The following is a 57,671-nucleotide window of genomic DNA, read 5'->3' as shown; positions in this document are numbered from 1 at the left end:
TGCCTATCAGCAGACAGCACGTTCAACTCCTCTCTCATACAACGCTTACGAGGTTAGCTGTCGGATTCGGGCTATGAGAGCAGCCCTACGTGCGGAATAAACATGTTCCTGCACGATTCACCCCATGGACATCCAAATATATGTCCTTATTGGTTCCCCCGTTTTCCTGTTTGGAAATTCAGCAAGGTGATATGTTCAATGGTTGAATCTTACACCTTACAGGACAACATTGCAAAGCAAGAAATCGGATAAAACCTTTGCTAGATATGAATTGCTTTGTAAATGAGACGCTTTTATAGATCGCTTTCTTTGTTTTACTTCAAATCTCATGGATTTTCTTTATATTTCAGGATTTTTGCGTTTGCGGGCTGTTGCGGATGCTTGAAAACCAATGGATTGGAGTTGTTTTCCCATTCCTTTTTGTTCCCAGCTGAATTTGAATAAGCCATGGAATAAAGCACATAATAGGGTGCGTATACCAAGTATACCCATGAAAGGGGAATCCTCATGAGAAAAATACTGCAGTGTTCCTTTGTGTTTTCGTTTCTTGTCTTTGTTGATCTTTATGGTGTTGCAGCAGCACAAACCGCACCATTTTCATCGCCGGGAATGCAGGTGGATCAAAGCCATACCGCTTTGGTGATCACAGATCCGCAAAATGACTTTTTAAGCCCGAAAGGTGCAGCATGGAATTTAGTGAAAGACAGCGTTGCTGAAAATCACACGATTGAGAACATTGAAGTATTATTAAAAACAGCAAAAAAGAATAAGTTTAAAGTATTTGTGTCCCCTCATTACTATTATCCCTATGACCAAAAATGGTTATTTGGGGGTGCTATGGAACATGTGATGCACGATATCAAAATGTATCAGCGAAAAGGTCCATTATCGCTTGAAGGCTATCAAGGTTCGGGTGCCGACTTTCTGGATAAATATAAGCCTTATCTAGAAGATGGACAAACCATTATCACCAGTCCGCATAAAATTTTCGGACCCGAAGCCAACGACTTGGTTTTGCAGCTGCGAAAACAGGGAATAACCCGCGTCATTCTTGCAGGTATGTCCGGAAACCTGTGCATTGAATCTCATATGCGCGAACTCATTGAACAAGGATTTGAAGTGGCCGTGGTTCACGATGCCACAGCTTCCGCAAAAATAAACGGCTTGGATGGGGAGAAGGCTGCAAAAACCAATTTTCGCATGATTGCCAACGCTTCATGGTCAACCAGGGAGACTATAGAGAAAATGAAATCCATTCAAAGATAAGCCTCCAGTTTGGAGGCTGCCATATCCCGCAGCTAATTTAACTCCGAATTAATATTCCTCTGACAATGGATTGATAAATATGAGGTATTTTAAAACTATATCCAATTGTTGAGGAGGGGTATGATGCGAATTGCTTTATTCTCCGACACCTTTTGGCCCCAAATGAACGGGGTTGCATTGACGTTAAAAAGACTGGTCGAACATCTGGAAAAATGAAATATTTCACTCCGGATTTTTGTGCCCAAATGCACGGAGGAGGATTTTTTCACAAGCAATATCCTGTCTTTTAGCAGCCTCCCCTTCATCCTCTATCCGGAATGCCGGATTGCGCTTCCCAATTATTTCACGATCCACAGCCAGCTCCAGCAATTTCAACCCGACCTGATCCATATCGCCACGCCCTTTAATATAGGGCTTTGCGGTCTTTATTATGGGAGAAAATATGCTATTCCTCACGTTGCCTCTTACCACACGCACTTTGACCGCTATCTGAATTATTATCACCTGCAATTCGCCTCTTCCCTGTTATGGCGCTATATCCGCTGGTTCCACCAATCGTGTCTGGCCACCTTTGTTCCGTCCGTTGAAACGGCCGGAAAATTGGAAGAACATGGAATTCGAGACGTGGCCTTATGGAAGCGCGGAGTGGACTGCCGTCTTTTCAACCCCGATAAAAAAACCGGATTGATCCGCGAAAAATATAAGATCGACGAACGTTATATTTTCCTATATGTTGGCCGTTTGGCACCTGAGAAGGATTTGGACATTTTGCTTGAAACGATGAAGAAATTACCCGATTATGTTAGCGGCAATGTCCGCTGGCTGTTGGTCGGCGACGGCCCGCTGTTGAAAGATTTGAAAGCGGAAGCTCCATCGAATGTTACTTTTACCGGTTATATGAAAGGAGAGAATCTAGCCGAACTGTATGCGTCGGCCGACTTGTTCGTATTCCCTTCCGGCACCGAAACCTTTGGCAATGTGGTACTGGAATCTATGGCATCAGGCACTCCCGTCATCGGAGCCAAAGCTGGCGGGGTACAGGAAATCATTCAATACGGCAAAACCGGCCTGTTATGTCCTCCCCGTAATTCCGATGCTTTCGCAAATGCGATTACATCTATGCTGGAATATCCGGACCGGTTATGGGATTTTGGCCAGGAAAGCAGGCTTTACGCCCTTTCCCAATCGTGGGAAGCTATTTTTCCTCCTCCGATACATTGAAATCCTGAACGCTGACCCCACAAAACGAAAAACCTTTTCCGCTTGATTATAGGGGAGATAAGAAAACGATATGCGGAAACCTCACGGACCTCCCGCGGTCTGTATATTCGACTAAAAAAGGAGCGCTGACCCGAGGTCGGCACTCCTTTATCACCGTTTAGAGGCGGTACCCTTGTTTTATTTACGATTAAGCGGATAAAAAATGACGTCGATCGGGAATGCCGATCCCGAGGCCGGAGAAAATTCCAGATCCAGCGACGGTTCGGTCCCATTCGTCCTGGCAATGATCGTATATCCCTGATAATCCATCATGACGCCCGACGGCGGGGCTTGAACGATTTTGCCATTCACCAGGAACGGACCTCTAAACACGCCGCCGCGCGGAAGAATCAGCACGGACATTTTCGGCGGAGCATCGATATGGATTTTGTAAACCACCCCGTAGTTGCCCAGATTGAGAGCAGGCTTCTGGCTGAAGAAGTCCGTTCCGGTCACAAATTGATCCGACGTGCCGTCGCCGATCGCGAAGCTCGAAGGCCTCCGGATCGAGGAAGCATCGATGTTCCATTGCACTTCCGAACCGCTGAACGTCCCTCGGACATTCCCTTTATAAGCCAATCTCGGGAATACGCCGATCGTATCGAGCCCATCCTCCTGCTCCATCGCTGCGAAAGAAAAATACACCTCACCGTCCGTCTCTACATCATAGAGCACATTCATCCCTTGTCCAGGGTAGAAATCAGGCATGACTTTATAATAAGCCGTTTCGTACGGCCTGAGCACCATCGTTTCCACAGCCCTTTTCCCTTGCAGAAACTCAATCGTCGGTTCATTGCCCATCAGGTTAGCGTAGATCGAAGGGTACACCTCCCCTTGATTGGTCGTCTTGATCGTAACACTGCGGACAGGATCGCTATTTCGTACAATGATGGCAAATTTCATTTTTCGATCCGTACCGTTGACATGGGTTGCATACAACCGGGCTTTCCCGTTGACTTTCTCCTGGTACAAAAAGCCTTTCTCCGTAAACGTCTCCGGACTGTCGCTCACAATCAGAGGACGGTCCGCAGGCTTCTGCTCCTGCTTGGGAATCTGCGGGATGCCGCGCAAATATTTGCGAAGCACCGCTTCTTCCTCCCGGACGTAGGTCCCAATAGGCGCGTAATATACCTTGTGCTCAAACGCATCCAAGTAAGGCTCGTTCTTGACGAGTATATTGCGGGAATACGTATCGCTGACATTACCAAGGCTGTCTTTTACCGTGAGAGAAACCTTGTACAGTCCCGGAGTGAAAATCGCCTGCGCATTACCGATCCATTGAATGTCTCTTAGTTCCGTTCCCTTCGGATCATAGCTGAGATTGCTGTAATGAATCGGTTCGCCGATCCGGTACGCTTCCTTGTCCACGGTGAATTTGGCAACAGGCTTGACATTCGGCGCCGCATCGTTGGTAAACCGCGTCCGGTTCGCCTCCGGCTTGACATAGCGCAGCTCGACCCGTTTCAGCTCATGATCGACCTTGCCATGAAAAGCAATATATTGCTGCAGCGCGGCCATTTCAATGTACAGCCGATTTCCCTGAAGCTCGGCATCGGTGCCCCACTTGCGGCCTGTACCGTTCTCAAGAACCGTCCGGTCGGCAAGCGAGTACTCCAGATAAGCCTTCGGCGTCGTGATTTGCACCGCCTGCCTGTCTCCGTCCCACTTCACCGGAATGCCAAACCAGTTGTTCAGCTCTGCGGCAGGCAAGTAAATCCTTCCGTCGAGTTCAAGCGTTGCCGCTTGAGCCTGCGTTTTCGATCCGTTGATATAAACTGCCGTACTGCCGGGATAAAGGATCAAGTGACTGTCCTCCGGGGCAGCCGAGGCTTGTCCGCTCACGACCCCTATCGCGATAGCGGCAGCAAATGTCAGCCACAGTTGACGTAATGGTTGCATCAGCGCATGAATTCCTTTCTATGTTTACTTATTATCTTTCAAAGGATAAAAAATCCATTCGACCGGAGACGTGCTGCCGGGAGCGGCCAACCATTCGATATGTACTTCGGACTCCCTGCCCTCCGGCCGGTAAACCACAAAAATGCCGTCCTGATCCGTGAGGCCGCCTTGAGGCAAAGCCAGCACCCGGCCATTTACTTTTAAGATGCCGTCGACATAGCCATCCTTCGCCCGAAAGGCAATGACGGCTTGATGCGGTTGGTACAAGTACAAGGAATACACCGTACCTCTGTCGGAGGTCTGAGGGGTGTCCGGCGTCCATTTGGACAACACCGGCAAGCTCTTCCCGTCGATATCCGCGTCAAGACGTATATCAGCTGCATCATTAACGGTCCCGACGGCACCTGCTCCGAAATAGGAGTCATAAGGTTGCATGGTTTCGGTTTTGTCCGCCTTCATGACGACAAAGCTGATTTCCGCCAGACCGTCCGCCTCGATGTCCTGAATCGCAGCAAAGCCCTGCCCCGGCTCAAGAGCGACCTGTTTTAATACCGCCGTTTCCCCCGGTTTCACCTCGATGCTTTCCTTCAAGGCCGGCTGGGTCATATAATTGACCGCCGCTTCTTTGGTATTAGCCCGATGCAAGAGGGTCGGCTGAAGCAGTCCTTCACGCGTGATATGTACCGTTCGAGTCTGGCTTGGGTCCGGATTATGTATGACCGCTGCGAACTGCACCTTTTCCTCCATTCCGTTGCTGTGGTGCATAAATAGGCGGGCTTTACCGTTTACGGATTGCTTCCCAATGAGTCCCGGATTTCGAATGATTTGACTTTCCCCGCTGATAATTCGCTTTCTCTCCGTGGACTTCGTCACCATAGCCGGTAGCTGAGGGGCACCGGATAGCGCACGATTCCATTGTTCGGCTTCATCCTTGATGACGCTGCCTGCCGGCCGGGTATACCAGGGAAATTCCGATGCGCTTAAATAGGGCTCATCGATCACCTTCACGCTCTGGACTGCAGGCTCGCTCCAATTCCCGTTCCCGTCGCGCACCTGCAAGGTAACGGAGTAGATCCCCGGTTCAAAGAAGGCCGGCTGGTTGCCGGTCCATCGATATTCCGGAAGCCCTTCGGCATCGGGGTCATAGCTCAAATCAATATAAGAAACCGGCTCGCCGAGCCGATAAGACGGCTTATCGGTAGTAAATACAGCGATGGGACGTGAATTCGGCAAGGTGTCCTCGGAGTAGCCCGATTCCCGATAGGCGGTATCCGTCGGCTGTACGTAGACGATGTCCACACGGCCGGGATCCGGTTGAAATGCATATTGCACTTGCAAGTAGGGCGCGATCCAGCTCAGCTTGACCAGCAGTGCTCCATCACTTATAAAGGCTGTCTCCTTCAAAGGCATCGAAGCTCCGTTGACACGGACCGTCTGGCGCGCCAAGTCCCACTCCAAATAGGCGCTTGGCGTGGTAAGTCCCGCCGTCCTGCGCTCCTCGTTCCACTTCAACTCCAGTCCAAGCTGCTGCGCAGCCCAACGAACCGGGATGTAGAAGCTTCCGTCCACGATCCGAGCCGCCGTCTCTAAAGATACGGCCGAACCGTTGACCGCCGCGGATAATTGCTCATCCTGCAGCTGCAAATGCAGCTTGGTGCCGGATACTTGAGCTGACGCCGGATGCTCCCGGGCCGCCAAAAGCGCTAAGATCAGAGTCAATGATAGCAGGTGTTTCTTGTTCAAGAACCTATTTCTCCTTTCGTGTTTTGCTTCAAAACCCATTTCATGGATTGCTCCACGATTTGCGCAACCCATGATTCCTTGCCTTCTTGATATTTATGTACATTATCCGGAAACGCTTCAGCCAATGTTCTTTTTAGCTCACCGTATTTTTTCGCGACTTCCGGGTGTGCAAGTAAGTATTCTTTAAAATTCAGATGTCTATCAATATGTATATTTCCATTCCCGTATATATGTACATGATGGGTTCTGGCATCCCCTCCCTTTGTAAAATAGCGTCTTCCGGCAATTCCTTGCTCGCCCCTGCAGGCGTATCCGATCGCAGCCATTTCATGATTGTACAAGTCGACCTTATGAATATCTCTGACGATTACCAATATATCAATAATCGGTTTAGCATATCCTATTTGCGGAACGGATGTACTCCCGATATGATAGATGTCTATCATTTCGTCTATGAATATGCGTTTGATTTTTTCCGATTCCGAACGGTACATTTCGTTCCAACGTTCAGTCCACGCAACGATATCTGTTTTCCGCATATACGCCTCCATCCCATGTTCTCTGTATTAGTCCCACTAGATTGTACCATGAATTTGGTTTATTGCGGCGGCAGTCGTTACATTTTTTTAACAAGGGGCAAGAAATTGTGACATTATTTTACATAAAATGAGTTTTTTTGTATAAATGCAATTTTGTTGGGTACAGTAAAGATGAGGCCGGGCTTCTTCTTCATCCCAATCAAGGAGGTTCACAATGTATTATTTATACAGCGGGCTTTTACTCTTAACTGGATTATTCAGCGTCAATTTTATCTATGGTTATCAAAGCAAACATATCGATCCGCATTTTTGGGCTACTTTAAAGTATCAATTGCTTGTGCTCCCTCTGTTCCTGTTCATTAATCTGTGTATCGGGTATGGCATTAAATTTGGCTACAAGGCCATTGGAAACCTTTCTTACGTGCTTGTCGCATCCAAAGGCCTCGAAATCCTCATCTCCCTATTGATCGGGTTTATCTTATTGAAAGAAATACCGACTTGGAAAACATGGATAGGCCTTTCTCTTGTCCTTGCCGGTTTTGCTATTGCCAAAATCAAATAAAAGCAATGCAATGGCCGCCGCAAAACACGAACCCCCGCATCTTTCGATACGGGGGTTCGTGTTATATCTCAGAGTTTGCTTGCTGCAGCCGGTGTTTTTGGCGAAGGATTCTTGGCACCACCCCGTGGGTAGGCGAAAACAGGATCGCAAGCAGCAGGAACGCGCCCGCTACCGTAATCATGCTGGCCGCGATGGAAGCGTCCAGCCATTTGGCCAAGTAGTACCCCGCAACCGCACTGGCCGAGCCAATCAGAACGCTGTATACGATCATCCGGCTCAGCACTTCCGTTATCAAATAAGCGGCCAATGGCGGTACGACGAGCATGCCGACCACAAGGATGGCCCCGACGCTCTCGAAGGAGGCGACCGTCGTCACCGAGACGAGCCCCATCAGCAAGTAATGGAACAACGCTACCGGAATGCCGACTGCCGCAGCGAGTCCCGGATCGAACGAGCACACCTTGAACTGCTTGTAAAACAATCCGATGACAGCCACATTGAGCACCAGAGCCAAACCGACCAGCCAGACGGCTTTGGGTCCGATGTCGACGCCCAACAGCTCGATCGTATTCCAGGGGACATAGGCGATTTCTCCGTAGAGAACACAGTCGAGATCCAGATCGATATTGCGTGTGTACAAGCTCACCAACATGATACCTACCGCAAATAATGCCGTAAATACCACTCCGATGGAGGCGTCCGATTGCACGCCGCTCTGTTGGAACATCTGGATCAGGAATACGGTCAGCAGCCCGAGTGCGGCAGCTCCGAGCATCATCGCCACGGAATCCCGGCTTCCGCTGATGAGAAAAGCGATGACGATGCCGGGCAAAACCGAATGGCTGATGGCATCGCCGATCATCGCCATTTTGCGCAGCACAAGAAAGCAGCCGACGACACCGCAAGCGCTCGCCACCAATACGCCGGTCAGAATGACATACAACGTATTCACGCCGATTCCCCCTCCCGGACTGTGATCGGACTTTCGATCATCATCCTCCGTTTCACCGCAAGACGGGTCAGCAGTTTCGAAAGCATCCCTCTTCGGGGAGCAAAAACAACCGATACGATAAACAATCCGGTCGCGCAAAGGACGCTGAGCGGTCCCGTCGGCAAATTGGCGCCTGCCGTGCTGATCCATGTGCCGACCAAACCGGAAACCGCCCCGAACACGCCGGCCAAGCACATCATTACGCCGAGCTTTTCTGTCCAATAACGGGCCGACACCGCCGGAGTAATGAGCAGCGCAGCCATCAGAACGACGCCGACCGCTTGAATTCCGGCAACAACGGCTACGACGATCATAACCATAATGGCCTGATCGAGCAGCCCGACGGGCAAGCCGAGTCCTCTGGCGAATCCCGGATCGAAGCTGATCAACTTAAACTCCTTAAACAGAAGCGTGCACATACCGATGAGCAGTACAGAGATGATCGTCATCGTATATACGTCGGATAATACCATCGTGGCCGCCTGCCCAAACAAGAATTTGTCCAGTCCGCTCTGATTGCCGTGCCGCTGTGCTGAATTTCAGTCAACAGCATGATGCCGAAACCGAAAAATACGGACAAAACCGCCGCGATGGCCGAGTCCTGTTTGATGCGTGTGTAGCGGGTCATGAAGCCGATCGCGAGCGTGGCAACCACGCCGGCGACCGCCGCCCCGATCAGGAAGCCGAAAATCGATTTCGAACCGGTCAGCATAAAGGCGATGCATACGCCCGGCAAAGCCGCATGCGCCAGCGCGTCGCCCATGAGCGATTGCTTGCGCAAATAGGCGAAACTGCCGATGATGCCGCTGCCCAGGCCCAAAAGCATGCACCCCAGCAGAATCCATGTGGTGTTCGGATCGGCAAACATGTTCAACCAACTGTTCATTCCTGTCACCTCGATTGGATCAGTATCGGTTCGTCATCGCGGTCCAAAATGGTTAACTTGCCGCCATACGTCCGCTGCAGATTAGGCTTGGTGAAGACCGTTTCCGTCGGACCGAACTCGATTACTGAACGTTAAGCAGCATGACCCAGTCGAAATATTCTTTGACTGTAGCCAGGTCGTGGTGGACGACAAGAACCGTCTTCCCCTGCCGCTTCAACTCGCCAAGCAGCGTAATAATCGCTTTCTCGGTAGCGGCATCCACTCCGACGAACGGTTCATCCATAAAGTACAGCTGCGCATCCTGCGCGAGCGCCCTCGCCAGGAAGATCCGCTGCTGCTGTCCGCCGGAGAGCTGGCTGATTTGCCGGTCGGCGTAATCGGTCATCCCAACCTTGGCCAAACATTCGAGCGCAATCCGTTTTTCCTCCGCACCGGGACGTTTAAACCACCCCAGATGCCCGTATCTTCCCATCATCACGACATCCAGCGCATTTGTCGGAAAATCCCAATCTACCGATTCCCGCTGCGGTACATAGCCGACCAGCATCCTTTGATCTTTATAGGGTTTGCCGTAAATCGTCACGTCTCCGGCAAGCCGGGGAATCAGACCGAGCGCCGCTTTGATCAGCGTCGATTTCCCCGCCCCGTTCGGACCGACGATGCCGATCAGCTTTCCTTCCGGCGCTTCGAACGTTACATTGCGAAGAACCGGCTTTTTCTGATAAGCGACGGACATGTTGCTTACCACCAAAGGCGAATGTCTCATATTGCTGCTTCTCCTCCTATTTGTTTATTTCAAAGCTTTCACGATCGTATCGACGTTATGCCGAACCATGCCGATATAGGTTCCCTCCGGCGTTCCCTCCTCACCCATGGCGTCGGAGAACAGTTCCCCGCCGATCACAATCGTGTGGCCTTTTTCCTTCGCGCCCTGAATGACGGCGTCGATCGCTTTGCGCGGTACGCTCGATTCGATGAAGACCGCTTTGATTTTGTTATTGACCAGATAGTCCCGCAATTCGGTCACATCTTTGGTTCCGGCTTCCGAAGCGGTGCTGATCCCCTGCAGGCCCATCACTTTGATCGAATAGGCATCGCCGAAATAACCGAACGCATCGTGAGCCGTCACGAGCACACGCTGCCCCTCGGGAATGGACGCGATTTGTTCCTTGGCATAGGCATCCAGCTCCTTAAGCTTCGCCAAATATTCTTCCGTGTTTTTCTTGTAAGCGTCAGCATGGGCCGGATCGAACTTGACCAGTTCGTCACGAACCGTCTCTGCAGCGGTCATCCAATGCCGGACATTGAACCAGATGTGCGGATCGTGCTCGGTTCCTTGCTCCGGGTCGCCCGCTCTGAGCTTTGAAACCGGGATGTTTTTCGACACCGCAACCGTCGGCTTATCCTTGGCCATCTTTTCGAAAATCTCAACCATTTTCCCTTCCAGATGAAGGCCGTTATAGAAAATGATTTGTGCTTGATCCAGCTTGCCGATGTCTCCTTCGGATGCCTTGTACAGATGGGGATCCACACCCGCCTTCATGATTCCCGTAACTTCCACATGTTCTCCTCCGACATTTTTAACGATGTCCGTAATCATGCCGATCGTAGTCGTCGCCTTCACTTTTCCCCCGGAAGAGGCTTCGTCTGTCGTGGTCTCTTTGGCTCCGCAAGCATTCAGAACGACCACTGCCGCAAGCACGGTCACTACAAAAGCCAGCTTCGCCAATGATTTGCGAAATCTTCGTACCGAATTCATGTTTCATCCACTCCCTCAAATGTTTATGTAGGACAAACTTTTTTATTCAGGCAATTAAATTGCCCTAAGTCGACAATATAGAGTATACACAATATTTTTGCCTTTGTGCAATATATTTGTTAAAATTTACATGGTCATATGAACGATGGAGAAATTTTCGCTTTAAAAATCGAACACACCCAATGATTTTGAGCCACTATCGCATATGATGGTGGTAAAGCCAATTCATTGGATTAAACACATCCCAAAAGAAATCAAAGACCTGCTTCCCTTTGGAGGCAAACGGGGAGGAATAACATTGCCAAAATGGTTAATTGCTTGTGTCGGAGAAAATAATCGCCTATTTCACTTTAGAATGCTCACGTTATTTAAAACGATTAAAACCTTTGGAGGTGAATTAGCAAAAGCAAAATTAGCAGCCTGTTTCGTTGATGAGGCGGATCAGTCCATTTCTCATGAGCTGGACAAGATGGGCGTTCATATCCATATCGTGAAACCCTACCACAGCAATTTACAACGGCACTGCAACAAAATTAGAATGCTTGAAATCGAGGACGACTATGATGTTATGGTGGCGCTGGACTGTGATACTGCCGTAACCCGGGATTTTTCTGCAGAAATTTCTGCAGATACGATCCGTCGCTGCGATTCGTTACTCGATCCGCTCGATATCAATGAATGGAAATATATGTATGGTCATTTTGGTCTGGCCATGCCAAATGATGAAATGGCCGTTCATGCCAACAGCGCGGTCCTTTTCATCCCAAGAAAGGATGTACGCAATCTAAGAAATGCATGGCTGCATTATGCCAACTTGATTACCGACACGTTTCATTCTAACGAGCAATGGACCAGGTTTGCCCAACACAAATACTACACGGATCAATTCGCACTCTCCATGGCTTTGGCAGATCTAAAAGCAGACGTACAATTGCTGCCTGCTGAATTTAACATTCATATTAATGGAGCTTATCAAGGCTGGGCTGATCAGCTTCATCCATATATTCTCAGTTACCACCACAATGTAACCGAGGATGGGAAGCTGAAAACGACGGGGATGACCGTGCCGGATCAATATATAAGCAAGGTGAATGCGATCTTGGGAAATCATTCGCAATCAGGCTGAAGCGGCCTTAGTCTTCAGATAAACCAGGGATCGTTTTTACGATAAAAATCCCAATATGACAGACTGTATAAGGGCTCCCCTCGGCGGCCTGTCATATCGGGATTCAAGTTGAACCGGCGTTTATATAATGACTCTGGATTTATAGCGTTTGGTGCGTGCGGCAACGGAACACCAGCCTAAAAGGGTATCGTCATCTTCTTTCCATGTATGGCTATCTTTATTGCTTCTTCTCAGATAAACCAGATTATACTTATCTGCCGAAAAGATTTTAAACCCTTTTTCCATGCTGTCTTGACAAAAATATACATCCTCGTTAATGGAAACATCCCGATTCCGAACGTGATCATACACTTTTCTTTTTACGATTTTTTTCCCGCCATCTAAGAATGAATCGGCATCCAAATATTTATATTCTTGAAATTTGTTCCGGATGGCAAGGATTTGTTTGGTTTCCAGATATAAATAATAGGTGAGCTTCCCGACAATGTCTGCATCCGTGTATTGAAAGGCATGCATCAGATCGGTCAAATAATGCGGAGCATAAAAATCATCGTCATCAAAGGTGGCAATATAATCATAACGGGCCTTTTCTACGGCAAAATTGTAACAATATCCCAAAGAGGCTTCTTGAGGCAATTGGTAAACGGATACATGATCATATCTCTTGGCCCTTCTCTTCCACCTATGGACGTCCATATCATCCCGGTTTAAGATGATAATGAGCTCTTTGATGCTCCAACATTGATTTTGATAATTCTGAAATATATTACCTATAAAATCCGGTTTATTCGTACAAGTGATCATCGTAACACCTTCCATAGGGCCTTTTGAAAATCTGTCTCTTAACCCCATCAAGAAACATTTGCCGTAATCCGGAATATCCAAAAGCTCTGATATACTCTTTTTTTCATCCTCAGCAGATTTAATGGCAACTATACTTTTGAATAACCGTTCGATGGATTGTGTTGTTGGACCCATGCCATCCTCACCTTTTCTTTGATGTGTAATATGATATGAAATAAATGAGTGAAAGGAGACGTAACAACCCGCCAATCGATGCCTAATTCCATTAACCATGCCTGGTATGCCGGCCTTAAACAAGGAATAAACGACATGCATTGCGAGGTGTGCTCATTGAGAAACCTGTTGGTGATGAATCATTTCCCCACCATTTTCCCTCCGGATACCGGCGGCGTGCTTCGATATTTTCACATTTACCATCAATTAAGCCAATGCTACGATATTACATTATTATCCCAGAAATTTACACCCAAGGTGGAGGTTATCCATTACTCCGATACGTTTAGAGAGTTCAGAATGCCCGTGGAAGATGCTCATTATCGGATTACCGAACAATTGAAGTCTGAAGGTACAGGACCGGAATTCTCTACTCATGCCGCTCTGTGTTGTGCCCTCATCGACGAACCTGCACGTACATTCCTCCACTACTATCATCGCCTTTATCCAACCGCGGATATCATCATTCATGACTCCCCTTTCTTACTGAAACATGACGTTCATTTCGGTTCGGATCACAAACCGAGGATATACAACAGCCATAACCTCGAATCCGAATTTGCAAAGCATGTTTGGTATGGAGCGCGTTCTCATGACTATATTAAACTCGTAACCCGGCTGGAAGAAACACTGGTTCGGCAGGCCACGCTGGTTTTCGCAACGTCGGAACAGGAAAGAGACGGCTTTATCAAGGCCTTTTCATCCGATCCTTCCAAAATCAAAATTGCGCCAAATGGAATTCATCCCGGAGCATGGAAGCCAAGAAAAAAGAAGCGGACCGGCAATGCAAGGGTAACAGCCTTTTTTATCGGGAGTATGCATCAACCGAATATTGAGATTGTACATTTTATTATTTCTCAATTGGCAGACCTGTGCGGACATATGGATTTTATCATCGCCGGTCCATGTGGTGATGATTTTTCCCATGTGGATAAGAAAAATATAAACCTATTGGGTCAAATTGATGAAAAAGAAAAATTGCAGCTATTTTCCGAAGTGAATATCGCTATTAATCCCGCATCTTTTGGTACTGGGACAAATATAAAAACATTGGAATTTTTGTCTGCCGGAATTCCATTGGTTTCTACCCAAGTGGGTGTAAGAGGTTTACATCTCGTCCAGGGAACACATTATCTCCATGCTGAAAAGGAGAATTTTGCAATGACTTTAAACCGAATATCAGGAAATAAAGCTTTACTGGAAAAAATCGCCCTCCATGGGCAGAGCTATGTAAACCAAACATACAGCTGGGAAGGAATTGCGAAAAAGCTGAAGGAGCAAATCGATTCTTTATAACCGATCCTTTGGCTGCCGGTTTGCAATAAGGAGGCTCAATGAAATATGAAATCCATCAAAAGCATCAAAGAGCTTTTATCCATCGTAGACAGTATCGAGGGGTGGCTGACAGCATATGAGCAGCTTGCATTATTACACTTGCCTCCGTCCGTTGACCATCTGTCCGGAGATATCGTCGAGATCGGATCATTTAAAGGAAAGAGTACCATTGCATTAGCTCTCGGAAGTTCGTTCATCAGTTCTAAGAAACGCCCGATCTATGCGATTGACCCGTTTGTTGTCCCCCCTTTTCAGTATTTTTGGGATAATGTTAAGCAGCATGGGCTTGAACATGTCATTATGCCCATAAAGAAGCATAGTGAACATGCTTTAGATGATTGCCCCAAATCCATAGCGGCGATATTTATTGATGGGGACCACGAATATGCTGCAGTGAAAAAAGACATTATTCATTATACCCCCAGAGTTGTACAGGGCGGATTGGTCGTTTTCCATGATTATTGCGATTATTGGCCAGGCGTCCTCCATGCAGTGAATGAACTTTGTAAGCCTGAGCATTTTGAGTATGTAATGATATATGACAGCTTATTAGTTCTGCGAAAGCTTTAAAAAATAGGAAATGACCCGGGGTTGAACCGGGTCATTTTTGATGCTGATGGCATATTGCGATACGATGTGCTGTCATTCGGGCAAACCAGTGTTGGCTAATGTTTTCATGACGGCGGTATCCGGTATCGAGTAATCGCGGGGCAAATACAGCAAGAGCTCTTTCCAAATCCGGGTATAAAAAAGGATATCGACCTCAAACCTGAATATGCTTTCCACATCATCCCGGTGAATACCCGGTTGGCGGATCAGACCATATTCCCCTTCTGGAATCGTGTCCGTCGTTGGCTGTATGGTTTGGATTTGCTCTAACGCGCGATGATAGATGTCGATCGTTTTCGTTAGTATATTGCGGTTGTTCCATTGCGTCATCCCCCATGTTTGCGCATGACCTCCCAATTGTTGGCGCAGCGATGGATTGTTCATCAATTCAAGCAATTGCTCCGCCAGCTCTACGCTGCTTCCTTTTTCAAAAAGAAGCCCCGTTTCTCTATGCCTGATCATTTCAGGTATGCCTCCGACATGAGATGCAATAACGGGTTTACCGGCCAACTGCGCTTCTATCACAACAAACGGCAAATTATCATGTAAAGACGGGACGACAACAATATCGGTCTCTTTTAACAGGGTGGAAACATCATTACGCTCTCCCATGAAAATGATATGGTCGGACAATCCTTTTTGCCCTGCATACACCTCAAGCTCAGTCTTGAGCATGCCGTCTCCTATCATCCAACAAATGAAATCATGACGTTGTTCTTTCAATAGCCCTAAAGCATTGATCAGTATTTCATGCCCTTTCAAAAGCACGAGCCGACCAATACATGAGATCACGATTTTCCCGGAATGATCGTTGGCTAAAGGTTGATTATGTTGATGGTGCAAAGAAGACATATCGATGCCATAAGGGATAATATTCATTCTTGGATACGGGATGGCAATTTCTTTGCTTAATTCCTTAGCGAGCCATTGTGAGGGAATAATGATCTGTTCTGCCGAAGCCGCTCCAAGAGATTCTTTTACACAAAGATACTTCCACCATTTTTTGGCCAATTTGCGATTTTCATTGTAAATATCTTCATCCTGCAGCAATTCTTTAGAATAAAAACCGTGAACGGTGGCAACGATGGGAACGTGCCGCGGTTTAATTCTGGATAATGCGCGTGTGCTGATCACATCCTGCGTATGAATCAGATCATATGAAGCAAAATCGAATAAAGATGCAGCCAATTCAAATGTATACCGTTCCGCTTCCTGCCAAATCACCCATGGATCAACATGCGGAAAATGCTTATTAAAATACCGGTTCAAGACATGATCAATAAAATCCCGGATTTTTGTTTTGTTCACTGACTTTCCATTCCATTTCGGATCTTTACTAATGAAGTACAGGTGATGGGAATCGGGATGGGAGGCTAAAATATCCACTTGATGACCTTGGCTCTCAAGAGTGTTCCTTACCACTGAAACGTACGTAATGATGCCGCCGGAATGTGGAAACGGCCAAAATGTGGCCAACAAGATTTTCAAAGGGCTCACCTGCTTTAAGTCGTCTCGTGTTACCAATGGTCATCCGATTCATATCCCAAATAAATTAACAGTTCTCCGGCCGTCTGTTTAAATACACGTTTAATTTCATCCGTAAAATACCGTTTCCACTCCCCCGTTGTGGCATGCTGAAGCGCCTGAGACACCGGAGCGTCCTGCAAACGCTGAAGATATTCCGTCTTTGAACGTTCCGGGAGCCGGGTATCTTTCCATAAATAGTCCGCTATCCGATGCATCTCAGCCAAATAACCGGATGGGGCATTTACCAAATTTTCATACGGGATCGTACATAGGTTCGGATCCTGCAGCCAGCGCAAATAAGGGATAAATACATGGTTTATATTACTATATCCTATATGTTGAAGACCGTAACGCCGGGCGTTAGCTCTCGTATCGTAAAACCCGGTAATCATCTTCATTAGCCGTTCATCCAAGGATTTCATATGTCTTGTGAAATATGGATAATACAGATGTTTGTTGTCTTCGTTGAGAATAAAAGAAAGCTGGTCTAATAGGACATCTCTGGGATCGCGATAAATAAAGATTCTGCGAATCCGATGGTCGTCCAGCCATTGCTTCATTTCCCGGCTGTAATCGAGATAACCGGCCCACACCTCTCCATCCCTTATGGTTTTCAGTCTTGCATATACATCTTCCTCCCATTGGTTGATCCAACCGCCCGGACGTAACGGAGGCATCCCCGAAACCAGTTCATTTAAAATGTGAATACCGCTGTCGGGCACCCCAAGCAGTACTGCTTTCGGCATCTTGATCGTCATCACCTCTTTCTCCGGCTGAAGTTTCAGGCGTTGAGGAGATTTCGCTTCCGGTAATTATCGGAAAATGAAAGCCGGCTGCCTCCCATGCTTATAGCCAAATTGACGGCTTCAATATGGTCGCCTATGATCAATTGCCGCACTTGATGATCCATTGCCTTGTTCGTTTTGGCAATCACATTGATGCTTGCCGCCGTTCCTACTCGAAGCCCCTGCAGGATGGCCATGGCTTGAGCCTTCGGCGGGACAGATAATGCCCGACCTACCGCTTCCAGGGCTCTTCGCGACAAGGCGTGGGGAAACGTGTTCAGCGAATTGGCCCCCAGTTCCTGTCTTTTCAGGCAGCAATTCAGAAAATATTTCATGATCGTAGGTTGGTCCCAATGAGCAAATACGGGGAGATAGGGAGTAATATCGTTTAAAGCTATATCCATCCCTTCGCCTACCGCATGAATAAAGGGAAGCAATTGTTCAGCTTTCATGGGGATATCCCCGTCCAGAAACAGCACAATATCCGAATCGGTCATTTGGGAGCCCAGAGCCCGTCCCGCATCATCTCCCGACTGCTTCTTATCATGGACAATAATCGCTTTGGAGTGTTTGCCAACCTTGCTCAGCAAGGATTGGTTTACATCATGGACCATCACAATAATTTCATCTAACGGAAGCCGGTTTAATTGCTCAATCCAGTTAACGACGGTGTCTTCCTCATTCATGGCCATAATAACGGCGGATACGGAACCTTGGACGGGTATCAACAGTCCTTCTTTTAAGGATAAGCCGGAGCTTTGACAATATCCGTCCATATAACCTTGTACCGCTGCCTTGTATTTTTTCCAATTGATTTTTCCGGGAAAAAGTCTTTCGCAGTGACGAATCCACAGCTCATTCAAGGCTTTTTGAGGATAGGCCTCTCCGTTTATCGGTTGGGTTATGGCATCCCCCCAACCGGCTTTAAAGCAGCGTACCCTCCATTTCGCCAAGGTGGTTGGCCGGGTTTGGGCCGAGCGGCCGAGCGTTTTTTTGAATACCCTCTTTCTTTTTGCCGTTACCTTACGCATCATCATCTCACCTCACCAAATGCCTCTTATTGGGTAGATCAGGTATGCCGCCCCTGGCGTCTGTGGCTTGAATCACCCTTTCCATAGCTTCCAGATGGTCGCCAATGATCAATTCCGCCAATGGATCAAAACCGTTTTTGATCCTGTTCCGTTTCCGGTTCATCTTCCCTACCGGCACACGATTCACCCGCCTGATTTTAAGCCCTTTCTGCACGGCTATGGCCATGGCTAAAGGCGGAACGGCTAACGCTCCGGCTCCAATCATCGCAAGCGCTTTTCTTGCCATGGCATGAGGAATCGTCGTCATGGACGCTCCTTTGAGATCGGAACGGGATAACATGACGTTCAATGCGTATTTAGCAAGTACAACACTGTGTACCTCTTTTTTATATATTGGACCTGAATGGTTATTCAGGGCGATATCCGCCCCATTCTTAATCGCCGCCACCAAAGGAGTGAGCATTGACGTTGAAACCTTGATATCGCCGTCCGTAAATACTAAAATATCCCCCTTCGCTTCCATCGCCCCGATCGCTCTGCCGACATCATGCCCTAACGGCTGTTTGAAACTGATGACTCTTGTCCCTGACAGCTCTGCCAGCTCTTCAGAGCCGTCCGTCGATCCATTAGCTACCACGATAACTTCCGTTTTGGAGTGAACCCGGCTGGCTGCCCGGATAACATGGCCGAGCGTCTTGATTTCGTTCATCACGGGAATGATAACGGAAACCTTGGGCGCCTCGCTGTTATGAAAGAATGTTTTCACCGGCCGCTTTGATTTCGGTTTGTTCGCAGTCGTCTGCTTCATCACTAGGTTTCAGCTCCTTTGTGCTAAAGGATAACCTGTACTTTCCATATCCTATGAATTTTCTTCCATCGTGAGAAGGGCTTTTGTTTAGAAAAGCTCTTTTTGGGCAACCCCTATCGCAGGTAAAAAAATAACACCTCTGCTGATAGAGGTGTTTGATGGATTGGTGAATCTGATAACAAGAACAAATGTTCTTATTTAGTTTGCTGTCGCCTGGCCATTACAATAAGAGGTTTGCCGGGCTTTTCCTCAGACCGATTCATCCTTACTCAGTTGATAAGTCTCATAAAGTCCTTGAAAAAGATCGTACAGGGGCTTCCAATTCAGCAGGCTTCCCGCCTTCGCATGGTTCAGGCAGCTGTGCTTGATATCCCCCGCCCTCTCGTGCGTATAAACGACCGAAAACTTCTCGTGGTGGATTTTACGCAGCATGAAGACCAGCTCGTTTATTGAGGTGGGAACAGAGGTGCCGACATGAATGATTTGCCGGTCGCCTCTTTCTATGGCCGCAAGATTGGCACTGACAACATCCTTCACATAAACAAAGTCGCGCGTCTGCTCTCCATCCCCAAAAATGTTCAGGGGCAATCCCCGTTTAATCCGATCAAAAAATATCGCTACTACGCCTCCTTCCCCTTTGGGGGTTTGCCTGGGACCGTAGACGTTCGCGTATCTTAAAATCGTGTACTTTAATCCGTACAGCTGATGAAATACTTGAAGATACAATTCGGGTGCCCATTTGGAAATGCCGTAGAAGGAAATGGGCTGCGCAGGGTGATTCTCATCGATCAAGGATACATTCAAATCTCCGTACACCGCACAGGATGAAGCATAGACGACTTTCTTCACCGATGCTTTCGCGCAGGCCTGCAGGATATTGGCCGTTCCTGCAATATTGATGGAGGCATCGTAGCCGGGATCGGCTACGGAACGCTGCACATCAACCTGAGCGGCTTGATGGAACACGATATCCGGACGCTCTCTAAGGATGAGTTGTTCGGCTTCCTTGCTTATGATATCCACCTGATGCCATATCGCTCCGTCCGGGACATATTGCGAGTTTCCCGTGGACAAGTTGTCGATCACATGCACGGTGATTCCTTTCGCTGCAAGAGCTTCAGCCAGATGAGATCCGATGAATCCGGCACCGCCGGTGACGAGAGCCTTCATGTCCCGTTCACGGCTTTGTCTTGTTGTTGTCTATACCAATCGATGGTAAGCCGCAGCCCTTCATCCAGCGTAACCGTTGGCTCATACCGGAGAATGCGTTTGGAGCGAGTCAGATCGGGAATCCGTGCCCGCATATCTTCATAGCCGACGCCGTACGCCTTCTCATAGGACTCGAATAGTATCGGCGAGGATGAACCCGCCAGATCGCGGATTTTGTGCGCCAAGTCCAGAATGGAAATGGGATTTGCGGAGCCGAGATTAAATGCCAACCCGTCGGCCTTGGAATCCATAGCTGCGATCGTTCCGGCAACCGTATCCCCGACGTAGGTGAAGCAGCGCGTTTGCTTTCCGTCACCGTACACCTTGATGGGGCTGTTGGTTAACGCCGCCTTGATAAAACGCGGTACGACCCCGCCATATTGCGAGGAGACCTGCCTGGGTCCATACGCGTTAAAATACCTTACCACCGCAACCGGAAGTCCCATTTCCGCATAAGCAAAGCACAGATGCTCGTCGATCGCTTTAGCGGTCGCATAACACCAACGGTGAATCGACGGAGATCCGAGGACACGATCCGAATCTTCCCGGAAAGGGAGGTTATCGTTTTTGCCGTAAATTTCCGAGGTGGACGCAAACACCACCTTCATTTTTTTTTCATGAGCAAGCTCCAGGACGTTGCGGGTTCCGTCGATATTGCCTTCGATGACCTTGAGCGGATTTTCGACCGTATTTTTCACACCGAGGACGGCCGCCAGATGGAACACCGTATCGCAATGCCGCATGAGCTCCCGAAGCAGGTCTTTATCCGTCACTGAACCGTGCACCATCGTATGTTGGCCGCTCTCCGCAGCCTTATCCAGAAATCCGCTCTGACCGGCGGACATATCATCCAAGGTCCACAAGCGGTGCCCCGATGCAATAAGCCGCTCCACCAGATGGGATCCGATAAAACCGGCTCCTCCTGTTACAAGAATGTTCATTTGGTACCTCCTTGGACCTTAGATTAAAACGATATTGTCGCGATCCTTTACCTGTTTGGTAGCGTTGCGCGTATCGATCACAAGCCACGCATTGGCCGCCAACGTCTCGTAAGGAATGCGGGAGTGATCCGTAAGGATGAGCACGCAGTCATGCTGCTGAATGTTTCTCTTCGTAAGCGAAACCCGTTTGAGCCTGTGGTCGCCTGCTTGAATTTCATCGATATACGGATCATGGAAGTTTACTTTTATCCCAAGCTCCAAAAGCTGCTGTATGATGGGAATCGCAGTAGACTCGCGAAGATCATTAACGTCTTTTTTATACGTGACGCCGAGAACAAGAACTTTATTTTCGTGAAGGGGCTTCTTGGCAGACAAACATTGCTGCACTCGCTGTACGACATACGCCGGCATGTGTTCGTTAATCTGATGGGCCAAATCAATAAATCTCAAATCGACATCGAATTGCTTCGCTCTCCATTTCAAATAAAGCGGGTCTACGGGTATACAGTGTCCGCCAATCCCCGGACCCGGATAATACGGGGTAAAGCCGTACGGCTTCGTGCTTGCGGCTTCGATGGCCTCCCAGAGATTGATCCCCAGCTTCTCGGACATCATGGCCAATTCGTTCATAAAAGAAATATTAATCAAACGCTGACAGTTTTCGAGTATTTTGGTTAATTCGGCTACCTTGGGCGAGGAAACGATCACGACACGGTCGAATATGCTCTCATACACCGCTTTGCCCAAAGCCGTGCATTTCTCGGAAACCCCTCCGAGAACCTTCGGTATTTCACGCATCTGCATCCTTTGGGCGCCCGGATCGATACGTTCGGGAGAATAGGCCAGATACACATGCTTTCCGACCTTCAGCCCCGTTGATTCAATTAACGGTTGAAGTTCTTCTTCCGTAGTCCCCGGAAAGGTCGAGCTTTCCAATACGATCAGCTGTCCTTCATGCAAATGCGGCAGTATTCCATTGATGGCCTCCCTGACATAGGTCAAATCCGGATTGAAGTCTTTATCCAAAGGAGTAGGGACACAAATAATAATGGCATCGGCATGACTTACCTCGCTAAAGGAAGTGCTGACATGGAATTTATTGGCAGAAAACATGGTTCTAATATCTTTTGTTGTAAAATCGGATAAGTAGCTCTGCCTGTTGACAAGCTTATGAACCTTTCTCGCATCCACATCAATTCCATAGACAACATGTCCATTCTGAAGAAATAATTGGGCGAGCGGAAGTCCGACATATCCCAAACCAAGAATCGCAATGGTATGCTTTCCCGCTGCATTCACTCTCTCCACCCCCTTTTATCGTAAATCGTGAATAATTTTATTGTACGCTTGAGATTTTTTAAACGTTATAGAGTGATATTCCATATGAGGAAAAATAGTAGAATGACTATGGATCGAATGGTTTCCTGTTTTTTCCATTGTCCTCCCTCCTTTTCTGCTAAGTTACCATATCATACGCTGGAGATCTTTTATGCGTCATAGATTGATACCCCATAAGGAGAAAAATAGTAGAATGACCATGGACCGAATGAACTCCCGCTTTTTTTATTGTCCAATCCCCTTTTCCCGCTGGTTGCCCTATCGTGAGTTTAGGATCTTTGATGTGTCATAGATTAATATCCAGATTGCCGAAATATAGTAGAATACCCCTAAAACCGCCTGTTATAGGCTTCCAATCTACCTAAAAGCAGATCATGCATGAGGTTGATAGCCTATTAAAATGGTTGTTTATACCTTACAGCATTGCGAGACGGAGCATACAATGAATCCGAGGGCCGATAAGGAAGGGATGAGGATATGAAAATACTGTTAAGCACCTATTTTTATTTACCTCACGTAGGTGGTGTTTCCACTTATGTGGATATTTTAAAGAATGAGCTGGAAAAGATGGGGCACGAAGTGGACGTATTCGCTCACTATCCTGACATGGAAAAGTATTATATGCCGAATAATGGCCGAACGCTGGAGAAATTTAAAATTAAAGAGTTTGTTTACGAAAAAGTGTACACCTATTATGAGCAAAAAATGGCCCACGTCGATCCCTGGATCCGCTGGAGAGAAATCGAGAGATATTGCTTTGAAACGGCAGCCGTTTCCTTTGGTCTAAAAAAATACGATCTGATCCATACGCAGGATATCGTATCGACCAAAGCGCTGTGGCGAGTCAAACCCAAAGGCACTCCTTTGATTGCAACGATTCACGGGTGCCTCGCTAAAGAGTTTATTTATTCCGGGGAAGTTACCGGAAAAAACACGCTGCCATGGAAATACGCATCCGCTGAGGAATATTATGGAGCCGTCTCGAGCGATATGACGATCGTTCCAACCAGATGGCTCAGAAATTTGAACATTTCGGAGTTCAAGGTTCCGAAAAATCATATGAAGGTCATCCCGTACGGTATGGATATTCGCGCATTTCAGGGAAAGATGGAACAAGGAACAACCTTAAAAAACCCGCCGGATAAAAAAGTGCTCATATGCCCCGCCCGACTCGTTCCCGTGAAAGGGCACAAGCATTTGCTCGAAGCACTGTCCCTGCTGAAACAGAAAAGAAGCGATTGGGTATGCTGGCTTGTGGGGGATGGAGAGCTGCGCGGCGATTTGATGCAGCAGTGCCTAAACTTGAATTTGCAGGAGCACGTCCTGTTTTTGGGAGCAAGATCCGATGTGCCTGCTCTGCTTAAACAGTCGCAAGTTTTTGTTCTTCCCAGCTTGCAGGATAACCTGCCTTTCTCGGTCATGGAAGCTCAGGTTGCAGGAAAAGCCGTTGTTGTTTCCGATGCCGGCGGCATTCCGGAAATGGTCGAGCACGGTAAAACCGGTTTAGTTTCCCCCGCAGGCCAAAGCCAAGCTATGTATCGAAACCTTTTACGCGTTCTTGAGGATGATCTGATCCGGAGGCGGTTGGGCGAACAGGCCAAACAATGGGCGTTGTATCACTGGTCTATAGAAAAGATGATGGAGCAGACATTCGATGCTTACGAATCCATAGTATCCAAAAGAATTGTACGGCGAGGAGGTACTCATATTGGGCGATAAAGTGAGAGTAAGTCACCGGAATCTGTTAAGCAGAAAGCTCAAAGCCATCATCAGTCAAAACAGGCTGATGAAAATTTTGAAGGAACTGAAAAATAAAGCTTCGGTGTATAAAGTATCCGTCTCAAAAAGACGCAAAGCCAAACTCCTATCGAGGAAAAAAATAGCAGATGTGAAAAAGATATTACTAAGAAAACGCAAGCTGAACACGGTGACAAAATTGAGGAAAAGTTCGGCAGCAGAAAACAAGAAAATACGAAATAAACGTAAAATCATGCGGCTCAAGAAAAAATTAGCGGCCAGAAAAAAGTTGGGCTCCAAACGTGTTAAACAAAGAAAATGGACGACGAAAATGAGATTGCTCCGAAAAGCGGCGAGAAAAAGACAGATGAAGAAAAGGAAATTATTCAGCAGGCAGCCGGGCAAAGATCTTCAGTTAGTTGCAGGAGACACGGTAAGCATCCCCGTTTCTCCGGTCTGGCCGGCCGAAGAGTTTTCATCCGGTGCGCTCGCACCCGCGGATCAATACAACTCCCTGTTTTCGTTTGAGGTAGACACCTCGAACAATATCCAGGTAAACCACGAATTGTGGGATTCGATCGTCGCAAACATGCCTAGCAACTATTCGATTCCGGATTCTGATTTTGTTAAAAGATTGTCCCTGCCGGCGGAGCAGATCAGTTCTGCGGAGAAGCAGTCTTCCTTACGAACGACAGCGATAGAAAATGATGTCTCTGTGGAAGGAATGGTGGAACCTCCTTTAATTGACTTACTTTCAGAGGGGCCAATATCGACCGCAGTGGATCTGCCCTCCGCTGACGCCGGCGGAGCAAATGAACAAAAAAATGATGCAGACAAATAACGGTTTACGAGGCAAAGAGGGTTCAGCAAGATCGGCATTATTTGCCCAAAACAGAAATCAAGCCGGATATTCTGTGAACATATCCGGCTTGACTTCCGCTAACTTTCAAACAACCTTTTTAAAAGGGTCAGGTCGGGAATGGAGTAGGTTTGCGGGAGCCTCTCCAAAACAGATATCCAGAAAGTCTCCTCCCCGTCCCACGGCCCGGGAATGCCGCAGTTTTCGATGAAAGATTCGACCGGCATCGTCGGTTCGAGCGATTGGAGGAACGAGGGATCCAGCAAAGTATAATCTGCAGGCAGTGTTTCTTCCAACTTCGACCATAGCTGCGGGTTATAATGATCATAGAAGTCAAAAGAAAAAATCATGATTTCTTCACCTTCTTCAGGGCTTCATCGTATACCGCCATTGTCCGTTCGATTAAGGTAACGGAAGACCATTGCTTCAGCGCCCATTCTTTTGCTTGCGCAGCAAGACTCTCCCTCAATAGCGGATCGTTCATCATGCTGACCAACCGGTGGGCCAGCTCCTCTTCTTGATCCACCTCGAATAACAGTCCTGTTTTTTCATGTTGGATCATTTCCGGAATACCGCCGGCATTGGAAGCCACGATGGGAACGCCTGACAACTGCGCCTCCATTATGGAAAACGGCAAATTATCCTGAAGGGAAGGCAGCACCATAAGGTCCGATTGGTTCAGGAGATAAGGTACGTTGGTCTGATCTCCAAGCAGCGTTACCCGCTCCGTCAATGCGTAGTCTATAATCAACTGTTGAATATCATTGTGCAATGGTCCGTCTCCGATGAGCCAGCAATGCCAGGACGGATCCGAAGTTAATCTGCGCAAAGCGCCCAGCAGTATACGGTGCCCTTTCACAGGAACAAGCCTTGCTATACAGCTGATCGTAAACGCCCCCTTCTTGTCCGCCTGCCCGGTAAAAGGCTGCTTGAGCCGGTCTTCGAACGCTTGAGTATCCATCCCGTAGGGGATGACCGTCAGCATTTGCGGCGGTACGCCGAATTGAGCCAATTCCCTGCGCAGCCAATGGGTAGGTACAATCGTGGAATCCGCAGAGATGCACCCGTAATACTCTTCATCCGATGCATATTTCCAGGCTAAACTTTCTTTACTTCTGATTTCACCCGATATCAAATGCTCCTTGGCCAGCAGACCGTGAATCGTAGCCACCAAAGCGGTTGAGGGCGGTTTAACTCTGGATAACGCACGAGTTGAAATGATATCCTGCGTATGAATCACGTCATACTGCTTTAAATCAAACAGCGATGCTGCCACCTCGAAGCAGTAACGCTCAATTTCACGATAGCGGATCCAGGGGTCTACATGGGACAGGAAACGTTGGAAGAATCGCATCACCTTATCGTAAATGACCGATTTAATCGGCCATTTTTCAACCATTTCCCCTCCATTCACCAGGTAATAATGCGCCATATCCGGATGATGCGCCAGCACGTCCACCTGATGACCTGCCCGCTCTAATTGTTCCTTCAATAGTCGAACGTACACGTCTACGCCCCCCACATGGGGCAGATACCAGTACGTGGCCAATAATATTTTTTTCCCGGCTTGATCCCCGAAGCTATTGGATGTCGGAGTCACCGGAACGAGGATTGGAGCTTCCCGGCTTGGTTCAATGGGAGGTACGGAAGACATGAAATAAACGCAGCCTGACATAAATTTTTTTTGATTCATACCGGAAATGGCGCCGATTGCGATCCAAGCCCCTTCATGATTGCGTGTGTTCGAAACCGAATAACCAAATACTTCGGCTTCGCTGCCGTTAAACTCATGAACGACCTCTCCGCCCATATTCAATACATAGCTACTCCCGGCTCGGGCTCCGGCCAGTACCATCGGAGTGCCGGTTGTTCGATCGACTAGAGGAAAAACGCTTAATCCCAGTTCCTGAAGCCCGAACCAGCCTTCCTTTTCCAACAGTATTTTGTTTTGATAGACGGAAATTATCGTGATCGTTCCGCATCTTACTTCTTCACCGCTTGCCTTGGGCGAACCCACGATCACCTCTTGCGCTCCGTCTCCATCCATATCGTATACGGAAACGTAGTATCCGAATTCATCATAGGAGCGTCGCCCCGCGGACTCGTACAGTAAACCCTTGTCCTGGGAATAGATAAGAACTCTTCCCGTTCGCTCCGCTCCGGCTTTTGAAAAGCGGGGGGCGCCGATCACGATCTCGTCCCTCCCATCTCCGTTAACGTCTCCTGATGCGAGCGCAAAGCCCAAGCCCTCCCGCTCCACTCCTGTAAATTGCGCCAGAACGCTCTTGTCGGCACCTGAAAATATCGTAACCCTCCCGTTTCGTTCCAAGCCGTCGGGATCCATGTAATGGGACGAGACTGCGATATCCGGCACCCCATCGCCGTTCCAATCCAGAATCGTGATGGCCGTTCCGAGCCTGGCGTAATCTTCTTGGCCATCCCATCGGTCAAGCAATTCTCCCGTTCTGCCGGAAAAAACCGATACCGTACCGCACTCGATCCGGGAACCGGAGCTTGACCGCGGCGCGCCGACAATAATCTCGCATATGCCGTCGCCATTCATGTCCGCCAACGCAACAGAAGAGCCGAAGCACTCCCCGTACTTCTCCCCTTTTAAAATAAACAAAAGCCTTAATTCCTGCGAGTACACGTACAGCTTTCCCGTATAATAATGGGGGATCGGATTCACTCCGTATTCATCCTCGATATGTGTCGCCGTGCTTGCCGCAATAATCCATTCATCGTGGCCGTCTCCGTTAATATCTCCCGAAACGATCCGATGTCCGAATCGGTCATGCTCTCTTTCACCTTCTAACTGCTTCCATAAATAAAATGGCTTCTGATTGCTCAACCCTTATCCCTCCAAATGTGATTATGGTTTACCCGGAAGTACGATTTCGACCGAAATCGGCTCCTCGGTCGAAACGGCTGTTTTTACCGTTCTGCTGCCAAGATTTGCCGCAGAGCAAACCAATGCATAATTGCCCGGTTGTACGTCAGGAAACCAAAAATGTCCGTTGTGATTGGTTTGAGCGCTGCGGAGAACAACCCCGGACATATCGATCAAATGGACATGGGCGCCAGGAACTCCGCGGAGAGGATCGGTTTGAACAACAACGTTTCCTTTCACGGTCGTAACGGATGGAACCGGTAGCTCCCGCTCCGTATCGAATAACTCCCGGAAACGGACGGTTAATCGGTTGATAAAATCCTCTTTCCATTCCATTGCTTTATTGTTGCTGATCGCTTCTTGATACACCTGGAACGTACGTTCGGTCATCACCTGATCATTCCATACCTTATGAGCAAATGCTTTGGCTGCGTTTGACAATCGCTCACGTAAAGCGCCGTCTTCTACCAGAAGAAGAAGCTTTTCATACAGTTCATACGCATTCCGGGGGCTCACGAAAAATCCGTTATTGCCGTCTTCAATCATTTCTGCGATGCCGCCTACTCTGGAGGCCACCACCGGCTTCCCTGCACTTTGCGCCTCTATAATGGAAAACGGGAGATTATCCTGCAATGAAGGAAGCACGACAATGTCGGCGGATGCCAGGAGCTCCGGCACATCGGAACGCTTGCCCAGGAGCTTTACATGTTCATGAATGCCGAGTTGATGGATCTGTTTCTCCAAATCCTCCTTCATGAGGCCGTCTCCAATGAGCCAGCAGACGACGCCTTTCCGTTTGCGCACAAGCAAGGCCATCGCCTCGAGGAGATATGTTTGACCTTTAATGGCAACTAAGCGGGCGGGACAGGCGATAATGATGGGTTGAGGTTCCCTGGATGTGACATTTATTTTCAAACGGGCAGGCTGAGAACGTTGAAAGGCATGTTGATCAATACCATAAGGGATGATATGCGTATTCGCATGGGAAATGTGGAACGAGGACAGTCGGTCAACAAGCCAGCGGCTCGGCAAGATCAAGGAATCCGGAGACATGCAGCCAAAATACTCTTCTAAAGCCAAATACTCCCGCTCGATCATCGAAAGATAACGGGCCTCGTTATTTTCTACCCACTCGGTCGTCAGGCAGCCGTGAATCGTCGCGACCAGAGGGATGTTGGCCGGCTTTACTCTGCTCAGGACAAGCGTCGAATAAATATCCTGCGTATGAATCACGTCATAATGGTCAAGCCGGGTTTGCAGGCACGCCAGCTGGAACGCATATTTCTCGCATTCCCGCCGAAACATCCATGGGGTAAGCATCGCCGGGCTTTCCTCGTAATGGCTCAAAACGATAGGCTGAGCCTGCCGGATGAGAGAGCTTTTTTTGAAGGTTAGACTATTGTTCAAAAAATAGTAATGAGTCATATCAGGATGCTGGGCAAGGATGTCCACTTCATGACCGGCTTGTTCAAGACATTTGGCAAGGATGGTCACATATGTGGATACTCCGCCGACATGCGGCAGATGCCAGTATGTCGCGATTAATATTTTCATATCACAGTTTCTCCCCTCGCCGTACCGTTGGCGGAGTGATTTTTTGCCATCTAGGCAATCCAAACGTTTCTTTCCGTTTCCTGATCTTTCCGGCATTACGATCTAGCGCGCATCGACATAGAATAGAATTGGCCTCATAGAACAGACTATGATTGCAGGTGAAGACATGCTATAGATAGCGGCTGAGTTTTTCTAAAATTGGTTTGCGTTACAACCGGGACAATTCATACTCCTCCAGCTGCGGCCATCCTATCCGGCATCTCCGCCCAGAAGAGGAAACGAAAACGCCGTTTTTCATCTGCCGCCGCCGACGACGATTTTTTCTGCTAACCCGCAGCGCGAATGAACAGCTTCGTGTATTCATGCCGCTCTTCGTGCAATATTTGGTCAGCTTGAAACTGATCTACGATTTGTCCGGCTTTCATCACGATAATCCGGTTACTGATCATGCGGACGGCCGTGAGATCGTGGGAAATAAACAAAATGGACATGCCGAGCCTGGTTTGCAAGCTTTTCAGCAGCTTCAAGATTTGGGCTTGTACAGATACATCCAGGCTGGAGGTCGGCTCATCGCAAATCAGCAGCTTGGGATTCAAACTGATCCCGCGGGCTATCGCCACGCGCTGTTTTTGCCCGCCGCTCATCTCATGCGGATACCGCTCCAAGTAATTTCCGGACAGACCGACCATCTCCAACAGCTTGGCCGCCGTTTCTGGTCCGGAGTGCCTTACATCGGCCAGAAACGGCGGGATCACCTCAGGGAAATTATCAAGCGGCTCCATGATGGAACGCCAGACGGGAAGCCGCGGGTTCAGCGAAGCCGTCGGGTCCTGAAACACGACTTGAATATGCTTTCTCATCCTGCGCATGGCTTTTCCTTGAAGACCGGCAAGGGATACCCCCTGGAATCGGATATCTCCGCGGTCGGGTTTGTCCAAAGCAAGCAGCAGCCTTCCCAGTGTACTTTTACCGCTGCCGCTTTCGCCGACCACGCCAAGACACTCCCCTTCTCCTATTTGCAGGGAAACTTGATGTAAAGCCGCTACCTTTAACACAAAGATATTTATGTAATTATTACGATTATAAAACGTAATAATTATGCATATCGGATACCTCCTATGCTTCATTTGATGAAGAAACTGAAATCTCAATCAATAGTAATTATTACACATAAAGAGCATACGGGTTCTTATCTTTTTTTGTCAATATACTAAACGATGTTGGGATAGGAGCTGATATAATCACAATGCCAGGCTTCTCCCGCACACCGTCCCTTTAATGTTTAAAAAGTGGAGCAGCTGCCGGGGCATACTGCTCCACTCTCGCTTCCCGTATGTTTTGATGCCGAAAGACTCCGGCTTGGCCACCCGGTCATCCTGCTGCCGTTTACGATCACCCCAAACTTCACGCGACTATAATGTCGTTGAAACCGGCATTTCCAATAAGTAAAGCTTATGAAAATTATCCAATATGCTGTGAAGCATAGCCTCGGAGTCTTTATGCCGGTACGTTTGCAGACTGATCTGCTCCTTATTTTGAATATACTGAGCGTCTATTAATTCAGAAGACCATTCCGACACCATGGTTTCAATACATTTCGGCGTGGATTCAAGATGAAACTGTAAACCAAGTACACGGTCGCCGTAAGCAAATGCCTGGTTCTGACATGCCTCCGAATAAGCGAGGTGCAGTAATTCAGAAGAAAGCTCAAATGTATCGCCATGCCATTGAAAGGAATAGAAGCGATCGGGCAAGTCCTTCATCAGAAAGTGGGATTGACCTGTCCGAAAAACCGGATGCCAACCAATTTCTTTTTGTTCGTTTTTATATACTTTGCCCCCCAGAACCTCCGCTAACAGCTGGGCTCCAAGGCATATACCCAGTACCATTTTTTTCAGATGAACAGCTTTTCGGATAAAAGCTTTTTCCGCGGATATCCAGGGATGTCTTTGCTCATGATAAGCACTCATCGGACCGCCAAGGATAACTAATAAATCAAACGAAGAAACATCGGGGAAACGGCGGCCTTCAGAGGGCACAAAAGTTTCAACGTAACCGTGATGAGTCGATGCCCATGTCACAAAACATGACTCATCGTCAAAAGAAAAATGTTTCAGCAGAAGCAAACGCATAGAACCGCCCCTTTTTAGTGCATTTTACGTTATGTATTATAACACTAAAAAAGTTAGATATCTATCCTTCGACATAACTACCCGTTTTACCCTCTCATTCTACTAAATCATTTGCTGCGTCCGGGCCGTATTGTCATTTATTGGTTTATAGCACCTGTTCTATTGAGTTGATGCCGGTTCACACAATGGGCCGGTTCTTTGCCGTTTAATACGGCAATGATTTCGTCTGCGGCTCCTACAGCCATTCGAATTAAAGCGTCTTTCGTATGAGCGGCCATATGAGGAGTGACGATCACTTGCTCCAATTCCCATAACAGGTGCTGCTTCGGCGCAGGTTCGTCTTCGAATACATCCAGCCCGGCGCCCGCGATGTCACCCGATTGGATGGCATGATAGAGGGCTTCCTCATCCACCAGTCCGCCTCTTGCACAGTTAATGAGATAAGCTGAATTCTTCATTTTCTTCAACGCTTCCGCATTAATAAAATGGTGCATCTCCGGCAAGTAAGGAAGGTGAAGTGAGACAAAATCCGATTCCGTTAAAATCGTCTCAATGGAATCGACCAGACGAACGCCATCCAAATGAACCTCTTTTACATACGGATCATAAACGATGGCGTTCATGCCTAAACCTGAGGTGCATTTGTTCACGACCAGCCTTCCGATATTGCCGTAACCAATCAATCCTAACGTCTTTCCCGCAAGCTCGGATCCGATAAAAAGGTTACGAACCTCAAAACGCCCTTTTCTAAGCTCTTTATCGGCTTTAACGATATGGTGGGCAAGGGCAATCATCATTCCGACCACATGCTCGGCTACAGAGTTGGTATTAGACCGGGGAACGTTCGTAACGAATATCCCTTTCTCCGAGGCAGCCGCCATATCGATGTTATCCACCCCGATCCCGTGTCTGGCAATCACCTTCAGCTGAGGACATTGCTCGATCACCTGACGGCCAATTTGCGCAGTCCTTATGAGAATCGCATCGCAGTCTTCCGGAACCTCCAACAAGCGGTCATCGACAGGCTGCTCCGGATAAATCACTTCCAGACCCGCTTGCTCCAATCTTTCCAATCCTTCCTTGGCGATCGGTTGGGCCACCATCACTTTATAACGTTTCATGGGTTATCAAATCCTCTCTGCTCATTTACATCTCTACATCGCTGGCAAGCATTCCCCTTTTCTTCTTCACCACACTGATGATACTTCCAGCCAGAACGACCAGGGCCACGATCATAAGAACCGCGGATATCGGTCGTTCAAAGAAAATCATTAACGAACCTTCCGACATCGCCAGGGATTGAAGTAAGGAGGTTTCGATCAGCGCTCCGAGTACGAAGGTCAATACGGTTGCCGCGATGGGAATATCCAGCTTTTTCATAAAGTAGCCGATGATTCCGAACATAAACATGACCCCGACATCCCATAAGCTGTTGTTAACGCTGTACACACCCAGAATAGAAATGATCAAAATGATCGGGAACAATAACTTATAAGGAACCAAAGCGATTTTGGCCCACATTCCGGCCATCGGAAGATTCATAAATAACAGGATCAGGTTACCTATAAACATACTCGCGATGACTCCCCAGACGAAATCCGGGTTGTTCTGGAATAATTGGGGACCCGGCGTCAAGCCGTGGAGGATAAAAGCGCCTAAAATGACGGCAACTGTTGGCGAGCTTGGGATCCCCAGCGTAAAGAGCGGAATCAGGGCTGCACCGCTATAGGCATTGTTCGCGGTTTCCGGTCCTGCCACACCCTCAATGGCTCCTTTTCCAAAACGGGTGGGGTCTTTCGCCATTTTCTTCTCCAGGGAATACGACATCAGTGACGCAATGACCGCATTAGCGCCCGGGATCAAGCCCAATATAAAACCTAACCCTGTACCGCGCCCGATCGCTTTCATCGTCGGCGCCCATTCCTCTTTATTTGGGAACAGTCCCTTGACCTTCGGCGGCTTATCCACTTTCATGGCGTTTTCGGCGTTTAGCAAAATCTCCGAAATCCCAAAAAGCCCCATCGCAATGGCAACAAAATCAAAACCATTCAACAATTCCATTTGGTCAAAGGTAAAGCGAATCGATGCGGAGACAGGATCCATTCCGATCAGGGAGAGGAGAAGTCCAATAATCGCCGCAATCATACCTTTGACCAGCGATCTTCCCATCAAACCGATGAGCATTAACAATCCTACCATCATCAAAGCAAAAAATTCAGGCGGACCGAAACGCAGCGCGAAATGAGCAAGTGGCGGACCGACAAAAGCAAGTCCCAGAATCGCCGCCGTCCCCCCGATAAAGGAGCCTATGCCGGCCACTCCGAGCGCAACGCCTGCTCTTCCCTGTTTAGCCATTTGATGACCATCAAGACAGGTAATCACCGACGCCGCTTCCCCGGGGGTGTTAATTAATACGGAGGTGATAGTCCCCCCGTACATCGCGCCGTAAAAAATTCCGGAAAGCATGATAATCGCCGACATCGGGTCCAACCCGAAGGTAAGCGGAATCAGGATGGCCGTACCTGCCGTCGGGCCTAAGCCCGGCATAACTCCGACAAGCATCCCTATCGTGACGCCGACCAAGCAATATAACAAATTCCATCCGGAAATCGCATGTTCAAAACCAACGAACAAATTCGAAAATAGTTCCACGGCATCACCACCCCCAGGCATTAACCGGTATCGGCACAGACAGCAGTTTACAGAACACCCAGAACAGAATAATCGAAATTCCAATGGAAATCCCAAGGCCGGCGTACCATTGGTACTCTCTTGCCAGCAGAATGAAAAGAAAAAGGGTCCCGGCCATCACAAAGCCAATCGATTTAACGGTTAGTAGAAAGAGAAGAAATGACCCGATGATGGTTACGATATTGATGAAACCCTTCCCTCTCGGCAAAATATCCTTGAACCTGGTAATATGCTTTATGGAATTCATCATGTAAACCACCGAGAGAATGATGAGAAGCCCGCTTAGCCACAAAGGAAGAAGGCCCGGTCCAGGCCCCTCCGGCCCCATATAATCAAACGAAAGAGACATCCAAAAGAACATCAAGCCGAACAGAAAAATGAAGATCGCCGCCCAAACACCGGCATTTTGTCTCATCAAAATCAACCACCTCCTTTGCCGATGATAAGGGCATATCAGCACGCAGCACAGACATGCCCTTTAAGAAAATTACTTGATTAGACCAATGGACTTTGCCACATCGCCGGTCGTCTTGTTCGTTTGAGCAATGATGTCGGCAAATTCTTTGCTATCCGCGTAGGCTGGTTCAAGACCAATCCGGTTGAATTCCTCTTTGATCGATGGATCTGCCATCGCCTTCTTGAACACCTCACGAAGAATATCGACGACTTCTTTCGGTGTGTCTTTGTGAACAACGACGCCGGACCAGGTGTCCAAACCTACAAATCCTTTATCCTTTAAGAATACCGCATCCTTGAAGGCCTCAATTTTGCTTGTGCCGGCGTTAGCGAGTACGCGCACCGTACCGGAGTCCACATGCGGTTTGGCTTCCTGTGTCAGAACGACCGCCCCCTGCACATGACCGCCTAACAAAGCCGTAAGTGCAGGCGCCGCACCGTCAAACGGTACATGCTTGGTTTGGATGCCTTCCAGAATATTGATGCCTTCCATCGTTAAATGCTGAGTATTGCCTGCCCCTGGCGTCCCGTAGGTAAATTTGCCCGGATTTTTCTTCACCCAATCCAGCCACTCGTCATACGTTTTCCAAGGAGCGTCAGCCTTGACCACCAACAGGTTTTGTGCGGAATTAAATCGCGCAACAGGAATGAAGTCGTCTATTTGAAATGGAGTTTTGCCGTAATTGGGTTGAATCGCCAGGTTACCGGTCGTTACGGAACCGATCTTATACCCGTCAGCATTCGACTGCAGGATATCGGCCAGAGCTATCGTTCCGCTGCCTCCCGTTTTATTGGATACGACAATCGATTTGCCACCCGGCATGTATTTGTTGGCAACGTTTGCAACGATTCGCGCAACGGCGTCTGTGCCGCCGCCTGCGGCAAAGCCAACCACGAGTTCGATATCCTTTTTCGGAAAATCGGTTTTGGTCTCTTTGTTCTGTGTTTCCGCAGCTTGCTCAGCACCCGTTGGTTTTGTTTCAGGAGCATTGGAACAGCCTGCAGACCCCAAAACCAGCGCGCCTGTGAGCAGCGTGAATAAAAAGCTTTTCCCGATTTGCATATAAACCCTCCTCAATGGTGTAGTAGACTCTATAGGCTTATCATACTTAATGAAAGCGGTAACAACACATTTTCAAGACGAACTGTTGATATGAAATAACTAAACGATTCATTATGGCGACAAAATCACCACTATTTGACTAAACCGATGACTTTAGCTACGTCTCTGGTTAACTTGCTTGTTCGGGCAATGATTTCAGCAAATTCTTTGCTGTCCGCATAAGCCGGTTCGAGGCCGATGTTGTTGAATTCTTCTTTGAGCAGCGGATCATTCATCGCTTTCCTAAACACATCCCGAAGCGTATCCACGATCTCTTGCGGGGTGCCTTTCGCCACAACCACGCCCGACCAGGTGTCCAGGCCGATAAATCCTCTTTCCCTCAAAAACACGGCATCCGGGTAGGCTTTCGTCGGGGACGTCCCCAAGTTCGCCAGTACGCGCAGCGAGCCGGCATCCACATGCGGCTTGGCTTCTTGCGACAGAACGATCACTCCCTGCACATATCCGTCCAACAAAGCTTTGATCGAAAGCGCTGCGCCGTCATAGGGTACATGCTTGGTTTGGATGCTTTCCAGGATGTTAACAGCTTCCATCGCCAGGTGCTGGGTATTGCCTGCTCCGCTTGATCCATAGGTAAACTGGCCGGGATGCTGCTTTACCCAGGCTAACCATTCATCGTAGCTTTTCCACGGGGCATCGGCCCTAACTACAAGGATGTTTGGCGCGGAGTTAAACTGTGCGATCGGAATAAAGCTGTCGGATGCAAACGGGGTTTTACCGTAGTTCGGCTGGATCGCCAAGCTGCCTGCGGATACAGACCCTAACTTATATCCATCTGGATTCGCTTGCATAATGTCGACAAGGGCATTCGTTCCGCTATCGCCCGGTTTATTGGTTACTCTTATGGTTTTACCGTTTGGCATATACTTTTCTGCAGTCTTCGCCACGATACGAGCCACGACATCCGTGCCTCCGCCCGCGGTATATCCGACAACCATTTCTATATTTTTAAGCGGATAAACCGGTTTAACCATTTCATTCACAGGCTTCGGAGCTTGTGAGCAGGCCGTTGTCCCTAATAGCAGTACAGGAATAAGCAAAGATGATCGAAAGCTTTTACCCATTTGCACGATGTACATCCCTCCCGCATATTTGCTATGTGAAATCCCTGAATGTTAAGAAAAAAGGCTATCTCCAATGTGCAACTTTTTTGGGATAGCCGGCTTAGAAGTCTAAGTATTCACGTATTTCCTTGATATAGGAACGACTGACCGGAACTTTGGAACCGTCACTCAATAAAAGGTTATACGTCCCGTTAAACCAAGGTTCCACTTCTGCTACAAAGTCCGCATTCACGATATACCCCCTATGGGTACGCAAAAAAGGGAAGCTTCCCAGCTTATGGGTCATCTCATATAACGGAGCATCAATCTTGAACCTGGCGTCCACCGATTTCAGTACAACCTGTCGGTCTTCTGTTCCAATATATACGATTTTGTCCATGTCAACCATAATGATTCGCTCTCCTTGCGAGACGGCAAGCTTGTTTTTACGCTTTTGAGATGGTTTAGAATGGGTTAGAGATCCCTCCGCTTTCTGCTGCTCCGTCAGCTTTTTGACTTTCTCAATGGTTTGCTCGATCCGATCCTCCATAAATGGCTTGGTGATATAATCAATCGCATTCAATTCAAATGCTTCCAATGCATGCTGATGAAAAGCCGTAGCAAACACAACCCATGGAGGACGTTTTAGCCTGTTAATTTGCTTTGCAACCTCCAGGCCGCTTCCATCCGCAAGGCATATATCCAAAAAAATCACATCCGGCTCTAATTGTTTAATATCGGAAACGGCTTCCTCCATCGTATCCGATTCTCCTATGACCTTGACTTCTCTCAATCTGGCAAGCAAATATTTAAGTTCATCCCTAGCAAATGGCTCGTCCTCTATCAAGTAGGCTCTCAGCATCCCCATACTCCCCTCCATCTGTTCGTAGAAACCGCAGTTCAATTTGAGTTCCTTTATCCTTCTCACTGCTAATCTTCATGGAAACATTGGCTCCGTAGAGCCCATGCAGGCGTTCATGGATATTATGTAATGCAGTGCCTGTGCCTTTATGAGAATCAACCGCTTTTTTCCCCAATAGGTTCAGTCTTTCCTTATCCATTCCTTTTCCATTGTCTTTGACCTCAATCACTACATGACCTTGGTCATTGTAAACTTGAATATTCACCATTCCTCCTTTCCTTCTGCCTGCAAATCCATGGCTGATTGAATTTTCCACCAGCGGCTGCAGAGTGAAAGGAGGAATTAAGGTTTCCTCGAGTCCGGGTTCAACTTGTATATTTAAACGATAGCGTCCCGGAAAACGGGCCTGCTCTAAGGCTAAATAGGCCTGGACATGCTCCAGTTCTTTCGACAGCGGAATGAATAACTGCCTGGCGCCCTGTAAATTACTGCGAAAAAACGTCCCCAAATCCAACAACAGTTTTCTTGCCAGCATGGCATCGGTTCTGCATATGGAAACTAACGTATTAATGGAATTAAAGAGAAAATGCGGATTAACCTGTGCCTGAAGCGCCTTGATCTCCGCATCGGCAAGCAGCTTTTTCTGCCGCTCTACCTCACCCAGTTCCAACTGGGTAGAGAACAGCTTACTCAATCCTTCAGCCAGCTCTTCCTCCGCAGCACTCATGGAATGCGCCTTTCTGTAGTACAGCAAGAGGGCGGCGATCGGTTCTCCGCTGACCACAAGAGGCAAAACGATGACCATGGCAAAGGGGAATGTCTGCTCCTCCTGTTTGTTCCGGCGCTTAAAAACGACCCTCTGGCCGGACACCAACGCGTTTCGAATTAAGGATTGATGCATCCGCTGGGACACGTATAGTTCTTCCTCGCCGCCGCCAACATAGGCAATGATTTCCAACCGGTTCGTAATACCAATAGCGTCGGCGCCGCTTTGCCTATGGATGATTTTCGCCGCTTCTCTACATGAGGAAGCATGAAGTCCCTGACGGAAATAGGGAAGCGTTTTGTCTGCAATAAACAAGGCTTTATGCGTTTCAAAAGCGCGTGCTTTCGCATCTTCCTTTAGAACGGTCTCCAATATTTGCGCAAAAATCCAAACCCCTAGTGAATTAATGACGATCATGGGAATGGCGATTAAACGTACCAATTGAAACGCTAATATATCCGGCTCGGGGAGAAACAAAAGGATGGCCATATGAATCAGTTCTAAGAACAACGCCACCCATAAGGCCGATAAAGGAGTCACTTTACCTTTTCTCTTCAAATATGCGCCGGCCCAACCAGCCAGTAACCCTAATATAAGGAATGAACCCAGCGTAGCCCAATCGGCGAATCCGCCATATAGAAAACGATATCCTCCAATGACCAGGGCAATTCCCAAACCGATCACGGGACCTCCTAATAGCCCCCCCATGATCGTGGCTACGGGGCTGGTGTTGGCGATGGAAGAGTGACCATTGCTGGTTCCCCAATTCCATGCGGTAAGCGCGAGATGATCCGTCATGATATGGATTCCTATGTAATGGCTTACAATTCCAAATAAGGAAAATACCGAAAAAATGATCAGTTTACTTTGTTGATTTAAACCCTTTTGAAAAATAAGGTGAAAGGATTTGATCCGGGTCAACAGAAAGGCAATGGTTACAATCATCGCCATGTTTTCCGCTAGCTGACGCAGTAATTCCCACATGATGAATCACCTCCTTAGCTAGTAACCAATCGGAATCCTATAAAGCGCTTCCATAAAACCTGCTAAGCATTTCTCATTTACGGTAGAGGTAACTCCGGAAACGATCGTCCCTTTACGAGGAACTATAATTTACAAATTTATAGATGTCAATCAGATATTTAACTGATATATCTGAATTCATATTAATTCTAATGATCGTGCGATGTCAATAACGATTTTATAATAAACAAATAACCCACGATGGCACGTGGGCTGTTCAGGGGATATTTTCTTGCACTTCATCAACAACACAAGAATCCGTTAAGTGAATGCCATATGCTCCATTACTTCTGGAGTTCCTTGACATATAAAACCATTGCCGACATATCCTTATCTCCATGTGAGCTTTCTTTTGCCTGTTGAAACAAAGATGTGATTGGCTTCCCTACAGGCAGGTTTATATCATTGTCTTCGGCCATTTTTTGTACCAGCGTCAAATCTTTAAACAGCAGCTTCAAAGCAAACCCCGCTTGAAATTGATTTTGGGCAATGAAATTCGTGTAGTGTCTCTCAAAAATCCGGCTCTGCGCATAGCTTGCATTTAAGATGTCGAACATCAATGGCCCGTCGATGCCCATTTTTTCTCCAATGATGAACGCTTCGCTGGCTGCTTGCGTATGAACGCCGACCATGTATTGATTGATCAATTTGATAATCGTTCCGCTGCCTACAGGTCCGGTATGATAAATTTGTTTCCCCAGCACTTCAAACAAAGGATATACCTTATGGAATACTTCCTTTTTCCCGCCGACCATTATGCTTAATGTTCCGCTCTCTGCTCCGAAATTCCCTCCGCTTACAGGCGCGTCCAAAAACTCTATCCCCTTCTTCGCGGCTTCCTTCTCTATTTTATGGTTCAGGTCCGGAGATACCGTGCTGAAATCGATCAGGATTTGTCCGGCATGTCCGTTGGCTACGATCCCGTCGGAGCCGAGGAAAACCTCCTCCACATCAGCGGGAAAAGGCAAACAGGTCATCATCACATCAGCAATTCGCGCTAACTCGGGAAGCGAATAGCCCGTCTTCCCCCCGGCCTCGGCAAAGAGCTGCTCGCGGCCCTTGCTGCGATTCAGCCCATACACTTCATAATTAGCCTTAACCAAGTTTTTGGACATGGGCAATCCCATATTCCCGAGCCCGATGAAAGCAACCTTCATATGTTTCCCTCCTGTGGTTTGTTCAGAATACGCTTACGTAAAGGGTCCTATAAACCGGAGTTCATAGGACCTTGCGAGAAGCTTTTACGATTCGGGAAGAATCGCCTCCGTTACCATTTCCCATTCATGGATCTCATAACCTCTTGCCTGGTGAATCACATAAGGGTCCTGTTGGACGATATGCCTGACTTCCTCTTCCGAATCGGCTTTATAAATGACCAGACCTCCGGCTCCGTCCAAGAATCTGCCATTGGCAAAAATTTTTCCTTCCTTGCGCCTGATCGCCAGATAATCAAGGTGCTGCGGACGGTATTCCTGGCTCTTTTCCGGACTAAGCATCGGTAAAAAGACAGCAAAATATTTCAATCATCCTCATCTCCTTCCGGATTATTTTGATCGGCTTAACGGATTACCGGCTTTTACGACTTCTCCGAGTGCATTATACAGCACGGGTGTAATCGCAATACCGATATAAGGAGCTCCCCACTGCTGTTTTTGGGTCACAGCCGGCGCGCTCGCCACCTGAATCCCCACCGTAACCCCATGCTTCCGTCCTGCCGCCATCACGCGGTCCATCGCTTGTTGAACCTCCGGGTGCTCCGGTCCTTCAGCACTGTACCCCATCGTGACCGACAAATCCGTTGGACCGATATAGCAAATGTCAATTCCCGGCACACTCATAATCTCATCAATATGGTCGACGGCTTCCGGCGTTTCAATATGTACGGCGATCAGGATTTCTTCATTGGACTGCTGCAAATAGGCAGCGCCGCCTCCTTTACCGTATTGTGCCGACCTGCATGAATAGGCCGTGCCTCTTCTGCCAACCGGAGGATATTTTGCTTTTTGCACAACTTCTTCCGCTTCTTCCTTCGTATTGACCATCGGAACATGAAGTCCCATCGCACCGCGGTCAAGCGCTTTTTGAATATCGGATTTATCGTAAGCCACCCGTACAATCGGAACGGTTCCGGCCAATTCCGCGGCGCGTATCATCTCTTCGACTTCTCCCCAGCTAAACGGGCCATGCTCGTTGTCAATAACGACAAAATCAAAACCTGCATGTCCGAGTATTTCGACTACTGATGGAGAATGAAACCCGATAAAGCAGCCCGTGGCACACTGTCCGTTTTTCAATTTCTGTTTCACCATGTTCGGCATCATTCATGCCCTCCCTCAATGCATAATGGTCAGCTTCTCTAATTTGTTCTGTAATGCCATCATACTTGATGAAAGAGGCAGCGGCCTATTTTCAGGACAAACCGCTAATTTAAAGTGACTAAATATATGTAAAAGACGACAAACTGTTTTCAAAATTTGTCTTTATAAAAGTTATAAAAGGTGCCAATAAAAGTTAAAATAAAAACCAGCACCCTCATAAGGGTACTGGTTAAAGGTTGTGATTATGCATCCTCCAACGGATTAACGCGCAAAAATATGCTTACCGATTTTCAACACTTGCGGACGCGTCCAAATCCATGCGCTCGTTGCCGTGTCGGGATTAAAGTAATAAAGCGAGTTTTTCGTCGGATCCCAACCGCGTACGGCGTCGAAGGCTGCCAGATAGGCGCTGCGGTCGGGTGTTAACCAATACTGTCCGTCATCTACTGCAGTAAAGGCTCTTGGTTGGAAAACTACGCCTTGAATTGTATTCGGGAATAAAGGCGACTGTATCCGATTCATGACGACAGCTCCTACGGCCACCTTGCCCATGTAAGGCTCACCGCGTGCTTCGCTGTGTATAACTCGGGCCAGGATATCGATTTCCGCCTGATTTAAGCTGTATTTTTTAAGCATAGCCCACGTGCGGTCCCCAACAATGCCGTCCGCCGTGAGGCCGTAATTTTTTTGAAAGCTGCGTACGGCGGAGGCTGTGTGTGCTCCGTATTTACCGTCTAGGGGCTGCTGGTAGTAACCCAAAACCTTCAGCCGGTACTGCACATCCCATACATCCCCATTGGAACTGCCCATCTTGAGCGTTGGTGCGGCGTTTGCGTGATCCGCATATACCGCAAATGAAAAAAATAAAAGGAATGAGAAAAGGATGGCCATCGTCCATTTTTTCATGGTATGATCTCTCCTTTCATCCTTTTTCATTGTACCGGGTGACGGTATCGGGTCACAACCCGCAATTATTGGCATTAATTTGGAAAAAAATAAGCAAGCCTCATCCCGGGGCTTGCTTACATGAAAGAGTGTTACGGTTGTGCTCCCAACTGCACTTCTTCTATGTAATTCACTTTTCTCCAGATTTCTCCTAAGATTACAGGTCTTCATGATCGCCATAAACAACAAAGGAGCCGCGCTGCCGATAGCTCCATTTACATCCTTCATTTTCCTCGAAAATGCATCATTCCCTATAATCCTTCACGGCAATGCGCTCCATATTTCTTTTGTTTTTATTTATCGTTTATATTTAAAGTTCCCATAATCGATAACCACGACCCGATTATTCCGTTTTAAACGCAGGTTAGGCGTATAGGGTGTATGATAATCGCGTACACTCCTTGAGGGAAGGATTCCATTTTTATGAAATTTCTTTACTAATTTCTTAAGTTTTTTTCTATATTTAGGAATATTGGGGAATTTTTTATTATACTTTTTCATGGTTACCCAGCGATATGACGTGTCGTAATCGATAATTCGGGCAAGGTGTTTTTTTATCGGTCTCTCGGATGACTTATACATGATGACTTCCGTTTGATTAGACCGGATTCCCTTTTTGGATTTGGCTACTTTAAACACACGGCGTTTGCCTAAATCGTATACGATTCGCGTTCTGCCGGCCCCAATGAATTTCTTTCCTTTTATTTTCTTTTTCATGTACCTGTCCAATTTAATCAAGGTCGACTCCCTCCTTTCCAACCCTATGTTGAATCATCACTTCGGGAGCTGCGTATTTTATCAAAATATTATTTTATTGTAAATTTAGTATATGTTGAGAAAAAAAATCCGAACTGGGTATTCATATCACTAGTAAAAAATGGTCTTGAAGCTGGCTATATGGAGGGTCATCCGTTTACCGCATTTGCCATTTCTACTGAATCACCTTTATCGATTGATCTTTTGCAGACACCATGAGAATGAAATCATGATATGCAAAAACATCTGACGCCTGATCCGTAATGGCCAGATGAAGATCCCCGGATTGATCCAATACCTTAACGCCATATCCTTCTCCCGCTGCAAGCTTGCATATGATTTTATCATTCACGAATTGGACGCTTTCCACCGGCTCTTTGATTACAAGCGCATCTTCTTTGGACGGTTCCACCCTGTAAAGATGGGATTGCCCTTTTACATTGGCAGCGGTGTAGTACACCTGACCGTCGATTTCGTCATACCAATTGGCAACGGGAAGATCGGATAATTTTTGCTCATCCGTTCCATCCAGGTTCGCTGAATATAAAGAATGATCCGCATCTTTTACATAGTACAGCTTGTGATTCAATATTTTAAAATGGCTCACTTCCGCATGGATGATCTTTTCCGTTTCATTTGTCTTGATATTGATCTTGTAAATCTTGTTTAAATCCCCATGTTCAACAGGATACGATGATGCCAGCACATAGACATCGTCTCCGAGAACGGTAGTGGAGCGATCTGGGCCAAAGCTTGTGGACGTACCGTCATTCGTTACATGCCATCCGTAGATCAGATTCGGATTCCCTATCCGTTTGCCATGTTGATTCTCTTGCCCGGCCGCAGCCAGCAATAGATTATTCCCTCCTGGCGGCACGAATTGATGGATAGTTAAGGTTCCATTCGGAGTCTGTTTAAAATCGAGATACCCTTGTTGCTCTATTGCAGCCTTTCCATTGTCGTTTACCTTGCAATAGACATCGTAGCCCATGATTGCTCCGCCAACATGATAAGAGAACCAGAGTTCGTCATCTCTGATCTCAAAATTCAAACGCTTATTAAAGCTGTATGAGGTATCCACATCATAAGAATATACCGGTTCTTTATTTGACGTGTTATGAACAGGCGCTCTGTATACATGGTTCGTGTTTCCTATGGTTTCTGCAAAGTAATAATATCCTTTAAACACGGCAACATCATTCTCACCTGCAAAGGTTGGGAGATCCACGGTTTTCACCTGAGGGTTGCCGGAATTTATATTCAGACCTTCGTTATCGTCCCACACATATTCCCAACCCCATTCATCATGTGCAAATTTCCAGGTCAGAGGGAAATAGATCACGTTGTTGAAGCTTAAAAGGGGATATTCTTCTTTAGAATTGTCCACCGTCCTGCCGTTGATAGTAATCTTAAATGCAGGGATGGCTGCCTTGTAGCCGCCCGAATGTTTATGATCGGTTTTGTAAGGAACATAAGATGAAGTCACTTTTCCTTTAGCAATGTTAAGCCCGTCCTGTTGCGTCCATTCCGTTTCCAAGCCCAAAAGTCTGGAATCATACCATGTCATCGGAACATAGGTGATATCCCTATACACGAGTAACGGATATTCCCGGTATTCATTTTCGACTTTATTTCCGTTAAGCTTCACCTCAAATGTTGGCAATGTAACGCTTACACGATGCTCCGCAGCGAGACCTCTACCGAAAGGCAGAAGCAAACTCAAACAAAGCGTCAATGAACCGGCCCATAAAAACATCTTCTTTCTCACAGGAATCGTCGTCCTCTCTAACGTTTCTTTAGAATTACTTTTGTCGTATATTTTCCGGCTTCCACTGCAAACGAATCGTTGGATGCGATTAATAATTCTTCAATAAAAGAAAGACCCGGTGTGTAAATAAAGCTTCCGCCAACCTTTAACGCGTTTAGAATTTCCATATATTTTCGAGCGCAGGCTTCGAACTTCCCGTCGGTTTTTAAATGATGATGAGTAAAATGGTTTGAAATTGACCGTTAGCCGACTCATAAAAAAGACTTTTATTTCGATTGTGAACAATTTGTTGGTCTATTGCCTCTTGAAATTCAGATAAGGTGAACGTTCATACCCCTTCTTTCCGGAGTTGGCGGTCATTTCTTTCATTTTTACATTTTCCGGCTGCCTTATTTAAGGCTCTGCAGATCGGCATCACTTTGATTTAATATATTATCCTCCAGCACCGCATATTTATCGCCATATTCTTTGATGATATGTTTTTCTCCCCAATCACATAAGGCATCCAATATCGATTTGAGACTCCATCCGTATTCACTGAGCTCATATTCTACCTTGGGCGGGACCTGGTTATAGACGATTCGGTTCACGATGCCATCCTCTTCCAATTCTCTGAGCTGCTGAGTCAACATTTTTTGTGTTATTCCGGGCATCAGGCGTTTTAAATCGCTTGTCCGTTTTTTACCGCGCGTTAAATGGCACAGGATGACGCATTTCCATTTTCCCCCGATGACCTCAAGGGTAGCCTCAACCGAGATGTTGTATTTCTTTTTAGTCATCGTTCATCTGCCTCCTTGGTGTATAGGAACTTTTGAGTACCTATGGTACTTTAAAGTACGTACTGTTCATTTTTGTCCGCTGGATACATAATAACATTTACCGGCCGGTAATTACCAGATAGGAGTGGAACGAATGTCTTTGGATAAAAATAGAAGTACGTTGGCGCTTCTAGCCTTGGCCATAAGCGCCTTTGCGATTGGAACAACCGAGTTTATCAGTGTAGGGCTCCTTCCCCTGATCGCTGAAGATTTAAACATCTCCGTTACCTTAACCGGGTTAACCGTTACGTTATATGCCCTGGGCGTTACTTTCGGAGCGCCGGTATTAACAGCTGTGACATCGGGCATTCCCCGCAAAACGCTGCTGGTGTGGATCATGCTTGTTTTTATTATAGGCAACAGCCTTGCCGCTCTTTCCAGCGGAATTGTAATGCTGCTTACAGCCCGCGTCATCTCCGCGCTCTCTCACGGTGTTTTCATGTCGATCGGTTCGACCATCGCGGCCGACCTCGTACCTGAGAACCGCAGGGCCAGCGCTATTGCGATCATGTTCTCCGGGCTGACGGTCGCCACCGTTACCGGTGTGCCGCTCGGCACCTTTATCGGCCAGCAGCTGGGCTGGCGCGCAGCCTTTATTTCAATTGTCGTCATTGGCATTGTTGCTTTCATCGCCAACATGATCCTTGTCCCTTCCCATTTGCGCAAAGGCGGCAAGATACAGATTCGCGATCAAATGAAACTTGTCACTAATGGACGGATGCTGCTTGCGTTTATGATTACCGCCCTCGGGTATGGAGGAACCTTTGTCGTTTTCACTTATTTATCCCCGTTACTGCATGACATCACCGGATTTAAGGAAACGACGGTAGCCTTCATTCTCCTGCTGTACGGAATCGCCATCGCCATCGGCAATGTCATCGGGGGCAAGGCGGCGAACCGAAAGCCGCTTACGGCCTTGCTGTGGATGTTTGTTTTACAAGCTCTTATACTCTTTCTTCTTACATTCACCGCCCCGTATAAAATTCCGGGATTAATCACCATCTTCGGCATGGGATTGCTGGCTTTTATGAACGTACCCGGACTTCAGGTTTATGTCGTCACGCTGGCAGAGCGTTACGCCCCCAGGGCCGTCGATGTCGCATCTGCCGTTAATATTGCCGCCTTTAACGCAGGCATTGCCATTGGAGCCTATCTGGGCGGTATCGTTACGGATGCCATCGGGCTTATTCATACGGCTTGGATCGGCGCAGTCATGGTATTGGCAGCCGTGGTCCTCACAATCTGGAGCATGGTTCTGGAAAGAAGACAGAAAACCGCAGCTGCGGGAACCTGCTTATCAATACATTGAACCATTGAACCGCATGAAATACTGACATAAATAAAATAATAAAATCTGGAGGCAGTCCTTATGACCCAACATTTACAAAGCAAAATTGCACTGAACAATGGAGTTCAAATGCCCTGGCTGGGCATCGGCGTTTTTAAAGTAGAAGAAGGCTCGGAGCTCGTCGAAGCCATTACATCAGCGGTAAGACACGGCTACCGAAGTATCGATACAGCGGCGATTTACGGCAATGAAAGCAGTGTCGGACAAGGAATCCGCGAAGCTCTTCACGAGAACAATCTTGCCAGAGAAGAGCTCTTTGTCACTTCTAAAGTATGGACGGTCGACCTGGGTTATGAATCCACACTAGCCGCTTACGAGACGAGCCTGAATAAGCTGGGCTTGGCATATTTGGATCTTTACCTCATCCACTGGCCGGTGGCTGGCAAATATAAAGATGCTTGGAGAGCTTTGGAGACCCTTTATCAACAGGGTCGGGTTAAAGCGATCGGGGTCAGCAACTTCCAGATTCATCATCTGGAGGATCTAATGAAGGGTGCGGAAATTAAACCCATGGTGAACCAGGTGGAATTCCACCCGTTCCTGACGCAAAAAGAGCTGCTCAGCTTTACGAAAAAGCATAACATACAGCTGGAAGCCTGGTCGCCGTTAATGCAAGGACAGCTGCTGGATCATCCGGTTCTCAAGGAAATTGCCGACAAGCACGGCAAATCTGTCGCTCAAGTCATTCTGCGCTGGGATCTGCAGCATGAGGTTATCACCATACCGAAGTCAACAAAAGAATACCGGATCATCGAAAATGCATCGATCTTCGATTTTGAGCTGACGAAGGATGAAATGGATCAAATCGATGCGTTAAACCAAAACCGCCGTGTCGGCCCGGATCCGGACAACTTTGATTTTTAATTAGAAGCCGATCAGACCAGGACGCCGTCCCTTCCCTTGCGGAAGGACGGCGTTTTGAGCCTTATAGAAGGTTAATCCGTTTCTTAACGATGATTGTATTGAAAAAGCCGAGTGAGGAAATTATTCATCAACAAGGGTAGCGAAATCAGGATAGGAGGATCATCCGGACGGGGAACGTGAAGCATAACATGCTGATGGGGTACGGAGCCATAGGGTGCGACTATGATCGGCTGTTTTGACCGGAAGCGTAAGGTTGTATGCGGAAGCAGAACATCCATGGTTTGCATCCCCCAGGAGATGGATGTAGCCATCAGATAATAGGTGCCCGGTTTGACACCCGTAAAACAAAAATGTCCTAAAGAAGAAAGCAGTGTGCCATAAAGGGGAAGTCCTTCCGGAATCGGTTTGGCAAACAAGCCGATCAGAATGACGCCTTCAAAAGGCTGCTCGGCTTGGACGGTCCCTTGTATTCTGGCGTGTTGATTGGAAGCAGGAGGAGATTCGTACCAATGCTTAAGCGTCCGCAGTGTATGGAAGTGGCTCTCCGCTTGCAGCAAGGAGGAATTCCGAAAATCCGACGGCGTCATGCCTACCCGTTCGGTAAATCGGGTGGTGAAGGTTCCCAGACTCTGCTGTCCGATCTCCAATACAATATCGCGAACGCTCAAATTCGTGCGCAGCAGCAGCTCTTTTGCCTTTTGCAGCCGGAGGGATGAAACATAATATAAAGGCGGAATGCCCGTTCTTTCTTTGAAAATGCGCGTGAAATGGTATGGACTGTAGGCGATATGAGCGGCCAGTCGGGAGAGCGAAAGCGGTTCGTCCATATGCTGATGAATATAAGCGATTACCTCGTCTATTCTGCATATCGGTCAATCCGCATTCCTGCATCTTCCTTCCGTCCGTATTTTAGGTGATGACCAGTCAACTTGGATACCCCACACGATTAAAGCGCTTTACAAAAATAATTATATCAAACATATGTTCTGTTGTAAATCATTTCCTTCCGCAGTACAAAATTTATTTGCATGGTCTCCCGCATTGAGTTATGCGCCCTTCAAAGCTTATAATAGGACGAGAAAAAGTTAAAAGAAAAGGTGTTATTTATGAGCATATTAAATGTAGAACGGCTAAGTCACGGCTTCGGAGACCGCGCTATCTTCAACGACGTATCCTTCCGGCTGCTCAAAGGCGAGCACATCGGACTCATTGGCGCCAACGGTGAAGGAAAATCTACCTTCATGAACATCATTACGGGCAAACTCCAGCCGGATGACGGCAAGATCGAATGGTCCAAACGCATGCGCGTCGGGTATCTTGATCAGCATGCGGTGCTCAGCAAGGGCTTGACGATCCGCGATGTCCTGAAGGGAGCCTTCCAATACCTGTTCGACATGGAACAGGAGATGAACGACATGTACGCGAAAATGGGCGATGTTTCACCGGAAGAGCTTGAGCAGCTGCTCGAGGATGTCGGAACGATTCAAGATACATTGACGAATCAGGATTTTTACATGATCGATGCCAAGATCGAGGAAACCGCCCGCGGACTGGGACTTACGGATATCGGACTGGATAAGGACGTCAATGACCTTAGCGGCGGACAGCGAACAAAGGTATTACTCGCGAAGCTGCTGCTCGAAAAGCCGGACATCCTGCTTCTCGACGAGCCGACGAACTATCTCGATGAGCAGCATATCGACTGGTTGAAACGCTACCTGCAGGATTACGAGAATGCCTTCATTTTAATTTCTCACGACATTCCGTTCCTGAACAGCGTCGTTAACCTGATCTATCATATGGAAAATCAAGCATTGACCCGTTATGTCGGCGATTACAACCATTTCCTGCAGGTCTATGAAATGAAAAAGCAGCAGCTTGAAGCAGCCTATAAGCGCCAGCAGCAGGAAATTGCGGACTTGAAAGACTTCGTAGCCCGTAATAAAGCAAGTGTTGCGACGAGAAACATGGCGATGTCCAGACAAAAGAAGCTCGACAAGATGGAAATCATCGAGCTGGCAAAGGAAAAACCGAAGCCGCAGTTCAACTTCAAGGAAGCGAGAACCTCCGGTAAGCTGATTTTTGAAACGGCGGAGCTTGTCATCGGTTATGACCATCCTTTATCGAATCCCCTTAACCTGCGCATGGAACGCGGCCAGAAGATCGCGCTTGTGGGTGCGAACGGGATCGGCAAGACGACGCTGATGCGCAGTATTTTAGGGGAGATTCAGGCTCTGTCCGGTTCCGTCCAGCTCGGAGAAAGCTTGAGCATCGGCTACTTCGAGCAGGAAATGAAGGAGGCCAATTACAATACATGCATCGAGGAAGTGTGGAACGAATTCCCTTCCTTTACACAGTTCGAGGTGCGCGCGGCGCTGGCCAAGTGCGGACTCACAACCAAGCATATCGAAAGCAAAATTGCCGTGCTTAGCGGCGGGGAAAAGGCAAAAGTGCGGCTTTGCAAGCTGATCAACCGCGAAACAAACCTGCTTGTTCTCGACGAGCCGACCAACCACCTGGATGTGGATGCCAAGGACGAGCTCAAGCGCGCCCTCAAGGCTTACAAAGGCAGCATCCTGATGATTTCTCACGAACCGGAATTTTATCGCGATATCGTTACCGATACATGGAACTGTGAATCCTGGACGACTAAAGTGTTTTAAACGATGTTTCCCAAGCATATCCAACCGCGCTAGGTCGGATATGCTTTTTTTACAACAGAAGTATGTCGATTTGCCTCCATACAAAAGCAGTCCAAGACCTGAAAACAAAGTCTCGGACTGCTTGATGTGAAGGACTCCATCCTCCATTGCGATGAGGCCCCGCGACAATCTTTTTTACACGCGGACAAGGATGCTTGGATTCAAGTCAGCAACGGTATTGCTTCCTGAAAGAGCCATCGCCACATCCAGTTCGCCTAACAAGGTATCCAGTACGCTTGCAACGCCTTGTTCCCCCGCGACAGCCAAGCCCAGCATAAACGGACGCCCGATCATGACCGCATTGGCCCCTAAAGCCATCGCTTTGACAACGTCCGAGCCCGTGCGAACGCCGCTATCCAGAAGTACGGGAAGCCGCCCGTTCACCGCTTCTGCAATCCCGGGCAGTGCGTCCAATGCGGAGACAGCCCCGTCGAGCTGGCGCCCGCCGTGATTGGACACAACGATGCCGTCCGCTCCATGCTCCAAGGCAAGCTTCGCATCCTCCGGATGAAGTATGCCTTTTAACAAAATCGGCAGGCTGGTATGCTCGCGTAAAAAAGCAATGTCGCCCCAGCTCAATGCCGGATGGTAGATCCCACGGATAATTTCTTCTACTGCATTCTCCGGGGTGACTTCCGTCAAACGAGAGCGGAACACAGGGTCCTGAATATAGTTGGCCAGCCCCTTCCCTTCCCGAAGCGGAGAATACCCGTTGCGTAAATCACGGCGTTTCCATCCTTGCATGATGGTATCTACCGTCAGTACAATCGCAGAATAACCCGCTGCTTCCGCCCGCCTTACCATGCTTGCGGACACTTCGCGGTCGTTGGACCAGTAGAGCTGGAACCAGCGGGGAGCATCTCCCATCGTTTGTGCGATCTGCTCCAACGAATAAGAGGAAACGGTGCTGACCACAAAAGGAATTCCAGCCGCCGCTGCAGCTCTGGCCGTCGCAAGCTCGCCATCCGGATGAGCAATGGCCTGCATGCCGACCGGCGCCAATAGAACCGGAGTACGCAGCTGTTGGCCAAAGAGCGTGATGTGCACCGAACGATGGGTGACATCCCTCAACATCCGCGGGACAATCGCCCACCGGGAAAACGCTTTAATGTTGGCTGCCAACGTCTCTTCCACACCCGACCCGCCGATGATATAATCAAATGGACCGTCAGGCAGAATCTCTCTTGCCTTCAATGCCCAATCTTCAAACGAGACCGGAAGTGATTTCGTATTTTTGTCCACTCTTGTGAACAAATAAGTTTCTTTATTGTCCTTTGCTACTGCCACAACGCACTCTTCCCTTCCCCTGGTTAGCGAATACCGCTATCCCAAACTAGCTGTCAAATTCATGCAGCATCGTAGATTATTCTACAATTAACCCTTAAATCCTGCAAAGTGAATCCATCCGACGTGAACTTCGATGGATGCCCTTGGTTGGGTCCAGCCTATCCCGCAGCAAAAAAAAACAGAGCAGCCGCTCTGTTTTAAGGTATTTCTATCCGATTGAATCCGCATGCCCTAGTGTGCAGACACTCGCTTGCCTTCCGTATCCCCTTCCGGCAACGCGGCTCGTTTAAGAAAAAATGATATTGTCCAAGCGATGGCGACCAGCCCAAATGCAAGCAAGAACGCGCTTTTCATTCCGGCCATCATGGCTGGAATTTGCAGTCCGGCCGCTTCTTTCGCAGCCGCCGCACGTTCCAGAAAGCGTTCGGAGCTATTGGTCATCACGGTGACCAGCAGTGCGGTACCGATCGCGCCCGCCACCTGCTGAAGCGTGCTGATAATGGCCGTACCGTGAGGATATAGCGGGGGCGGAAGCTCGTTCAAAGCGTTGGTCATGACCGGCATCATTAACATCGAGATCCCCAGCATCAACAGCGTGTTCCATACCATGATCATGCTGTATGAGGTGGACAAGGTGATAAAGGCAAACTGCCACAGCGAATGGCCTATCAGCGCCAATCCGATGACCGCAAGCCACTTGGCGCCGAATTTATCAAATAACCGGCCCGTAATCGGCGACATCATCCCCATGACAATACCTCCGGGCAGCATAACCAGACCTGCCTTCAACGGACTGTAGGCCAACGCGTTCTGCAAAAAAATCGGCAGCAGCAGCATGGCGGAGAACATCGCCATCATAACGATGATCATAATCAGAGTCGACATCCTGAATATGCTGTATTTAAATGTTCTTAGATCCAGCAAGGGCTCTGACATCGTCAATTGCCTCCATATAAACAGGCCTAAAGAAACGATCCCGGTGGCAATGGGAATAAGGACCCCGTTGCTTGACCACCCCCCGTGTCCTTCACCGGCACTGCTGAAGCCGTACACAATCCCCCCGAATCCTACGGTTGAAAGAAGAAGCGACACCGCGTCAATCTTCGGCTTTGACGTCTCCGTCACATTTTTAAGCTTCAAAAATGCAAAAACAATGACAAACAGAGCGACCGGCAAAACGCTGTAAAAGAGAACCCGCCAGTTGAAATGCTCGACAATGATACCGGACAAAGTGGGGCCGATCGCGGGAGCAAATGTGATCACAATGCCGATCATCCCCATGGCCGAGCCTCTTTTTTCAATAGAAACCGTGGCGAATACCACATTGGTCAATAAAGGAAAAAGCACCCCGGTTCCCGCGGCTTGAAGCACCCTTCCGATGAAAAGCAGGGCGAACCCCGGTGCGATAGCCGCTACGAATGTACCTGCTGTAAACACGCACATGGCTGAAAGGAACAAGCTTCTTGTTGTAAACCGCTGAATCAAAAAAGCGGTGACCGGTATGAGCATACCGATTACCAACAGATATCCGGTTGTCAACCATTGCGCGGAGCCAGGCGAAATCGCGAGGTCTCCCATGATTTTGGACAAAGCTACACTTAGGAGCGTTTCATTCAATATGGCTGCGAACACGCCAAGGATCATAACCATGACCACTAAAAAGTTGCTTTTGCTCCCAAATGTCCCTCCGTCAGCATTTGATTCGTACTGATTTTCCACAGTCTTTCTCCTCTCATGTCTAATGCCGCCGACTGAACTCTTTATACGTCAGGATTGATTTTATATCTTCTCTATTCTAACATGCAGCAGGGGTCGAGGTTTCTTACCGATTGCTCTATCCCCCTTTCAAACCAGTCCCTTTACCAATATGTATGCATGAATGGAATTACATTTCCGTTTTGACAGCATCAGTCGCGTTCACGCGGGCTTCAAGCCATTGCAGCAAATCCCCGGTCACTTCATCGCGATTCGTTTCGTTCAGCATCTCATGCCTCCCTCCGGAATAGAGCCTGTAGGTTACATCGTGCACCCCTTGTCTTTGAAGCTCGTATACAAGCCATAAGAACGATTTGCCCATACCGCCTACCGGATCCTTATCCCCGGCAAACAAGTAAACCGGCAGCGATTTCGGAATGCGCCCCAGTCGATCGGAACGGTAGGCCTCCAACAAACCTTTGGTCATATACATAATGAACTCGTTCGTGATCCCTGCATTGCACAGGGGGTCTTTCATATAGGCATCAACCTCCGCTTCGTCCCGGCTTAACCAGTCGTACCTGGTGCGGTTCGGACGAAAAAACAAGTTGTACTGACCTGTTACCAGCCAGTTCAACAACCGGCTGCAGTGCTTTTCTCCTTGCAGGGTTGAGAACAGCTTGCCAAGCAGGAAGCCAAGACTGTGCAGCAAGGTTTGCCGCCCTTTCGTCCCGGATAATATCATCCCGTCCGCTTTATGGGGATAACGCTCCATGTACAATAACGTCAAAAACGACCCCATACTGTGCCCCAACACGAAAACAGGGACCCCGGGGTATTCGGAGCGGATGCGATCCGTCAGCAGGGCCAGCGCCTCCACCATCCTGTCGAATCCGGCATGGCCAATATGCGTAATCCGCTCGGACGTCCCCGCCGTCAAACCGTGCCCGCGATGATCATTCGCATAAACGGCAAAGCCCGATTGCGTCAGCTGCACCGCCAGCCGTTTGTATCGCTGTGCTCTTTCCGCCAGGCCATGGGCAATTTGCAGAACGGCCTTTACCGGCGTCCCTTCCTCCGGAAGCCAACGGTGAACCGTAATCGACACACCTTCCGCATCATGGAATGTGAAGATGTCACTGATCATCAAGACGCCTCCTTTTTTTGATTATAACTTAAATCGGATTGCGAATATAGAAAAAGCCCACATCAACCTCTGACGTATCCCCCTTGGAACGGACATTGAAAAACGCTTCATGCCGCTAAATGGCTAAGGGCTCACTTCAAAACGCCATAAGGTTTTGTGGGCTGTATGATATCGATTGGTTGGCGTTGTTCTAAACCAACTTTTTGAGTACAATCCTGCCGGCTGCATTCATCTCCCATACGGGCCTGTATTCATTACCCCAGCTGATCAACATTTTCTCATAAAACATTTTCCTCAGATGATTATAAATCTTGATCTTGCTTGCCGATTTATTCAGATCATACCTGACATTGTGCAAAAACTTCGGTACATGCACCCATTCAAATTTCCCAACCAGCCGCAGGATCATCCGGGCATCCTCATAATATCGGCCCTTCCAAGGGTCATCGGGATCGTCTGTAATCCATCCGCCCACTTTGCGTACACAAGAAACCCTGTAGCACCTTGGATTTAACATATATCCCAGATTTAGGAGAAAGTCGTATTTGGAGTTAAAAGAAGGCTGTATCACTTGATCCCATAGCACGGATTGTTTGTGTTCATTGATGCTCCACAAACGATGATTTCCATAGGAAAAAGCAGCACCCGGCCGATGTTCCAAAGCTTCGATTAATGATATGGCCGCATTCGGTTCCAACCAGTCATCCCCGTCCAGCTGGATCATATAAGGAGTGCGTACCTTTGCCAGAGCGGCATTGAGAACAACGGAAATCCCCGAATTTTGCTTCATCCTGACCACCTGAATCCGTTTATCGTTGGCGTAGCGGTTGATCACAGTCATGGAATTATCAGAGGAAGCATCGTCATATATTAGAATGTCGGCAGGGGGATGAGTCTGGTTGATCGCACTTGTAATCGCATGCTGCAATTGATTCTCCATATTATAAACCGGAATTACAATGGTATAGTCCATTTTAGAGCTCATCCTTTCTTTATTTGTTCGGAACCAGGTCAACTAAAATATAAGCGTCCCCATCCTTTTTCCAAATCGCCCGATACTCATTTCCCCATTCTCTTAACATCTGATTGTACAAATCATAGCGGTATTTCCATCTCATCGGACGGCTAGTTTCAAAAGCTCTTATATTTTGGGCATACTTGCGTCTATGGTATAAAAACTGGTTAAGCCATACCATCGGATACTTGGCGGACAATCTCAATAAGATTTGGACGTCTTCCGAGTAGATATCCTCTTTTTTCTGCGACAACCATCCTCCGATATCCCGCACGGCTTGAGTCAGGTAAAATCTCGGCAGCAGGGTATGATTCATATGTTTTAATAAATCGTAACGGTCTGTATACTGCCTGAGCACAATAGGTTCCTGTTTTATGACCTTACCGGCCTCGTTTTCCCAATATACAATATTGTTTGCATAGATTAATCCTGCATCGGCAAAAGCTCCCGCAGCAGCGACCATTTGCCCGAGCGCTGCCTGATCCAGCCAATCATCCGCGTCAAGTTGAATAAAATGAGAAGTTTCAATCAGGGTCAGGGCATAGTTTAGCGCATGCGCCTGGCCCAGATTTCTTTTCAGCGTTATGCATTTAATCCGTCGGTCCTTCAAATAAGGCTCAATCTTAGCCAACGAATGATCGGTGGAAGCGTCGTTGATGATGATCAATGTCCAGTCCGAATGGGTTTGATGCAGTACGCTTTGAATCGCCCGATCTATAAATTTTTCTTTATTGTACAATGTAATTACCACGGTAACCTTCATATTGCGGATCCCCCCTTCCTCTTCGGAACAAGCCTTACGGATTGCCACAGATGTTCGGGTCCGACATAATCCGCCGTATAATGATCACCCCACCGAATAAGCGCTCGATTCGTGTACAGTTTTCGAAGACGATTATACACATGGGCGTTGCTGTCCAAACTTAAATTCGAATGATGGTAGCGGAAATGGTATAAGGGACGGTCTACATAGGGCTTGCTGAACAACATCAATTTGTACCTTCCCGTACCGAACATGCCTAGACCGTGATTTTCCGGTGGATTTTCAAGCGAAAAGGCTGTCGGAATGGGATAAATCTGAAAAAAGAGAAAAAAAGAACCCGTAGTCGCCGTTCCAGGTTCATTACCAGAAACTGGATGGCGATAACTGTTAAGCTCGTGTGAGCATTGCGGGTGCAAATTCGGCCCAGACCCAACTTGCGTTTGCCTTCGCCGAACTTTCCTTCTATCGCATTGCGCTT

The 57,671-nt window shown here is 47.9% G+C and carries 51 protein-coding genes, 2 pseudogenes and 1 riboswitch; of the genes and pseudogenes, 11 read left to right on the top strand and 42 right to left on the bottom strand.

Annotated elements, in window-relative coordinates; genetic code table 11:
• Window positions 1-26: 26 nt before the first annotated feature.
• A riboswitch (cyclic di-AMP (ydaO/yuaA leader) is annotated at window positions 27-194 on the bottom strand.
• Window positions 195-507: 313 nt separating this feature from the next.
• Both BLT35_RS20375 and BLT35_RS20370 read left to right on the top strand, forming a co-directional pair.
• Complete coding sequence (locus BLT35_RS20375) at window positions 508-1,266, top strand: cysteine hydrolase family protein (RefSeq protein ID WP_074729623.1); 759 nt, start codon at window positions 508-510, stop codon at window positions 1,264-1,266.
• A gap of 237 nt (window positions 1,267-1,503) precedes the next feature.
• Window positions 1,504-2,487, top strand: coding sequence for a glycosyltransferase family 4 protein (locus BLT35_RS20370; RefSeq protein ID WP_175472024.1), 984 nt, complete (start codon window positions 1,504-1,506; stop codon window positions 2,485-2,487).
• A gap of 177 nt (window positions 2,488-2,664) precedes the next feature.
• Here BLT35_RS20370 and BLT35_RS20365 read toward each other — a convergent pair whose 3' ends face one another.
• Genes BLT35_RS20365 through BLT35_RS20355 form a run of 3 tightly spaced genes read right to left on the bottom strand, consistent with a single transcriptional unit; the run spans window position 2,665 to window position 6,707 of the window.
• On the bottom strand, window positions 2,665-4,425 hold the full coding sequence (locus tag BLT35_RS20365; RefSeq protein ID WP_074729622.1) for a stalk domain-containing protein: 1,761 nt from the start codon (window positions 4,423-4,425) through the stop codon (window positions 2,665-2,667).
• A 24-nt stretch (window positions 4,426-4,449) separates the two neighbouring features.
• Entirely contained in the window at window positions 4,450-6,168 is a 1,719-nt protein-coding gene (locus BLT35_RS20360) for a stalk domain-containing protein (RefSeq protein ID WP_062408290.1), read from the bottom strand.
• On the bottom strand, window positions 6,165-6,707 hold the full coding sequence (locus BLT35_RS20355) for a GrpB family protein (protein ID WP_054817264.1): 543 nt from the start codon (window positions 6,705-6,707) through the stop codon (window positions 6,165-6,167). The genes BLT35_RS20360 and BLT35_RS20355 overlap by 4 nt, the downstream gene beginning before the upstream one ends.
• A 214-nt stretch (window positions 6,708-6,921) precedes the next feature.
• Between BLT35_RS20355 and BLT35_RS20350 the strand changes: the two genes are divergently transcribed.
• Entirely contained in the window at window positions 6,922-7,269 is a 348-nt protein-coding gene (locus BLT35_RS20350; protein ID WP_054817263.1) for a hypothetical protein, read from the top strand.
• Between the two features lie 61 nt (window positions 7,270-7,330).
• On the opposite strand, the gene BLT35_RS20345 is transcribed toward BLT35_RS20350, so the two are convergent.
• The 4 genes and pseudogenes from BLT35_RS20345 to BLT35_RS20330 all read right to left on the bottom strand — a co-directional run bounded on the left by BLT35_RS20345 (window position 7,331) and on the right by BLT35_RS20330 (window position 10,905).
• Window positions 7,331-8,221 (bottom strand): metal ABC transporter permease, encoded by an 891-nt coding sequence (locus tag BLT35_RS20345; RefSeq protein ID WP_074729621.1) that lies wholly within the window; start codon window positions 8,219-8,221, stop codon window positions 7,331-7,333.
• Window positions 8,218-9,146: pseudogene (locus tag BLT35_RS20340) on the bottom strand (metal ABC transporter permease). The gene BLT35_RS20345 and the pseudogene BLT35_RS20340 overlap by 4 nt, the downstream one beginning before the upstream one ends.
• Window positions 9,147-9,151: 5 nt before the next feature.
• A pseudogene (locus BLT35_RS20335) lies at window positions 9,152-9,912 on the bottom strand (metal ABC transporter ATP-binding protein).
• A 24-nt stretch (window positions 9,913-9,936) separates the two neighbouring features.
• Window positions 9,937-10,905 carry a metal ABC transporter solute-binding protein, Zn/Mn family gene (locus tag BLT35_RS20330; RefSeq protein WP_062408287.1) on the bottom strand — a complete coding sequence of 323 codons (969 nt, stop codon included), beginning with the start codon at window positions 10,903-10,905 and terminating at the stop codon, window positions 9,937-9,939.
• Window positions 10,906-11,110: 205 nt separating this feature from the next.
• Here BLT35_RS20330 and BLT35_RS20325 point away from each other — a divergent pair, with 205 nt between their 5' ends.
• Window positions 11,111-12,031 (top strand): GT-B fold glycosyltransferase domain-containing protein, encoded by a 921-nt coding sequence (locus tag BLT35_RS20325; protein WP_254777633.1) that lies wholly within the window; start codon window positions 11,111-11,113, stop codon window positions 12,029-12,031.
• Between the two features lie 120 nt (window positions 12,032-12,151).
• Here the strand turns inward: BLT35_RS20325 and BLT35_RS20320 are convergent, their stop codons facing one another.
• The gene (locus BLT35_RS20320) at window positions 12,152-13,009 is read right to left on the bottom strand and encodes a glycosyltransferase family 2 protein (protein WP_074729619.1); all 858 of its coding nucleotides are present in this window, start codon (window positions 13,007-13,009) and stop codon (window positions 12,152-12,154) included.
• Between the two features lie 78 nt (window positions 13,010-13,087).
• On the opposite strand from BLT35_RS20320, the gene BLT35_RS20315 reads away from it, so the two are divergent.
• Window positions 13,088-14,344 (top strand): glycosyltransferase family 4 protein, encoded by a 1,257-nt coding sequence (locus BLT35_RS20315; protein ID WP_254777632.1) that lies wholly within the window; start codon window positions 13,088-13,090, stop codon window positions 14,342-14,344.
• A gap of 45 nt (window positions 14,345-14,389) precedes the next feature.
• Window positions 14,390-14,953, top strand: coding sequence for a class I SAM-dependent methyltransferase (locus tag BLT35_RS20310; RefSeq protein ID WP_074729618.1), 564 nt, complete (start codon window positions 14,390-14,392; stop codon window positions 14,951-14,953).
• 72 nt (window positions 14,954-15,025) lie between these two features.
• Here BLT35_RS20310 and BLT35_RS20305 read toward each other — a convergent pair whose 3' ends face one another.
• The 7 genes from BLT35_RS20305 to BLT35_RS20275 form a co-directional block, all read right to left on the bottom strand.
• Window positions 15,026-16,489, bottom strand: a complete 1,464-nt coding sequence (locus tag BLT35_RS20305; RefSeq protein ID WP_302848198.1) for a glycosyltransferase family 4 protein — start codon at window positions 16,487-16,489, stop codon at window positions 15,026-15,028.
• 20 nt (window positions 16,490-16,509) lie between these two features.
• Entirely contained in the window at window positions 16,510-17,277 is a 768-nt protein-coding gene (locus BLT35_RS20300) for a sulfotransferase domain-containing protein (protein WP_074729616.1), read from the bottom strand.
• A 23-nt stretch (window positions 17,278-17,300) separates the two neighbouring features.
• Window positions 17,301-18,341: a glycosyltransferase gene (locus BLT35_RS20295; RefSeq protein WP_062408281.1), complete on the bottom strand. Its 1,041-nt coding sequence runs from the start codon at window positions 18,339-18,341 to the stop codon at window positions 17,301-17,303.
• Between the two features lies 1 nt (window position 18,342).
• The gene (locus tag BLT35_RS20290; RefSeq protein WP_083351365.1) at window positions 18,343-19,143 is read right to left on the bottom strand and encodes a glycosyltransferase family 2 protein; all 801 of its coding nucleotides are present in this window, start codon (window positions 19,141-19,143) and stop codon (window positions 18,343-18,345) included.
• A 249-nt stretch (window positions 19,144-19,392) separates the two neighbouring features.
• The gene (locus BLT35_RS20285) at window positions 19,393-20,313 is read right to left on the bottom strand and encodes an NAD-dependent epimerase/dehydratase family protein (protein ID WP_074729615.1); all 921 of its coding nucleotides are present in this window, start codon (window positions 20,311-20,313) and stop codon (window positions 19,393-19,395) included.
• The gene (locus tag BLT35_RS20280) at window positions 20,310-21,293 is read right to left on the bottom strand and encodes an NAD-dependent epimerase/dehydratase family protein (protein ID WP_062408279.1); all 984 of its coding nucleotides are present in this window, start codon (window positions 21,291-21,293) and stop codon (window positions 20,310-20,312) included. Before BLT35_RS20280 ends, BLT35_RS20285 begins: the two co-directional genes overlap by 4 nt.
• An 18-nt stretch (window positions 21,294-21,311) precedes the next feature.
• Complete coding sequence (locus BLT35_RS20275) at window positions 21,312-22,592, bottom strand: nucleotide sugar dehydrogenase (RefSeq protein WP_139170833.1); 1,281 nt, start codon at window positions 22,590-22,592, stop codon at window positions 21,312-21,314.
• Window positions 22,593-23,108: 516 nt separating this feature from the next.
• Between BLT35_RS20275 and BLT35_RS20270 the strand changes: the two genes are divergently transcribed.
• Both BLT35_RS20270 and BLT35_RS20265 read left to right on the top strand, forming a co-directional pair.
• Entirely contained in the window at window positions 23,109-24,350 is a 1,242-nt protein-coding gene (locus BLT35_RS20270; RefSeq protein WP_074729613.1) for a glycosyltransferase family 4 protein, read from the top strand.
• Window positions 24,340-25,209, top strand: coding sequence for a hypothetical protein (locus tag BLT35_RS20265; protein WP_074729612.1), 870 nt, complete (start codon window positions 24,340-24,342; stop codon window positions 25,207-25,209). Before BLT35_RS20270 ends, BLT35_RS20265 begins: the two co-directional genes overlap by 11 nt.
• A gap of 98 nt (window positions 25,210-25,307) precedes the next feature.
• Here BLT35_RS20265 and BLT35_RS20260 read toward each other — a convergent pair whose 3' ends face one another.
• The 20 genes from BLT35_RS20260 to BLT35_RS20170 form a co-directional block, all read right to left on the bottom strand.
• The gene (locus BLT35_RS20260) at window positions 25,308-25,577 is read right to left on the bottom strand and encodes a hypothetical protein (RefSeq protein WP_074729611.1); all 270 of its coding nucleotides are present in this window, start codon (window positions 25,575-25,577) and stop codon (window positions 25,308-25,310) included.
• Entirely contained in the window at window positions 25,574-28,078 is a 2,505-nt protein-coding gene (locus BLT35_RS20255) for a glycosyltransferase (RefSeq protein WP_074729610.1), read from the bottom strand. Before BLT35_RS20255 ends, BLT35_RS20260 begins: the two co-directional genes overlap by 4 nt.
• A 21-nt stretch (window positions 28,079-28,099) precedes the next feature.
• Entirely contained in the window at window positions 28,100-29,671 is a 1,572-nt protein-coding gene (locus BLT35_RS20250; RefSeq protein ID WP_074729609.1) for a glycosyltransferase, read from the bottom strand.
• Between the two features lie 326 nt (window positions 29,672-29,997).
• Window positions 29,998-30,726, bottom strand: coding sequence for an ABC transporter ATP-binding protein (locus BLT35_RS20245; protein WP_437438537.1), 729 nt, complete (start codon window positions 30,724-30,726; stop codon window positions 29,998-30,000).
• 357 nt (window positions 30,727-31,083) lie between these two features.
• Window positions 31,084-31,803 (bottom strand): type 1 glutamine amidotransferase, encoded by a 720-nt coding sequence (locus BLT35_RS20240; RefSeq protein WP_062408266.1) that lies wholly within the window; start codon window positions 31,801-31,803, stop codon window positions 31,084-31,086.
• A gap of 137 nt (window positions 31,804-31,940) precedes the next feature.
• Window positions 31,941-32,924 carry a hydroxyacid dehydrogenase gene (locus BLT35_RS20235; RefSeq protein WP_074729608.1) on the bottom strand — a complete coding sequence of 328 codons (984 nt, stop codon included), beginning with the start codon at window positions 32,922-32,924 and terminating at the stop codon, window positions 31,941-31,943.
• A gap of 25 nt (window positions 32,925-32,949) precedes the next feature.
• Window positions 32,950-34,455 carry a tripartite tricarboxylate transporter permease gene (locus tag BLT35_RS20230; RefSeq protein WP_074729607.1) on the bottom strand — a complete coding sequence of 502 codons (1,506 nt, stop codon included), beginning with the start codon at window positions 34,453-34,455 and terminating at the stop codon, window positions 32,950-32,952.
• 4 nt (window positions 34,456-34,459) lie between these two features.
• Window positions 34,460-34,909, bottom strand: a complete 450-nt coding sequence (locus BLT35_RS20225; protein ID WP_054817244.1) for a tripartite tricarboxylate transporter TctB family protein — start codon at window positions 34,907-34,909, stop codon at window positions 34,460-34,462.
• Window positions 34,910-34,981: 72 nt separating this feature from the next.
• Entirely contained in the window at window positions 34,982-36,013 is a 1,032-nt protein-coding gene (locus BLT35_RS20220; protein ID WP_074729606.1) for a Bug family tripartite tricarboxylate transporter substrate binding protein, read from the bottom strand.
• Window positions 36,014-36,144: 131 nt separating this feature from the next.
• Window positions 36,145-37,137: a Bug family tripartite tricarboxylate transporter substrate binding protein gene (locus BLT35_RS20215; protein ID WP_254777634.1), complete on the bottom strand. Its 993-nt coding sequence runs from the start codon at window positions 37,135-37,137 to the stop codon at window positions 36,145-36,147.
• 100 nt (window positions 37,138-37,237) lie between these two features.
• Window positions 37,238-37,978 (bottom strand): LytR/AlgR family response regulator transcription factor, encoded by a 741-nt coding sequence (locus BLT35_RS20210; protein ID WP_074729604.1) that lies wholly within the window; start codon window positions 37,976-37,978, stop codon window positions 37,238-37,240.
• Entirely contained in the window at window positions 37,938-39,728 is a 1,791-nt protein-coding gene (locus BLT35_RS20205) for a LytS/YhcK type 5TM receptor domain-containing protein (protein WP_074729603.1), read from the bottom strand. The genes BLT35_RS20210 and BLT35_RS20205 overlap by 41 nt, the downstream gene beginning before the upstream one ends.
• A gap of 323 nt (window positions 39,729-40,051) precedes the next feature.
• A complete protein-coding gene (locus BLT35_RS20200) occupies window positions 40,052-40,924 on the bottom strand; it encodes an NAD(P)-dependent oxidoreductase (protein WP_074729602.1) in 873 nt (290 codons plus the stop codon).
• An 84-nt stretch (window positions 40,925-41,008) separates the two neighbouring features.
• Window positions 41,009-41,290: a YciI family protein gene (locus BLT35_RS20195; RefSeq protein ID WP_054817236.1), complete on the bottom strand. Its 282-nt coding sequence runs from the start codon at window positions 41,288-41,290 to the stop codon at window positions 41,009-41,011.
• A 21-nt stretch (window positions 41,291-41,311) separates the two neighbouring features.
• Window positions 41,312-42,088 (bottom strand): HpcH/HpaI aldolase family protein, encoded by a 777-nt coding sequence (locus tag BLT35_RS20190; RefSeq protein ID WP_235594281.1) that lies wholly within the window; start codon window positions 42,086-42,088, stop codon window positions 41,312-41,314.
• 258 nt (window positions 42,089-42,346) lie between these two features.
• Complete coding sequence (gene sleB, locus BLT35_RS20185; protein WP_074729601.1) at window positions 42,347-42,991, bottom strand: spore cortex-lytic enzyme; 645 nt, start codon at window positions 42,989-42,991, stop codon at window positions 42,347-42,349.
• Between the two features lie 336 nt (window positions 42,992-43,327).
• Window positions 43,328-43,768 (bottom strand): hypothetical protein, encoded by a 441-nt coding sequence (locus BLT35_RS20180; protein ID WP_074729600.1) that lies wholly within the window; start codon window positions 43,766-43,768, stop codon window positions 43,328-43,330.
• 193 nt (window positions 43,769-43,961) lie between these two features.
• On the bottom strand, window positions 43,962-45,509 hold the full coding sequence (locus BLT35_RS20175; protein WP_254777630.1) for a DUF5050 domain-containing protein: 1,548 nt from the start codon (window positions 45,507-45,509) through the stop codon (window positions 43,962-43,964).
• 62 nt (window positions 45,510-45,571) lie between these two features.
• Entirely contained in the window at window positions 45,572-45,721 is a 150-nt protein-coding gene (locus tag BLT35_RS27140) for a hypothetical protein (RefSeq protein WP_175472021.1), read from the bottom strand.
• 222 nt (window positions 45,722-45,943) lie between these two features.
• Window positions 45,944-46,333: a winged helix-turn-helix transcriptional regulator gene (locus BLT35_RS20170; RefSeq protein ID WP_074729599.1), complete on the bottom strand. Its 390-nt coding sequence runs from the start codon at window positions 46,331-46,333 to the stop codon at window positions 45,944-45,946.
• A gap of 133 nt (window positions 46,334-46,466) precedes the next feature.
• On the opposite strand from BLT35_RS20170, the gene BLT35_RS20165 reads away from it, so the two are divergent.
• A complete protein-coding gene (locus tag BLT35_RS20165; protein WP_074729598.1) occupies window positions 46,467-47,681 on the top strand; it encodes an MFS transporter in 1,215 nt (404 codons plus the stop codon).
• Window positions 47,682-47,741: 60 nt separating this feature from the next.
• Window positions 47,742-48,584: an aldo/keto reductase gene (locus tag BLT35_RS20160; protein ID WP_074729597.1), complete on the top strand. Its 843-nt coding sequence runs from the start codon at window positions 47,742-47,744 to the stop codon at window positions 48,582-48,584.
• An 83-nt stretch (window positions 48,585-48,667) separates the two neighbouring features.
• Here the strand turns inward: BLT35_RS20160 and BLT35_RS20155 are convergent, their stop codons facing one another.
• A complete protein-coding gene (locus BLT35_RS20155; protein ID WP_074729596.1) occupies window positions 48,668-49,411 on the bottom strand; it encodes a helix-turn-helix transcriptional regulator in 744 nt (247 codons plus the stop codon).
• A gap of 279 nt (window positions 49,412-49,690) precedes the next feature.
• Between BLT35_RS20155 and BLT35_RS20150 the strand changes: the two genes are divergently transcribed.
• Window positions 49,691-51,247, top strand: coding sequence for an ABC-F family ATP-binding cassette domain-containing protein (locus BLT35_RS20150; RefSeq protein WP_062408242.1), 1,557 nt, complete (start codon window positions 49,691-49,693; stop codon window positions 51,245-51,247).
• A gap of 174 nt (window positions 51,248-51,421) precedes the next feature.
• Here BLT35_RS20150 and BLT35_RS20145 read toward each other — a convergent pair whose 3' ends face one another.
• The 6 genes from BLT35_RS20145 to BLT35_RS20115 all read right to left on the bottom strand — a co-directional run.
• Complete coding sequence (locus BLT35_RS20145; protein ID WP_074729595.1) at window positions 51,422-52,573, bottom strand: alpha-hydroxy-acid oxidizing protein; 1,152 nt, start codon at window positions 52,571-52,573, stop codon at window positions 51,422-51,424.
• Between the two features lie 231 nt (window positions 52,574-52,804).
• Window positions 52,805-54,292, bottom strand: a complete 1,488-nt coding sequence (locus tag BLT35_RS20140) for a DHA2 family efflux MFS transporter permease subunit (protein WP_254777629.1) — start codon at window positions 54,290-54,292, stop codon at window positions 52,805-52,807.
• Window positions 54,293-54,458: 166 nt separating this feature from the next.
• Window positions 54,459-55,415: an alpha/beta hydrolase gene (locus tag BLT35_RS20135; RefSeq protein WP_074729594.1), complete on the bottom strand. Its 957-nt coding sequence runs from the start codon at window positions 55,413-55,415 to the stop codon at window positions 54,459-54,461.
• A 190-nt stretch (window positions 55,416-55,605) separates the two neighbouring features.
• On the bottom strand, window positions 55,606-56,388 hold the full coding sequence (locus BLT35_RS20130; RefSeq protein WP_074729593.1) for a glycosyltransferase family 2 protein: 783 nt from the start codon (window positions 56,386-56,388) through the stop codon (window positions 55,606-55,608).
• Window positions 56,389-56,407: 19 nt separating this feature from the next.
• Window positions 56,408-57,193 carry a glycosyltransferase family 2 protein gene (locus tag BLT35_RS20125; protein WP_074729592.1) on the bottom strand — a complete coding sequence of 262 codons (786 nt, stop codon included), beginning with the start codon at window positions 57,191-57,193 and terminating at the stop codon, window positions 56,408-56,410.
• Between the two features lie 256 nt (window positions 57,194-57,449).
• A partial coding sequence (locus BLT35_RS20115) for a transposase (RefSeq protein ID WP_139170832.1) occupies window positions 57,450-57,671 on the bottom strand: 222 nt, incomplete at its 5' end.

The sequence above is a fragment of the Paenibacillus naphthalenovorans genome, from assembly GCF_900099895.1.
Taxonomy (GTDB): Bacteria; Bacillota; Bacilli; order Paenibacillales; family NBRC-103111; genus Paenibacillus_G; species Paenibacillus_G naphthalenovorans.
This window is presented reverse-complemented; position numbering and strand designations above follow the sequence as displayed.

Bases quoted from the DNA above. Each gene is read 5' to 3' on its own strand.
- BLT35_RS20375 (WP_074729623.1), top strand. From the start codon at position 508: ATGAGAAAAATACTGCAGTGTTCCTTTGTGTTTTCGTTTCTTGTCTTT.
- BLT35_RS20365 (WP_074729622.1), bottom strand. From the start codon at position 4,425: ATGCAACCATTACGTCAACTGTGGCTGACATTTGCTGCCGCTATCGCG.
- BLT35_RS20355 (WP_054817264.1), bottom strand. From the start codon at position 6,707: ATGCGGAAAACAGATATCGTTGCGTGGACTGAACGTTGGAACGAAATG.
- BLT35_RS20350 (WP_054817263.1), top strand. From the start codon at position 6,922: ATGTATTATTTATACAGCGGGCTTTTACTCTTAACTGGATTATTCAGC.
- BLT35_RS20330 (WP_062408287.1), bottom strand. From the start codon at position 10,905: ATGAATTCGGTACGAAGATTTCGCAAATCATTGGCGAAGCTGGCTTTT.
- BLT35_RS20325 (WP_254777633.1), top strand. From the start codon at position 11,111: ATGATGGTGGTAAAGCCAATTCATTGGATTAAACACATCCCAAAAGAA.
- BLT35_RS20320 (WP_074729619.1), bottom strand. From the start codon at position 13,009: ATGGGTCCAACAACACAATCCATCGAACGGTTATTCAAAAGTATAGTT.
- BLT35_RS20315 (WP_254777632.1), top strand. From the start codon at position 13,088: ATGCCTAATTCCATTAACCATGCCTGGTATGCCGGCCTTAAACAAGGA.
- BLT35_RS20310 (WP_074729618.1), top strand. From the start codon at position 14,390: ATGAAATCCATCAAAAGCATCAAAGAGCTTTTATCCATCGTAGACAGT.
- BLT35_RS20300 (WP_074729616.1), bottom strand. From the start codon at position 17,277: ATGACGATCAAGATGCCGAAAGCAGTACTGCTTGGGGTGCCCGACAGC.
- BLT35_RS20295 (WP_062408281.1), bottom strand. From the start codon at position 18,341: ATGATGATGCGTAAGGTAACGGCAAAAAGAAAGAGGGTATTCAAAAAA.
- BLT35_RS20290 (WP_083351365.1), bottom strand. From the start codon at position 19,143: ATGAAGCAGACGACTGCGAACAAACCGAAATCAAAGCGGCCGGTGAAA.
- BLT35_RS20285 (WP_074729615.1), bottom strand. From the start codon at position 20,313: ATGAAGGCTCTCGTCACCGGCGGTGCCGGATTCATCGGATCTCATCTG.
- BLT35_RS20280 (WP_062408279.1), bottom strand. From the start codon at position 21,293: ATGAACATTCTTGTAACAGGAGGAGCCGGTTTTATCGGATCCCATCTG.
- BLT35_RS20270 (WP_074729613.1), top strand. From the start codon at position 23,109: ATGAAAATACTGTTAAGCACCTATTTTTATTTACCTCACGTAGGTGGT.
- BLT35_RS20260 (WP_074729611.1), bottom strand. From the start codon at position 25,577: ATGATTTTTTCTTTTGACTTCTATGATCATTATAACCCGCAGCTATGG.
- BLT35_RS20250 (WP_074729609.1), bottom strand. From the start codon at position 29,671: ATGAAAATATTAATCGCGACATACTGGCATCTGCCGCATGTCGGCGGA.
- BLT35_RS20240 (WP_062408266.1), bottom strand. From the start codon at position 31,803: ATGCGTTTGCTTCTGCTGAAACATTTTTCTTTTGACGATGAGTCATGT.
- BLT35_RS20235 (WP_074729608.1), bottom strand. From the start codon at position 32,924: ATGAAACGTTATAAAGTGATGGTGGCCCAACCGATCGCCAAGGAAGGA.
- BLT35_RS20225 (WP_054817244.1), bottom strand. From the start codon at position 34,909: ATGAGACAAAATGCCGGTGTTTGGGCGGCGATCTTCATTTTTCTGTTC.
- BLT35_RS20220 (WP_074729606.1), bottom strand. From the start codon at position 36,013: ATGCAAATCGGGAAAAGCTTTTTATTCACGCTGCTCACAGGCGCGCTG.
- BLT35_RS20215 (WP_254777634.1), bottom strand. From the start codon at position 37,137: ATGGGTAAAAGCTTTCGATCATCTTTGCTTATTCCTGTACTGCTATTA.
- BLT35_RS20210 (WP_074729604.1), bottom strand. From the start codon at position 37,978: ATGCTGAGAGCCTACTTGATAGAGGACGAGCCATTTGCTAGGGATGAA.
- BLT35_RS20205 (WP_074729603.1), bottom strand. From the start codon at position 39,728: ATGTGGGAATTACTGCGTCAGCTAGCGGAAAACATGGCGATGATTGTA.
- BLT35_RS20200 (WP_074729602.1), bottom strand. From the start codon at position 40,924: ATGAAGGTTGCTTTCATCGGGCTCGGGAATATGGGATTGCCCATGTCC.
- BLT35_RS20190 (WP_235594281.1), bottom strand. From the start codon at position 42,088: ATGATGCCGAACATGGTGAAACAGAAATTGAAAAACGGACAGTGTGCC.
- sleB (WP_074729601.1), bottom strand. From the start codon at position 42,991: ATGAAAAAATGGACGATGGCCATCCTTTTCTCATTCCTTTTATTTTTT.
- BLT35_RS27140 (WP_175472021.1), bottom strand. From the start codon at position 45,721: ATGGAAATTCTAAACGCGTTAAAGGTTGGCGGAAGCTTTATTTACACA.
- BLT35_RS20170 (WP_074729599.1), bottom strand. From the start codon at position 46,333: ATGACTAAAAAGAAATACAACATCTCGGTTGAGGCTACCCTTGAGGTC.
- BLT35_RS20165 (WP_074729598.1), top strand. From the start codon at position 46,467: ATGTCTTTGGATAAAAATAGAAGTACGTTGGCGCTTCTAGCCTTGGCC.
- BLT35_RS20160 (WP_074729597.1), top strand. From the start codon at position 47,742: ATGACCCAACATTTACAAAGCAAAATTGCACTGAACAATGGAGTTCAA.
- BLT35_RS20155 (WP_074729596.1), bottom strand. From the start codon at position 49,411: ATGGACGAACCGCTTTCGCTCTCCCGACTGGCCGCTCATATCGCCTAC.
- BLT35_RS20150 (WP_062408242.1), top strand. From the start codon at position 49,691: ATGAGCATATTAAATGTAGAACGGCTAAGTCACGGCTTCGGAGACCGC.
- BLT35_RS20135 (WP_074729594.1), bottom strand. From the start codon at position 55,415: ATGATCAGTGACATCTTCACATTCCATGATGCGGAAGGTGTGTCGATT.
- BLT35_RS20130 (WP_074729593.1), bottom strand. From the start codon at position 56,388: ATGGACTATACCATTGTAATTCCGGTTTATAATATGGAGAATCAATTG.
- BLT35_RS20125 (WP_074729592.1), bottom strand. From the start codon at position 57,193: ATGAAGGTTACCGTGGTAATTACATTGTACAATAAAGAAAAATTTATA.